The 56,978-nt window shown below is 64.5% G+C and carries 52 protein-coding genes, 1 tRNA gene, 1 pseudogene and 2 riboswitches (2 of these 56 running past the window's edge); of the genes and pseudogenes, 33 read left to right on the forward strand and 21 right to left on the reverse strand.

Annotated elements, in window-relative coordinates:
• The 3 genes in view from cobM to X741_RS146190 are tightly spaced (each overlapping or abutting the next) and all read right to left on the reverse strand, a layout consistent with a single transcriptional unit that may run on beyond the window.
• Positions 1-464, reverse strand: partial view of a precorrin-4 C(11)-methyltransferase gene (cobM, locus tag X741_RS146200; protein WP_023779164.1) — the 5' portion only. Its footprint begins 301 nt before the window's first position; 464 of the gene's 765 nt are visible here — the first part of the coding sequence; the start codon lies at positions 462-464; the stop codon falls past the left edge of the window.
• A complete protein-coding gene (locus X741_RS146195; RefSeq protein WP_023779165.1) occupies positions 461-847 on the reverse strand; it encodes a cobalamin biosynthesis protein in 387 nt (128 codons plus the stop codon). Before X741_RS146195 ends, cobM begins: the two co-directional genes overlap by 4 nt.
• A complete protein-coding gene (locus tag X741_RS146190; RefSeq protein WP_023779166.1) occupies positions 844-2,085 on the reverse strand; it encodes a bifunctional cobalt-precorrin-7 (C(5))-methyltransferase/cobalt-precorrin-6B (C(15))-methyltransferase in 1,242 nt (413 codons plus the stop codon). The genes X741_RS146195 and X741_RS146190 overlap by 4 nt, the downstream gene beginning before the upstream one ends.
• A 1-nt stretch (position 2,086) precedes the next feature.
• On the opposite strand from X741_RS146190, the gene X741_RS146185 reads away from it, so the two are divergent.
• Positions 2,087-2,869: a cobalt-precorrin-6A reductase gene (locus tag X741_RS146185; protein WP_023779167.1), complete on the forward strand. Its 783-nt coding sequence runs from the start codon at positions 2,087-2,089 to the stop codon at positions 2,867-2,869.
• On the opposite strand, the gene X741_RS146180 is transcribed toward X741_RS146185, so the two are convergent.
• From X741_RS146180 to X741_RS146145, 8 genes are all read right to left on the reverse strand, one after another.
• Positions 2,833-3,597, reverse strand: coding sequence for a precorrin-3B C(17)-methyltransferase (locus tag X741_RS146180; RefSeq protein WP_023779168.1), 765 nt, complete (start codon positions 3,595-3,597; stop codon positions 2,833-2,835). The genes X741_RS146185 and X741_RS146180 overlap by 37 nt on opposite strands.
• Positions 3,594-4,352 carry a precorrin-2 C(20)-methyltransferase gene (locus tag X741_RS146175; RefSeq protein WP_023779169.1) on the reverse strand — a complete coding sequence of 253 codons (759 nt, stop codon included), beginning with the start codon at positions 4,350-4,352 and terminating at the stop codon, positions 3,594-3,596. The genes X741_RS146180 and X741_RS146175 overlap by 4 nt, the downstream gene beginning before the upstream one ends.
• Complete coding sequence (locus X741_RS146170; protein WP_023779170.1) at positions 4,349-4,981, reverse strand: precorrin-8X methylmutase; 633 nt, start codon at positions 4,979-4,981, stop codon at positions 4,349-4,351. The genes X741_RS146175 and X741_RS146170 overlap by 4 nt, the downstream gene beginning before the upstream one ends.
• A gap of 2 nt (positions 4,982-4,983) precedes the next feature.
• Positions 4,984-6,477 (reverse strand): precorrin-3B synthase, encoded by a 1,494-nt coding sequence (cobG, locus tag X741_RS146165; RefSeq protein ID WP_023779171.1) that lies wholly within the window; start codon positions 6,475-6,477, stop codon positions 4,984-4,986.
• Positions 6,474-10,133 carry a cobaltochelatase subunit CobN gene (locus X741_RS146160; protein WP_023779172.1) on the reverse strand — a complete coding sequence of 1,220 codons (3,660 nt, stop codon included), beginning with the start codon at positions 10,131-10,133 and terminating at the stop codon, positions 6,474-6,476. The genes cobG and X741_RS146160 overlap by 4 nt, the downstream gene beginning before the upstream one ends.
• Before the next feature lie 16 nt (positions 10,134-10,149).
• Positions 10,150-11,202 (reverse strand): cobalamin biosynthesis protein CobW, encoded by a 1,053-nt coding sequence (gene cobW, locus X741_RS146155; RefSeq protein WP_023763308.1) that lies wholly within the window; start codon positions 11,200-11,202, stop codon positions 10,150-10,152.
• A gap of 2 nt (positions 11,203-11,204) precedes the next feature.
• Positions 11,205-11,633, reverse strand: a complete 429-nt coding sequence (locus X741_RS146150; protein ID WP_023779173.1) for a DUF1636 family protein — start codon at positions 11,631-11,633, stop codon at positions 11,205-11,207.
• 38 nt (positions 11,634-11,671) lie between these two features.
• Positions 11,672-11,879, reverse strand: a riboswitch (cobalamin riboswitch).
• Between the two features lie 29 nt (positions 11,880-11,908).
• A complete protein-coding gene (locus X741_RS146145; protein ID WP_023779174.1) occupies positions 11,909-13,108 on the reverse strand; it encodes a winged helix-turn-helix domain-containing protein in 1,200 nt (399 codons plus the stop codon).
• Between the two features lie 333 nt (positions 13,109-13,441).
• On the opposite strand from X741_RS146145, the gene X741_RS146140 reads away from it, so the two are divergent.
• The 23 genes from X741_RS146140 to X741_RS146030 all read left to right on the forward strand — a co-directional run bounded on the left by X741_RS146140 (position 13,442) and on the right by X741_RS146030 (position 38,515).
• Positions 13,442-13,807 carry an NADH-quinone oxidoreductase subunit A gene (locus tag X741_RS146140; RefSeq protein ID WP_010910112.1) on the forward strand — a complete coding sequence of 122 codons (366 nt, stop codon included), beginning with the start codon at positions 13,442-13,444 and terminating at the stop codon, positions 13,805-13,807.
• Positions 13,798-14,382, forward strand: coding sequence for an NADH-quinone oxidoreductase subunit B (locus X741_RS146135; protein ID WP_023779175.1), 585 nt, complete (start codon positions 13,798-13,800; stop codon positions 14,380-14,382). The genes X741_RS146140 and X741_RS146135 overlap by 10 nt, the downstream gene beginning before the upstream one ends.
• Before the next feature lie 4 nt (positions 14,383-14,386).
• Positions 14,387-14,989 carry an NADH-quinone oxidoreductase subunit C gene (locus X741_RS146130; protein WP_023763311.1) on the forward strand — a complete coding sequence of 201 codons (603 nt, stop codon included), beginning with the start codon at positions 14,387-14,389 and terminating at the stop codon, positions 14,987-14,989.
• Positions 14,990-16,180 carry an NADH-quinone oxidoreductase subunit D gene (locus tag X741_RS146125; protein WP_023779176.1) on the forward strand — a complete coding sequence of 397 codons (1,191 nt, stop codon included), beginning with the start codon at positions 14,990-14,992 and terminating at the stop codon, positions 16,178-16,180.
• Positions 16,181-17,461: an NADH-quinone oxidoreductase subunit E gene (locus X741_RS146120; protein WP_023779177.1), complete on the forward strand. Its 1,281-nt coding sequence runs from the start codon at positions 16,181-16,183 to the stop codon at positions 17,459-17,461.
• 10 nt (positions 17,462-17,471) lie between these two features.
• Positions 17,472-18,776, forward strand: a complete 1,305-nt coding sequence (nuoF, locus tag X741_RS146115) for an NADH-quinone oxidoreductase subunit NuoF (protein ID WP_013894812.1) — start codon at positions 17,472-17,474, stop codon at positions 18,774-18,776.
• A gap of 78 nt (positions 18,777-18,854) precedes the next feature.
• On the forward strand, positions 18,855-19,544 hold the full coding sequence (locus X741_RS146110) for an NADH-ubiquinone dehydrogenase subunit (protein WP_023779178.1): 690 nt from the start codon (positions 18,855-18,857) through the stop codon (positions 19,542-19,544).
• A 73-nt stretch (positions 19,545-19,617) separates the two neighbouring features.
• Complete coding sequence (gene nuoG / locus X741_RS146105; protein ID WP_023779179.1) at positions 19,618-21,699, forward strand: NADH-quinone oxidoreductase subunit NuoG; 2,082 nt, start codon at positions 19,618-19,620, stop codon at positions 21,697-21,699.
• A 2-nt stretch (positions 21,700-21,701) separates the two neighbouring features.
• Positions 21,702-22,745: an NADH-quinone oxidoreductase subunit NuoH gene (gene nuoH, locus X741_RS146100; RefSeq protein WP_023763315.1), complete on the forward strand. Its 1,044-nt coding sequence runs from the start codon at positions 21,702-21,704 to the stop codon at positions 22,743-22,745.
• Positions 22,745-23,236: an NADH-quinone oxidoreductase subunit NuoI gene (nuoI, locus tag X741_RS146095; protein WP_023763316.1), complete on the forward strand. Its 492-nt coding sequence runs from the start codon at positions 22,745-22,747 to the stop codon at positions 23,234-23,236. Before nuoH ends, nuoI begins: the two co-directional genes overlap by 1 nt.
• 233 nt (positions 23,237-23,469) lie before the next feature.
• Positions 23,470-24,090 carry an NADH-quinone oxidoreductase subunit J gene (locus X741_RS146090; protein WP_023763317.1) on the forward strand — a complete coding sequence of 207 codons (621 nt, stop codon included), beginning with the start codon at positions 23,470-23,472 and terminating at the stop codon, positions 24,088-24,090.
• A gap of 1 nt (position 24,091) precedes the next feature.
• Entirely contained in the window at positions 24,092-24,400 is a 309-nt protein-coding gene (gene nuoK / locus X741_RS146085) for an NADH-quinone oxidoreductase subunit NuoK (RefSeq protein ID WP_013894819.1), read from the forward strand.
• A 10-nt stretch (positions 24,401-24,410) separates the two neighbouring features.
• Positions 24,411-26,384, forward strand: a complete 1,974-nt coding sequence (gene nuoL, locus X741_RS146080) for an NADH-quinone oxidoreductase subunit L (RefSeq protein WP_023779180.1) — start codon at positions 24,411-24,413, stop codon at positions 26,382-26,384.
• Complete coding sequence (locus tag X741_RS146075; protein ID WP_023779181.1) at positions 26,384-27,889, forward strand: NADH-quinone oxidoreductase subunit M; 1,506 nt, start codon at positions 26,384-26,386, stop codon at positions 27,887-27,889. Before nuoL ends, X741_RS146075 begins: the two co-directional genes overlap by 1 nt.
• Positions 27,890-27,907: 18 nt before the next feature.
• The gene (gene nuoN, locus X741_RS146070) at positions 27,908-29,344 is read left to right on the forward strand and encodes an NADH-quinone oxidoreductase subunit NuoN (protein WP_023779182.1); all 1,437 of its coding nucleotides are present in this window, start codon (positions 27,908-27,910) and stop codon (positions 29,342-29,344) included.
• 5 nt (positions 29,345-29,349) lie between these two features.
• Entirely contained in the window at positions 29,350-30,171 is an 822-nt protein-coding gene (locus X741_RS146065; RefSeq protein WP_023779183.1) for a biotin--[acetyl-CoA-carboxylase] ligase, read from the forward strand.
• Positions 30,172-30,265: 94 nt separating this feature from the next.
• Positions 30,266-31,936, forward strand: coding sequence for a ribonuclease J (locus tag X741_RS146060; protein ID WP_023779184.1), 1,671 nt, complete (start codon positions 30,266-30,268; stop codon positions 31,934-31,936).
• Positions 31,937-32,037: 101 nt separating this feature from the next.
• Complete coding sequence (gene mce / locus X741_RS146055) at positions 32,038-32,442, forward strand: methylmalonyl-CoA epimerase (protein WP_023779185.1); 405 nt, start codon at positions 32,038-32,040, stop codon at positions 32,440-32,442.
• Positions 32,439-32,723, forward strand: a complete 285-nt coding sequence (locus tag X741_RS146050; protein ID WP_023779186.1) for a DUF1467 family protein — start codon at positions 32,439-32,441, stop codon at positions 32,721-32,723. Before mce ends, X741_RS146050 begins: the two co-directional genes overlap by 4 nt.
• 654 nt (positions 32,724-33,377) lie before the next feature.
• The gene (gene proS / locus X741_RS146045) at positions 33,378-34,706 is read left to right on the forward strand and encodes a proline--tRNA ligase (RefSeq protein ID WP_023779187.1); all 1,329 of its coding nucleotides are present in this window, start codon (positions 33,378-33,380) and stop codon (positions 34,704-34,706) included.
• Positions 34,703-35,989: a lipoprotein-releasing ABC transporter permease subunit gene (locus X741_RS146040; RefSeq protein WP_023779188.1), complete on the forward strand. Its 1,287-nt coding sequence runs from the start codon at positions 34,703-34,705 to the stop codon at positions 35,987-35,989. Before proS ends, X741_RS146040 begins: the two co-directional genes overlap by 4 nt.
• Positions 35,986-36,669 carry an ABC transporter ATP-binding protein gene (locus X741_RS146035; protein ID WP_023779214.1) on the forward strand — a complete coding sequence of 228 codons (684 nt, stop codon included), beginning with the start codon at positions 35,986-35,988 and terminating at the stop codon, positions 36,667-36,669. The genes X741_RS146040 and X741_RS146035 overlap by 4 nt, the downstream gene beginning before the upstream one ends.
• Before the next feature lie 595 nt (positions 36,670-37,264).
• Positions 37,265-38,515 (forward strand): peptidase M50, encoded by a 1,251-nt coding sequence (locus X741_RS146030; protein ID WP_023779189.1) that lies wholly within the window; start codon positions 37,265-37,267, stop codon positions 38,513-38,515.
• Between the two features lie 20 nt (positions 38,516-38,535).
• On the opposite strand, the gene lipB is transcribed toward X741_RS146030, so the two are convergent.
• Entirely contained in the window at positions 38,536-39,279 is a 744-nt protein-coding gene (gene lipB / locus X741_RS146025) for a lipoyl(octanoyl) transferase LipB (protein WP_023779190.1), read from the reverse strand.
• Positions 39,280-39,513: 234 nt separating this feature from the next.
• Between lipB and X741_RS146020 the strand changes: the two genes are divergently transcribed.
• Positions 39,514-39,598 (forward strand) — tRNA-Leu (locus X741_RS146020).
• Between the two features lie 153 nt (positions 39,599-39,751).
• Positions 39,752-42,190: an FAD-dependent oxidoreductase gene (locus X741_RS146015; protein ID WP_023779191.1), complete on the forward strand. Its 2,439-nt coding sequence runs from the start codon at positions 39,752-39,754 to the stop codon at positions 42,188-42,190.
• Positions 42,191-42,327: 137 nt separating this feature from the next.
• Here X741_RS146015 and X741_RS1000000168845 read toward each other — a convergent pair.
• From X741_RS1000000168845 to X741_RS145990, 6 genes and pseudogenes are all read right to left on the reverse strand, one after another.
• Positions 42,328-42,537, reverse strand: a pseudogene (locus tag X741_RS1000000168845) (4-hydroxy-tetrahydrodipicolinate reductase); the annotation flags it as partial.
• A 186-nt stretch (positions 42,538-42,723) separates the two neighbouring features.
• Positions 42,724-43,623, reverse strand: coding sequence for a succinate--CoA ligase subunit alpha (gene sucD, locus X741_RS146010; protein WP_023779193.1), 900 nt, complete (start codon positions 43,621-43,623; stop codon positions 42,724-42,726).
• Positions 43,624-43,637: 14 nt separating this feature from the next.
• A complete protein-coding gene (locus X741_RS146005; RefSeq protein ID WP_023779194.1) occupies positions 43,638-44,822 on the reverse strand; it encodes a malate--CoA ligase subunit beta in 1,185 nt (394 codons plus the stop codon).
• 18 nt (positions 44,823-44,840) lie between these two features.
• Positions 44,841-45,818, reverse strand: coding sequence for a CoA ester lyase (locus X741_RS146000; protein WP_023779195.1), 978 nt, complete (start codon positions 45,816-45,818; stop codon positions 44,841-44,843).
• Between the two features lie 13 nt (positions 45,819-45,831).
• Positions 45,832-47,022: an aminotransferase class V-fold PLP-dependent enzyme gene (locus tag X741_RS145995; protein WP_023779196.1), complete on the reverse strand. Its 1,191-nt coding sequence runs from the start codon at positions 47,020-47,022 to the stop codon at positions 45,832-45,834.
• Between the two features lie 137 nt (positions 47,023-47,159).
• On the reverse strand, positions 47,160-47,828 hold the full coding sequence (locus X741_RS145990) for a response regulator transcription factor (protein WP_023779197.1): 669 nt from the start codon (positions 47,826-47,828) through the stop codon (positions 47,160-47,162).
• A 375-nt stretch (positions 47,829-48,203) separates the two neighbouring features.
• On the opposite strand from X741_RS145990, the gene mgtE reads away from it, so the two are divergent.
• Both mgtE and X741_RS145980 read left to right on the forward strand, forming a co-directional pair.
• Positions 48,204-49,616, forward strand: a complete 1,413-nt coding sequence (gene mgtE, locus X741_RS145985) for a magnesium transporter (protein ID WP_023779198.1) — start codon at positions 48,204-48,206, stop codon at positions 49,614-49,616.
• Between the two features lie 137 nt (positions 49,617-49,753).
• Positions 49,754-50,140: a MerR family DNA-binding transcriptional regulator gene (locus X741_RS145980; RefSeq protein ID WP_006203215.1), complete on the forward strand. Its 387-nt coding sequence runs from the start codon at positions 49,754-49,756 to the stop codon at positions 50,138-50,140.
• Positions 50,141-50,353: 213 nt separating this feature from the next.
• Here X741_RS145980 and X741_RS145975 read toward each other — a convergent pair whose 3' ends face one another.
• On the reverse strand, positions 50,354-50,830 hold the full coding sequence (locus X741_RS145975) for an isoprenylcysteine carboxylmethyltransferase family protein (protein WP_023763338.1): 477 nt from the start codon (positions 50,828-50,830) through the stop codon (positions 50,354-50,356).
• The gene (locus X741_RS145970; RefSeq protein ID WP_023779199.1) at positions 50,827-51,825 is read right to left on the reverse strand and encodes a DUF1624 domain-containing protein; all 999 of its coding nucleotides are present in this window, start codon (positions 51,823-51,825) and stop codon (positions 50,827-50,829) included. Before X741_RS145970 ends, X741_RS145975 begins: the two co-directional genes overlap by 4 nt.
• Before the next feature lie 236 nt (positions 51,826-52,061).
• On the opposite strand from X741_RS145970, the gene X741_RS145965 reads away from it, so the two are divergent.
• Positions 52,062-53,261 carry an MFS transporter gene (locus X741_RS145965; RefSeq protein WP_023779200.1) on the forward strand — a complete coding sequence of 400 codons (1,200 nt, stop codon included), beginning with the start codon at positions 52,062-52,064 and terminating at the stop codon, positions 53,259-53,261.
• Between the two features lie 3 nt (positions 53,262-53,264).
• On the opposite strand, the gene X741_RS145960 is transcribed toward X741_RS145965, so the two are convergent.
• Entirely contained in the window at positions 53,265-54,458 is a 1,194-nt protein-coding gene (locus X741_RS145960; protein ID WP_023779201.1) for an aromatic ring-hydroxylating dioxygenase subunit alpha, read from the reverse strand.
• A gap of 158 nt (positions 54,459-54,616) precedes the next feature.
• Positions 54,617-54,815: riboswitch (cobalamin riboswitch) on the forward strand.
• A 35-nt stretch (positions 54,816-54,850) separates the two neighbouring features.
• On the opposite strand from X741_RS145960, the gene X741_RS145955 reads away from it, so the two are divergent.
• The 4 genes in view from X741_RS145955 to cobO are tightly spaced (at most 15 nt apart) and all read left to right on the forward strand, a layout consistent with a single transcriptional unit that may run on beyond the window.
• A complete protein-coding gene (locus X741_RS145955) occupies positions 54,851-55,030 on the forward strand; it encodes a CbtB domain-containing protein (protein WP_023779202.1) in 180 nt (59 codons plus the stop codon).
• A 15-nt stretch (positions 55,031-55,045) separates the two neighbouring features.
• Entirely contained in the window at positions 55,046-55,846 is an 801-nt protein-coding gene (locus tag X741_RS145950; protein ID WP_023779203.1) for a CbtA family protein, read from the forward strand.
• A complete protein-coding gene (gene cobU / locus X741_RS145945) occupies positions 55,839-56,354 on the forward strand; it encodes a bifunctional adenosylcobinamide kinase/adenosylcobinamide-phosphate guanylyltransferase (protein ID WP_023779204.1) in 516 nt (171 codons plus the stop codon). Before X741_RS145950 ends, cobU begins: the two co-directional genes overlap by 8 nt.
• 1 nt (position 56,355) lies before the next feature.
• Positions 56,356-56,978, forward strand: the 5' portion of a protein-coding gene (gene cobO, locus X741_RS145940) for a cob(I)yrinic acid a,c-diamide adenosyltransferase (RefSeq protein WP_023763345.1). The gene runs 7 nt beyond the window's last position; 623 of the gene's 630 nt are visible here — the first part of the coding sequence; it begins with the start codon at positions 56,356-56,358; its stop codon lies beyond the right edge, outside the window.

A 56,978-nucleotide genomic window follows, 5' to 3' on the forward strand; every position in this document is an offset into this window, starting at 1 on the left:
CCGAAGCCGGCCAGCGTTTCACCTGATGGCATCTTCGAGGCGCGGCCGGAGATTCGCGTCAGCACCAGGCTTTGCGCGACCTCGGGAATGGTCAACTCGCGGCGCAGCGCGGCCGCCGCTGCGGCGAAGGAGGGCACGCCCGGCGTCAGCGTATAAGGGATGCCGTGCTTTTCCAGCCGGCGGATCTGTTCGGCGACTGCGCTCCACACCGACAGATCGCCGGAATGCAGGCGGGCGACGTCGTGGCCGGCTCTGTGGGCATCGAGGTAGGCGGCTTCGATTTCGTCGAGCGACATCGGTGCGGTGTCGATCAGCTTTGTCCCCGGGGCGCAATGCTGCAGCAATTCGGGCGCGACGATCGAGCCGGCATGGAGGCAGACCGGGCAGCTTGCCAGCAGTTTGGCGCCGCGCAGCGTGATGAGGTCGGCGGCGCCGGGACCCGCGCCGATGAAATGAACGGTCATGGCGCGTCTCCGCTGATGGCGATGGCGCAGGTGACGGGGCCAAGCACCGTGCGGGGGCCGAGCAGCCTGGCGCCTTTGCCGGCCACCGCGAGGGCCGATGCTTCGGAAACCGACGGCGTGCCGGCCAGATCTTGCGACAGATCGGAATGGCTGAGCGTGTCCGTCGATACGGCCTGAAGCGCTGCGTCATCGACGATGATGACGGGAAGGTTCAGCGCGCGGCCGGCGGCGGCGATCGCGTCTTCATCTTTCTTGAGCGTGGCGGTCGCCAGTGCGGAAAGCGCCGTCAGCGCCAGCCCATGCGCTTCGAGAGCGGTTTCGATCGCCGCAAGCACGTCTTTAACGTTCACGCCTTTTCGGCTGCCGATGCCTGCGACGATCATGGCTTCACCCAGTTCCATTGGGTGACCGGCATGGCCGGACGCCAGGCCTGCATCGAGCCGACCGGCGAAGCACGCGAAATGGCGATGCGCGTGAGATCGCCGCCCAGTTTCATATGCTGGGCGAGAAGCAGGGCCTCCATCTCCAATGTCACCGCATTGGCGACGAGCCGGCCGCCGGGGCGCAGCGCCTGGATGGCGGCGGTCAACACGCCGGCGTCGCTGCCGCCGCCACCGATGAAGATGGCGTCCGGCACATCCAGTTTGGCAAGCGCCCTGGGCGCGCTGCCTTCCACCACGACGAGGCCGGGAACGCCGCAGGCAGCGGCGTTATGAGCGACGCGAGCGGCACGGATCGGGTCGGCTTCGATGGCAATCGTGCGCATCAGGGGGTGGGCGAGCATCCATTCGATGCCGATGGAGCCGGAGCCGGCGCCGATGTCCCACAGCAGTTCGCCACGTCTTGGCGCCAGCGCGGAGAGGGTGATGGCGCGGATTTCGCGCTTGGTGATCTGCCCGTCATGGTCGAACAAATGATCGGCAAGGCCAACCGTGAGCGGCAGCACGCGGGCTTGTGGGCTAGATTCAATTTCGATCGCCAAAACGTTGAGCGGATTGATGTTTTCGATGTCGAAGGCATCGGCTCGCGTGGAGCGCGTGGTCTCCATCGGACCGCCCAGCGCCTCCAGAACCGTCAGCCGCGAGGCGCCAAAATCGAGTTCAGTGAGCAGGCGGGCAATGGCGGCCGGTGCCTGCGCGTCTGATGTCAGCGCCAGAATGCGCGCGTTGGGCTGCAGCAGCGGGCGGATCAGGTCTATCGAATGGCCATGCAGCGAGACAGTCTCGATCTCCTGCAGCGCCCAGCCAAGGCGGGCGGCTGCCAGCGAAACGGCCGACGGCGCGGGGATGACATGCATCTCACGCGCTTTGACCTTGCGGGCGAGGGTGGCGCCGACGCCATGGAAAAAGGGATCGCCGGAGGCGAGCACACAGACATTCTTGCCGGCAAGTGCGAGCACATCGCGCATCTCCGGATCGAAAGGAACCGGCCAGGGACGCGCATCGCCCTTGGCGAAGGAAGCGACCAGGGCCAGATGCCGCTTGCCGCCGAAGATGATTTCCGCCCCGGCAATCCGCTGCTTGGCCTCGTCGCCGAGACCCGCTAAACCGTCCTCGCCGATGCCGACGATGGTGAGCCACCTCGCGTTGAGCTTGGCGCTGCGCGGACCCTCAGCAGGCATGATGACCCACCGCATTCTGATCCTTGGCGGCACGACGGAGGCCCGGCAACTCGCCGGAACACTTGCTGCGCGCGACGACTGCTTGGTGACACTGTCGCTGGCCGGCCGGACCGAAAGTCCGGTCGCGCAAGGCGTGCCGGTGCGAAGCGGAGGATTTGGCGGCGCCGACGGGCTGGCCGCTTATCTCGGGGAGACGGGCACGGATCTGCTGATCGACGCCACGCATCCCTACGCGGCGCGAATCTCCGCCAATGCCGCGCAAGCCGCGCGCATGGCCGGCGTGCCGATCCTGGCCTTGCGCCGCCCGGGCTGGGAACCGGTCGAAGGCGACCGCTGGACGCTGGTCGATACGGTTGATCATGCCGTGCAAGCGCTGGGAGCGGCGCCGCGCCGCGTGTTCCTGGCGCTGGGCCGGCAAGAGGTCGGTGCCTTCGACGCCGCGCCCCAGCACCATTATCTCATTCGCAGCGTCGATCCGGTCGAACCGAGGCTGGCTGTGCCCGATGCGACCTATCTGCTGGCGCGCGGGCCGTTCCGGGAAGACGACGAACGCGCCCTGCTCGAAAAGCATCGTATCGAATTTGTCGTGTCCAAGAACAGCGGCGGCGCGGCCACCTACGGCAAGATCGCCGCGGCGCGGGCGCTGGGCGTCGACGTGGTCATGGTCCAAAGGCCTGATCTGCCGGATGTTCCCTCGGCGGAAACCGTCGAAGTTCTGGCCGCGCTTGTTGATCAATTTGGGATCGATCATTTTGTCGGGCCCGCTGCCGAACGCGGCGTATAGACCAGCGCCGGCTTGTCACCGCGCTTGATGATCCGGGTTTCCGGAGAGCCGATGATGATGCAGGTCGCCATGTCGGCCTTCTCAGCCTCGACATCGGCCAGCAGATAGACCTCGATGCGCTCGTCCGGGCGGCCGGCGGCGCGGCCGAAAATCACCGGCGTGGTGCCGGGCAGGATGGCGGTCAGGCACTCGAAGGCGCGGCCAAGCTGCCAGGGCCGTGCCTTGCTGATCGGGTTGTAGAGCGCGATGACGAAGCCGGCGCCGGCGGCTGCCAGCAGGCGCAGCTCGATCAAGTCCCACGGCTTGAGATTGTCGGACAGCGAGATGGCGCAGAAATCATGGCCGAGCGGTGCGCCGATGCGGGCGGCGACCGCGAGCATGGCGGTGATGCCAGGGACGACCGCGACATCGACAGCGCGCCATTCGACCGGGCCGGCCTCGATCGCCTCGCAGACGGCGGCCGCCATGGCGAAGACGCCGGGGTCGCCGCCGGAGACGACCGCGACGTCATGGCCCTCCGCGGCCTTGATCAGGGCATCCTTGGAGCGGGCGAGTTCCTCGCGATTGTCGGAGGCGACGCGGGTCTGGTCGGCGCGAAGCTCCAGCCGGTCGAGATAGGGCTTGTAGCCATAGAAGAATTTCGCTTGCGCCACAGCACGGCTCGCTTCCGGCGTGACCTGATCGGCATTGCCCGGTCCAAGGCCGATGACGGTGAGACGGCCGCTCATGTCTGCGCTCCCAGCGCACCGGGCCGGCCGGACCAGCCGGCCACCAGCACGATGGCGAAATAGGGCGCCTTGTCATCCTGTTTGTCGGCAAGCTTCATCGAAACGCCGCCGGCCATGGTGCCACGCTCGACATAGACGGCGCGCGTCAGCTTGCCGGTCGCCTCCAGCGCGCGCCTGATCTTGGGCAGGTTGCGGCCGACCTTCATGATCACGGCGGCATCGGTGTCGGCGAGCCGGCGGCTCAGCTCGAACTCGCTCATCGTGCCCGGCAGCACGGTCAGCACGTCATCGCCCTGGACGATCGGAACGCCGGTCTGCGACCAGCAGCCGGACATGGCGGTGATGCCGGGAATGACTTCGGTCGGGAAGCGATGGGCGAGGCGCACATGCAGGTGCATGTAGGAGCCGTAGAACAGCGGGTCGCCTTCGGACAGCACGGCGACCATCTTGCCCGCTTCGAGGTGGCCGGCCACCGTCTCGGCGGACTCCTCGTAGAAAGCCGTGATCTGCGACCGGTAGTCGTCGTGATCCTTGTCGATTTCCGTGGTCACGGGATAGAGCAGCGGCAGTTCCGTCATGTCCGGACGGAAGCGCGTTTCGACGATGGCGCGCGCGTTGCTGTTGTTGCCGCGCTTGGCGAAATACGCCACCACATCGGCCTCGGCCAGGGCCCGCGCTGCCTTCAGCGTCAACAGCTCGGGGTCGCCGGGACCGGTGCCGACGCCGACGAGACGGCCTTTTGCAATGGCGTTCACAGGCCGGGCCTCGCCAATGAATTGAGCGCGGCGGCGGTCATGGCGCTGCCGCCGAGCCGGCCGCGCACGATGGCGTAGGGCACGCCATAGGAATTTTCGGCCAGCGCGTCCTTGGATTCGGCAGCACCGACAAAGCCGACCGGCATGCCGATAATGGCGGCCGGCTTCGGGGCGCCGTCGCGCAGTTTCTCCAGGAGATAGAACAGCGCAGTCGGCGCGTTGCCGATGGCGACGACGGAGCCTGCCATGCGCTCGCCCCACAGGTCTATTGCCGCGGCCGAGCGGGTGTTGCCGATTTCCCCGGCGATGTCGTGGGTACGCGGGTCGCGCAATGTGCAGATCACCTCGTTGCCGGCCGGCAGCCGGGCGCGGGTTACACCATGCGAGACCATTTGCGCGTCGCAGAAGATCGGTGCGCCGGCCGCCAAAGCGGTGCGGGCGGCGGCAACGAAATCGGGGGAGAAAACGAAATGGCTTGATGCCTCGACCTGGCCACAGGCATGGATCATGCGGATGGCGACATCGGCCTCGGCTTCCGAGAAGCGCGACAGGTCAGCCTCGGCGCGAATGATAGCGAAGGAGCGCTCGTAGATCGCCGTGCCGTCGTGGATGTAGTCGTAGGCGGCCATGCTCATTTCCGTTTTTTAGTTTGGGCCTGTCGGTAAGCCTCGGCGATTGCCGCCGGCCCGAGCCTTGTCAGGCAAGCAGCGGCGGTCTCGCCCTGAAATCGTGCGCTGCGGATCACTGCGGCGACGCGACTGAAACCACGCGCGGCGTCATAGCCCGGCCTGTACCCGGCAGGAAGAGCCTTTGCCGTCGCGTTCACGACAAGTCCGGCTCCATTTTCGCCGCCGACGATCGTCAGCGCCGCCGGGCCGGGATGCGCACAGCCCTTGGCGCAGCCGGAAATGTGCAGCGTGAAGTCGAGGATGTCGGCGTTTTCGGCGGCGATCGTCCCGGCTATGTCGCGCGTGGCGATGCGGCCGGAAGCGCAGGCCGGGGTGCCGGGGCAAGCCGCGATGCGCGTGCGTGGGTCGGTGGGGGAGGTGACGAAGCCGAGGGCGGCGGCTGTGTCTTGAAGGGGCTGGTTGGCGGCCGGCGGCTGGCCGAGGAAGAGCAAAGCGCGGCCTGGGGCGAGGCGGATTTCGGTGGTGCCGAGGGAGAGGGCGCTTTGGGCGAGGGCGATGATTTTATCCGCCGGCATGCTGCCGTAGGGGAGGGCTAAGCCGAGGGTGAAAATGTCGCCGGCCAAAGGGAAAAGGCCGATAGGTTTGCGCGAGGCGCCCCCCTCTGTCCTGCCGGACATCTCCCCCACTTGGGGGGAGATTGGCAGTTCGGGCGCCGGCTCTCCCTCGGTAGCCGTGGAAATTGGCGAAGACGAGCGTGAATGAGCAATCTCCCCCCTTGTGGGGGAGATGTCCGGCAGGACAGAGGGGGGCGCCTCGCGCAAACCTGTCAAGCATAGCCAACCCGCCAGAGACACCAACTGCCTCTCCGACAAATCCCGTGTGTGAGCCTCACGGCCTTTCTCGGCCACCATTCTTAGCGCGGCAACGGCAATGTCTCTCGCAGCATTTGCATCGACCTTTGCCGATACCTTCGCGTTTCGGCCGTCGCCCGCAATCGATACGCTCCAAACGATGTCGTTGTCGGCTCGCACCGCCTTCAGCCGCACATCGGCCGTTAAAGCATCCATGCTTAGCTGCCCGCCGCCGTCCGCGATGACCGAAACTTTCGGGCCGAGCCGCTGGGTGAGGCCAGCCTCTTCAATCGCCACCCTGATCCGCTCAGCCAGCGGCCGGGGGTCGTCAATCTCCTGCGGGTCGATGCCCGCCAGCGGTCCCGTCTCGACCGGCACGCCTGTGCGCACCGCAATGCCCAGCGCATCGACCTCTGCCGCCAGCAGCGCGGCGCTGTCCGTCGTTAGCCCGCGTATTTGCAGGCTGCCGCGCGCGGTTACCTCCATGATGCCGCTGCCGTGTCGCAGGGCGGATTCGGCCAGGGGGATCAACAGCCTCGGCGATAGGCCTCCGGCAACCGGGTTGAGCCGCACCAATAGCCCGTCGCCGGTCTGCATCGGCGCCGACAGGGCCGGGCAGGCGCCACGGCGCGTGAAGGCGTTCATGCCGCCACCCCGAGCGCTTCCGCCTCGGCAATGAGAGCGGCGAGGTCGTCGTCGATGGCGTTGCGCAGGGGATGCCAGAGGCCACGCCGGCGCGCCGAGAGAAAACGCTCGGCAATGACTTTCGCGGCGGCCGGGTTTTCGCGCAGGATGAAGGCGCGAACTTCGGCGTCGCCGACATAGGCGTCGTGCACGGCCTCGATCAGCGCGCCCGATATGGCATGGGTGGTCTCGGCAAAACCGACCAGCCGATCGACCGTTTCGGCGAATTCGGAGGCGCCGCGCGGGCCGTGGCGCATCTGGCCGGCGATGAAACGCGCATTGACGGCGCGAGCGCGCACCACCCGCGACACGGCCTCACCAACCGAGCGTGGCTTCGGCTTTTGCGGATCCGTGGCGTCGAGCACGATGACGTCGGCATTCCTGCCGAGCGCCGCGAGTGCGGCCGAAAAGCCGCCGATGAAGGCGACGTCGGCCGAACCTTCGAGGATGTCGCGGCCGGGGTCGTCGCCGGTGTGGACGAGAAGGTCGGCCTCGGCGATGCGGCCCTCGAAAGCGCCGGGCGCGGAGACGCCTTCGCCGCCGGCACCGCCATAGGCATGCGAGGTGGCGTCGAGATAGGCGCGGCCGATCTCCTCGCGCGCGCTCCAGTCGCCGCTCGACAGCATATCCTCGACGCCGGCGCCGTAGGTGCCGGGCGAGGTGCCGAAGATGCGCGGGCTGATCTTGCCGTCGGCGCGGGTTTTGGCTGCGAGCGGGTTTTCCGCATCCTCCTCGTCGCGGGCGGCGACGGCGTTGGCGGCGGCATCGATCAGCACGATCTGGGTCGGGAACATGTCGCGGAATAGGCCCGATATGCGCCAGGTGACATCGACGCGTGGCCTGCCGAGCGTGGCCGGCGGCAACACCTCGATGCCGGTGATGCGGCCGGTGGCAGCATCCCATTGCGGGCGGCAGCCCATCAATGCCAGACCTTGAGCAATCTCTTCGCCGCCGGTGCGCAGCGAGGCCGAGCCCCAGAGGTCGATGACCAGGGAGCGCGGCCAGTCGCCATGCGACTGCATGTAGCCGCGCACCACTTCTTCCGCCGCCGTCTTGCCCAGATCATAGGCGGTCGGCGTCGGCATGGTGCGCGGATCCGACGTGAACAGGTTACGGCCGGTGGGCAGCACGTCGGAACGGCCCCGCGCCGGCGCGCCGGCGGGACCGGCCTTGACGTGGCGGCCATCGAGCGCGGCGAGCAGCGCCGCCTTCTCGGCCTCGGCACTTTGGCGGCGCATGGCGTCGGACTCGTCCTCGGGCACGCGGCCATAGACATGCAACCCGTCCTTGACGGCAAAATCCTTGAGATCGCAAAGCCAGGCGTCGATGCGGCGCAGCGCTTCGTCGGGTGCGTCGGTCCTGGCGACGCCGGCTTCCGAGGCGAGGCCGGTTTTCTGCGCGGTCTCGACGATCAGCTTGGCCAGACGATCGCGGCGGCGGCGGTCGAGGCCATCGGCCTGGGCGTATTCGTCGACCAGCCGTTCAAGCTTGTGCTGGTTTTCGTCGAGCCCGGCACCGGTCAGCGGCGGCGGCAGATGGCCAAGCGTGACGGCGGCGATGCGCCGCTTGGCCTGTGCTGCCTCGCCGGGGTTGGAGACGATGAAGGGATAGATGACGGGCAGCGGACCGGTGACGATCTCGGGAAAGCAGTTTTGCGAAAGCGCGACGGTTTTGCCCGGCAGCCATTCCAGCGTGCCATGGGCGCCGACATGGATGAGGGCATGGACGCCGAGCGACTTGCGCAGCCAGAGGCCAAAGGCGAGGAGCGCATGGCGGGGCGGGAGCGTCGGGTCGTGATAGTCGGCGCGGCGGTCGGCGGAGCGGCCGCGATCGGGGGCGAGGGCCACGGTGATGTTGCCGAAGGTGGCGGCGCGGAAGCGGAAGTGTTTTTCGCCAGCTAGCCGCGAAAGTTTGCGCGAGGCGCCCCCCTCTGTCCTGCCGGACATCTCCCCCTCTAGGGGGGAGATTGCGCTCCCATCTCCGCCTTCGCCAATCTCCGATCTTGTAAAGGGAGAGCCGGCGACTAAACTGCCAATCTCCCCCCTTGAGGGGGAGATGTCCGGCAGGACAGAGGGGGGCGCCTCACGCAAGCCTCTCCCTTCGGCTTTTCCCCATGCAGCCTCTACCGCGGCAATTGCCGCTGTTGGCAGGCTCTTCGACAAGTCCAGATACTCCTCCAGCCCCAGCGCATCCTTGCTGCGCTCCAGCAAACCCAGCAATTCACGCGGCGTCTCAGGAATCCCCTCAACCCCATAACCCTGCTCCTTCAGGTCGTGCAGCATGGCCAGCACGCTGGACGGCACATCCAGGCCGACGGCGTAGCCGGTGCGGCCGGGGGCGCTTGGATAGTCCGGGATGAGGATGGCCAGCTTGCGCGCCGTGCGGGGCGTTTCCTGCAGCTTGATGAAAGCCGCAACGCGGTCCGCGACTTGGGCGACGCGATCCGGTTCCGGCCGATTGGCGAAAGCGCGATGACCAAGTGCCGGATCGGTCTCGCTCTCGCCCTTGAAGGAAATGGCGCCGGCCAGGATGCGGCCGTCGAGTTCGGGCAGCACGACATGCATGGCAAGGTCGGCGGGCGCCAGGCCGCGCTGATTGTTGTCCCACACGTCGCGGCGGGTGGTGGCGATGATGACCTGGAAGACGGGCACGCCGGCGCGGTCGAACAGGGTCTCGACGCCGGGTTCGGCGCCGGAGGCAAAGGCGGTCGCGGCGATGATGGCGGCGGGTTTCAGCGTGGCGAGCGCGGTTTCCACGAAGGCCAGGGATGCCGGGTCCTTGAGGCTGGAGACGAAGATCGGGACGGGGGTTATGCCGCGTTGGGTGAGTGCTTCGAAAAGCGCATCGATCGGCGCGACATCGGCGGCTAGCAGCATCGAGCGGTAGAAGAGGATCGGGATGACTGGCGTGGCGTTTCCCTCCCCCTCGAGGGGAGGGTGGCCCGCAGGGCCGGGTGGGGTCGGTACGACCGGGGGCGACGTTTCCTTGAGTCGGCGCGCTCCGGAGAGGACCCCACCCCCGGCCGGCGGCCGGACCCTCCCCTCGAGGGGGAGGGGGACGATGCCGCGTGTGGGCTCGTAGTAGCCGACTTTTGGAACTTCGACCGGCTCGGCAATTTCCGCATCCTGCCCCGCCAGCCCCGCCAGCCTCCGCATCAGCGCACTCATATTGGCCGGGCCGCCCTCGCGGAAATAGCCGAGCAGGCTATCCAACTCCTCGCGCGGCAGCGTCGAGGCTTCGATGAGGCGGAGATCCTCGTCGTGGCTCTCACCCGGCAGCAGCGCCAGTTTTATGCCGTGCGCGCGGGCAGTCGCGGCAAGCTGGTCGCAGCCGTAGCGCCACCAGTCGTAGCCGCCGAGGATGCGCACGAGGATGATCTTGGCATGGCGGGCGACGCTGTCGACCCAGAGGTCGACGGACATGGGATGACGCAGGTCGCGCAGTGCGGCGAGCCGCATCGAGGGCAGGCGGCCGGCGTCGGCCTTCCACGCCGCCGCCAGTCCGGCCAGATCGCTGTCGGTGAAGGACAGCGCCACGATATCCGCCGGCGTCTGCCGCAGGTCGACCGGCTCGGCGAGATCGTCGAGCGAGACGGAAGTCGTGGTGAGGATGTGCATCGCGGCCTGTCCGAGATCAGCCGGCGAGTATGCGTTCGATCGCCGGGCGGTTCAGCCCCTTGAGGCCGATGACGACCAGGCGCGAGCGGCGATCGTCCTCGGCGGTCCAGGCGCGATCATAGTAATGATTGACGCGTGGGCCGACCGCCTGCAGCAAGAGCCGCATCGGCTTGCCGCCGACCTCGACGAAGCCTTTGACGCGCAGCACGTTTTCCTGCTCGGCGGCGTTGGCGACGCGCTTTGCCAGCTCGTCGGGATTGGCGATCGAGGGAATGTCGACGATGAAGGTGTCGAAGTCGTCATGCTCGTGGTCGAACGCACCGTCATGATGGGATTTGCGGTTCTCGATGTCGTCCTCGACGGCGAGGCCGAGGCCGAGCAGCACGGAGGGATCGACCTTGCCATGCGAGGTCGGCACGATCTTCACGGCGCGGGCGGAGTGTTCGTTGATGATGGCGTTGGCGCGGGCTGAGCCTGCGGCGTCCATCAGGTCGCTCTTCGACAGGATGATCAGGTCGGCGCAGGCGATCTGGTCCTCGAACACTTCCTCGACCGGGTCGTCATGGTCGAGGCTCTCATCCTGAGCGCGCTGCGCCTGCAGCGCGTCCATGTCGTTGGCGACGCGGCCTTCGGCCAGCGCCGGGCCATCGACCACGGCGATGACGCCGTCGACCGTGACGCGGCTTTTCACCGTCGGCCACTGGAAGGCCTGGACCAGCGGCTTGGGCAGAGCCAGGCCGGACGTCTCGATCAGGATGTGATCAACCTTCGGCGTCAGCGCCAGGATCTGGTCGAGCGCCGGCACGAAATCGTCGGCGACGGTGCAGCAGATGCAGCCATTGGCCAGTTCGACGATGTTTTCCTCCGGGCAGGTGTCGATACCGCAGCCCTTCAAAATCTCGCCGTCGATGCCGATGTCGCCGAACTCGTTGACGATGATGGCAATGCGTTTGCCGCCGGCGTTTTCCAGGAGATGGCGGACCAGCGTCGTCTTGCCGGCGCCGAGAAAGCCGGTGACGACGGTGCAGGGAACGCGGGAAAGGTTGGCGGACGAATCTGGAGCGGTCATGGTCAGTCCTTCAGCATGTCGAGAGGAGGGATGCGGGCAACGAGGCCGCGCTTGAGGCTATCGGGCCGGCCACGCCATGGGATGAGGCCGTCGGTGGAAGTGGCGAAGAGCTTTGCGCCGGCGACAAGGTCGGCGCCGCTGGCCGTGGTCAGGTCGCCGAAGACATAGCTCCAGCAGCCGTCGCGCAGGATCGCGGCGCTGAGGCGGCGCTTGCAATTGCCGAGGCATTCGACGGTGCGGACGCGGATATCTTCGCCCGAGGCGGCGTTGCGCGTATCCTCAGCCAGCAGTTCGCCGGCGCGGGGATGGGCGTCGGAGCCGGTTTCGTCACGGCACGAGGCACAGATGATCACGGTGACGCCGGACAAGGCATCGCTGTCGGCGGACGAATTGTCCGCTGTGCCAGCCGAAAAACTGCTGTTCTGGTCCAAAAACCGGGCTCCTTGCCCGGAAACCCGCCGGGCGATCGGATTATGTTGTCGCAGACGGCAGGTCTCCTGGCTCGCGGGTCATCGCCTTGGTTAGCCGCCTTCCCGGGAATTCCCAGTGGCTTTCGGCCTTGGCTCGTCGCTTACAGTTGCGGGGACAGCCGCGGATTTGAGATTTTTTCATCCCGCACCGCATTCCCTCTTAGCCCCTCTCATTGAAGAGAAGAGACCGTCTGGAGCGGATTTAGGCTGTTGCGGGCAGGACTGTCAACGCGGGCCTACGACATGGCGATGTCGGCAAGTGACGGTCCGAGGTCGCCAGCGGGCGTCACTTCCATGCGCTCAAGCCCGAGCCAGCCCTGCATTTGCTTCAATTCCTCGAAAAGCTGGGCGGCGGTTTCAGGCGGTGCGCCAGCTTCGGCATAGGCTGCGTGGACGCGTAGCACACTCGCCGGCCGATCGGCCTTGAGATCGACGCGCGCTACAATCCTGTCGCCGAGCAGGAACGGCAGGACGTAATAGCCGTATTGGCGCTTTTCGGCCGGCGTGTAGATCTCGATACGGTAGTGGAAATCGAACAGCCGCTCCGAGCGCGAGCGTTCGAAGACCACGGGATCGAACGGCGCTAGCAAGGCACGGGCGTCGATTTTCCTGGGCAGACGGGCATCCTTGTGCAGGTAAGCGGGCTTATCCCAGCCTTCGACGCGCACCGGCAGCAGCTCACCGAGTTCGACCAATTCCTCCAGGCGGCCCTTCATGTCGGCGGGGGAAAGGCGGAAATAGTCGCGCAAATCGCCTGATGTCGCCACGCCGTGGGCGCGGGCGGAGATGCGCAGCAATTCGCGGTGCGCGTCCTCGGCGGCCGGTACGGGCAGGTCTAGGATCGCCGGCGGCAGCACGCGCTCAGGCAGGTCATAGAAGCGCTCGAATCCGCGGCGGTGCGCCGTCGTGATGCGCCCGGCCCAGAACAGCCATTCGAAGGCATGCTTGGCGTGGCTCCAGCCCCACCAGCCGCCCGAGCCCTTCTGGCCTTCGAGCGCGGAAGCAGCGATCAGGCCGCGCGCGACGACCTCGCGGTAGATCTCTTCTATATAGGCGGCGTGCTCACGGCCCCATTTGGCCAGCCCCAGATACATCTCTTTGCCTTGCTCGGCGCGCTGCATGCGCCAGCGCATCAGCGGCCAGGTCTCCACCGGCAGGAAAGAAGCCTCGTGCGCCCAGTATTCGAACACCGTGCGCTTGCGGGTGACGGCGGCGTTGTCGAGCAGAGCGAGCGGGTAGGGGCCAAGGCGCGAATAGAGCGGCATATAATGCGCGCGCACCACCGCGCTGACGGAATCGATCTGCAGCAGGCCGGTGCGGGACAGAACGCGGGCGAAATGACGGCGGTCGGGCGTGCCATTGGGGCGGGGGTCGAGAAAACCCTGAGCGGCGAGCGCGACGCGCCGGGCGGTGGCAAGCGAGATATTTTCCTTCATTCGGATGCGACTCTTGTAACTCGTTGACCGTCGTTTGATGGGTGATTCCTGCCCATCCTAGCAGGGTTTTGGCGGCATCCATGTCAGGAGAGAAAAGTGGAGTAAAAAGCGAAGGAAATCAAACGGGAGCGTATCGGACCAGTTTCTCCGTATATGCCGTCCAGCACCGCCTTTTGAACAAGGTTTGACTTGCTTCGCTGGAAGTGCTGCGCTAACCCTCGCCGCGTTGCAGCATAGGCCCCTTAAAACGGTTCAGCGGTTAAACTGTCACGCTTCCGCATTAAGGTCCGGTGCTGTAATCAAAATGGATTGGCGCCAACGGAAAGCCGCTGCATGAACGCACTTCTCAGTTCGTACCTGCCCATCGTCCTGTTCATCGGCGTGGCGCTGGTTGTCGGCCTGGCACTGCTGGCCGCACCGTTCCTGGTGGCGTACCGCAACCCCGATCCCGAAAAGCTTTCCGCCTACGAGTGCGGTTTCAACTCGTTCGACGATGCCCGCATGAAATTCGACATCCGCTTCTACCTGGTGTCGATCCTGTTCATCATCTTCGACCTGGAAGTGGCCTTCCTGTTTCCCTGGGCGGTGTCCTTCTCGAAGATCGGCATGCTCGGCTTCTGGTCGATGATGGTGTTTTTGGCAGTGCTGACCATCGGCTTTGCCTATGAATGGAAAAAAGGAGCGCTGGAATGGGATTGAACGACAGTTCAGGCACCCTCGTCGCGCCGAAGCCCAAGAAGGGTATCATCGATCCCAACACCGGCAAGCCGGTGGGGCAGGACGATCCCTTCTTCCTCGAAATCAACAACGAGCTTGCCGACAAGGGTTTCCTGGTCACCTCGACCGAGGCGCTGATCACCTGGGCGCGCAGCGGCTCGCTGATGTTCATGACCTTCGGTCTGGCGTGCTGCGCGGTCGAGATGATCCATACCTCGATGCCGCGTTATGACTCGGAGCGGTTCGGCGTCGCGCCGCGCGCGTCTCCGCGCCAGTCCGACATCATGATCGTCGCCGGCACGCTGACCAACAAGATGGCGCCGGCGCTGCGCAAGGTCTACGACCAGATGCCGGAGCCACGCTACGTCATATCGATGGGCTCGTGCGCCAATGGCGGCGGCTACTACCACTATTCCTATTCGGTGGTGCGCGGCTGCGACCGTGTCGTGCCGGTGGACATCTATGTGCCCGGCTGCCCGCCGAGCGCCGAAGCCCTGCTCTACGGCATTCTTCTGCTGCAGAAGAAGATCCGCCGCACCGGCACGATCGAACGGTAAATCCATGGCCGCATCCCTTAGCGAACTGTCGACCTATCTCGGCGAGAAGCTGCCTGGCCGCTTCAGTGACGCGGTGCTCGCCTATGGCGAACTCACCGTCCATGTCGAGCCGCAAAACCTGGTCGAGGTGGTGACCTTCCTGCGCGACGACCCGCGCTGCCAGTTCATCTCGATCATCGATGTCTGCGGCGCCGATTATCCGTCGCGGGCCAAGCGCTTCGACGTCGTCTATCACCTGTTGTCGCCGAGGCAGAATGTCCGCATCCGCGTCAAGGTGCAGGCCGACGAGGAAACGATGGTGCCGTCGATCACCGGCGTCTTTCCTGGCGCCGACTGGTTCGAGCGCGAGACCTACGATCTCTATGGCGTGCTGTTCTCGGGCCATCCCGATCTGCGCCGCCTGTTGACCGACTACGGCTTCGAAGGCCATCCGTTGCGCAAGGATTTCCCGCTGACCGGTTTTGTCGAAGTGCGCTACGACGACGAAGCCAAGCGCGTCATCTACGAGCCGGTCGAGCTAAAGCAGGAATTCCGCAATTTCGATTTTTTGTCCCCGTGGGAAGGTACGGACTACGTGCTGCCGGGTGACGAGAAGGCAAAGCAGTAAATGGCTGAAACCTCCGTCCGTAACTTCAACATCAATTTTGGCCCGCAACACCCTGCGGCGCACGGCGTTTTGCGCCTCGTGCTGGAGCTCGACGGCGAAGTCGTCGACCGCGTCGATCCGCATATCGGGCTCCTGCATCGTGGCACGGAAAAGCTGATCGAGGCCAAGACCTATCTGCAGGCGGTGCCTTATCTCGACCGGCTCGACTATTGCGCGCCGATGAACCAGGAGCATGCCTTTGCGCTGGCCGCCGAGCGCCTGCTCGGCATCGAGGTGCCAAGGCGCGGCCAGTTGATCCGCGTGCTCTACTGCGAAATCGGCCGCATCATGTCGCATATCCTCAATGTGACGACGCAGGCGATGGACGTCGGCGCGCTGACACCGCCGCTGTGGGGCTTCGTCGAGCGCGAAAAGCTGATGGTGTTCTATGAGCGCGCCTCCGGCTCGCGCATGCATGCCGCCTATTTCCGTCCCGGCGGCGTCCACCAGGACCTGCCGCGCCATCTGGTCGAGGACATCGGCAAATGGATCGATCCGTTCCTGAAGTCGCTCGACGATCTCGACAAGCTGCTCACCGGCAACCGCATCTTCAAGCAGCGCAATGTCGATATCGGCATTGTTTCGCTGGCCGATGCCTGGGCCTGGGGCTTTTCGGGCGTCATGGTGCGCGGCTCGGGCTCGCCTTGGGACCTGCGCAAGTCGCAACCTTATGAATGCTATTCGGAAATGGATTTCGACATTCCGATCGGCAAGAACGGCGACTGCTTCGACCGTTACCTGGTGCGCATGGAAGAGATGCGGCAGTCCGCGAAGATCATGCGCCAGTGTGTCGATCTCCTGCTCGGCAAGGAAAGCACCGGACCGGTGTCGAACCTCGACGGCAAGGTGGTGCCGCCGAAGCGCCAGGCGATGAAGCGCTCGATGGAAGCGCTCATCCACCACTTCAAGCTCTACACCGAGGGCTATCGCGTGCCGGCCGGCGAGGTCTATGCGGCCGTCGAGGCGCCGAAAGGCGAGTTCGGCGTCTACCTGGTCTCCGACGGCACCAACAAGCCCTACCGCTGCAAGCTGCGCGCACCTGGTTTCGCGCATCTGCAGGCCATGGATTTCCTGTGCCGCGGCCACATGCTGGCCGACGTCACCGCCGTTCTTGGCTCCCTCGACATCGTGTTTGGTGAGGTCGATCGCTAAATGTCAGTCCGCCGTCTCGCTGAAGCAAGCGTCCAGCCAGCCTCCTTCGCCTTCAACCGGGCGAACGCGGCCGCGGCGAAGCAATGGATCAAGAAATACCCCAAGGGCCGCGAGCAGTCGGCGATCATCCCGCTTCTGATGATAGCCCAGGAGCAGGAAGGCTGGGTCACCAAGGCGGCGATCGAGACGATTTCGGACATGCTCGGCATGCCGCGTATCCGCGGGCTCGAGGTCGCGACCTTCTACACGCAATACCAGCTCAATCCCGTCGGTACGCGCGCGCACATCCAGGTCTGCGGCACCACGCCCTGCATGCTGCGCGGCTCGGAAGCGCTGATGGATGTCTGCCGCTCGAAAATCCATCACGACCAGTTCCACACAAACGACAAGGGCACCTTGTCGTGGGAGGAGGTCGAGTGCCTCGGCGCCTGCGTCAACGCGCCGATGGTCATGGTCTTCAAGGACACGTTTGAGGACCTGACACCCGAGAGGCTGGCCGAAATCATTGATCTCTATGACGCGGGCAAGGGCGCCTCGGTGGCGCCGGGACCGCAGAACGGCCGCACCGGCTCGGAGCCGGCCTCTGGCCTCACCACGCTGAAGAGCGAAAAGGCGATTCTCAAGTCGACCCGTGACCGGGAAGCCAAGGAAGCAGCCAAGGCCGCCAAGGCGGCGCCCGACGCGATCATCGCGGCGCCGGTTCCGGCACCCGCCACTGCCCCTGTCGCGCCGTCCAATGCCAGCAAGCCGAAGACCGATGCGGCCGAGACCAGCCCGGCATTGAAGACACCCTCGAAGACCAAGGTGGCGCCGGCGGCGGAGAAGGCGGCGAGCGTTTCGGCGCCGCGGCATTCGGCCGTCAATGCCAACAAGGCGGCCCCCGAGGTCGAGAAGGTTTCCAAGCAGCGCAGCGGTCCGATCGCCAAGGCCGCGCCGGCCACCGCCTTCAAGGCTCCGGAGGCCAAGGTGCCCATGGCAAAGCCGGCAAAGCCATCGCTTGAGGACAAGAACCGTCCGGCCGGCATCGACAGGCCGGCCGCGGTCGACGACCTCAAGCTGATCTCCGGCGTCGGCCCCAAGATCGAAGGCATCCTGCATACGCTGGGCATCTTCACCTTCGCGCAGGTCGCGTCGTGGAAGAAGGCCGAGCGCGAGTGGGTCGACGGCTATCTTTCCTTCCAAGGTCGCATCGACCGCGACGACTGGGTCAAGCAGGCCAAGGCGCTCGCCAAGGGCGGTGTCGCCGAATACATCCGCGTTTTCGGCAAGAAGCCGGTCTGAGGGACGAAAAATGCTTCAGGACAAAGACCGCATCTTCAATAACATCTACGGCCTGTTCGACAAGTCGCTGGCCGGCGCGATGGCGCGCGGCGCCTGGGACAACACGCCCGGCATCATCGCCAAGGGGCGCGAGTGGATCGTCAACGAGATGAAGGCGTCGGGCCTGCGCGGCCGTGGCGGCGCCGGCTTCCCGACCGGCTTGAAATGGTCGTTCATGCCCAAGCAGAGCGACGGCCGGCCGAGCTACCTCGTCGTCAATGCCGACGAATCCGAGCCCGGCACCTGCAAGGACCGAGACATCTTGCGCAACGATCCGCACACGCTGGTCGAGGGCTCCTTCATCGCCGGCTTCGCCATGGGAGCGGTCGCCGCCTACATCTATGTGCGCGGCGAGTTCATCCGCGAGCGCGAGGCGCTGCAGCGCGCCATCGACGAGGCCTATGAGGCCAAGCTGATCGGCAAGAACAACACGTCCGGTTACGATTTCGACATCTACATGCATCACGGCGCCGGCGCCTATATCTGCGGCGAGGAGACAGCGCTCCTCGAAAGCCTCGAAGGCAAGAAGGGCCAGCCCAGGCTGAAGCCGCCATTCCCCGCCAATGTCGGCCTCTATGGCTGTCCGACGACCGTCAACAATGTCGAGTCGATCGCCGTGGCGCCGACCATCCTGCGCCGCGGCGCGGCCTGGTTCTCGTCCTTCGGCCGGCCCAACAATGTCGGCACCAAGCTGTTCTGCATCTCCGGCCACGTCAACAATCCGTGCACCGTCGAAGAGGCGATGTCGATCCCGTTCCGCGAGCTGATCGAGACGCATTGCGGCGGTATTCGCGGCGGCTGGGACAATCTCTTGGCGGTCATCCCGGGCGGCGCCTCGGTGCCGCTGGTGCCGGCCGAGCAGATCATCGACACGCCGATGGATTTCGACGCGCTGCGCGACCTGAAGTCCGGTCTCGGCACGGCGGCCGTCATCGTCATGGACAAGTCGACCGATGTGGTGAAAGCGATCGCGCGGTTGTCCTATTTCTACAAGCATGAGAGCTGCGGCCAGTGCACGCCGTGCCGCGAAGGCACCGGCTGGATGTGGCGGGTGATGGAGCGGCTGGTGCGCGGCGAGGCGCAGAAGCGCGAGATCGATATGCTGCTCGACGTCACCAAGCAGGTCGAGGGCCACACGATCTGCGCGCTGGGCGACGCGGCGGCGTGGCCGATCCAGGGCCTGATGCGGCATTTCCGCGGCGAGGTAGAGCGCCGCATCGACGAGTTTTCGCGCAATGCGCACCGGGCCGAACCGGTGATGGTGGCGGCGGAATAGAATTTGTGATTTCGGGCGAAAGCCCGGGACGAGACGAACGGGGCGGGGCGAACGAAGAAACGACCAGGAGAACTTTCTATGGCGCCGTATTCGTACTCATTGATGCCCAATTTGGACCAGATCGAGAAGATGAACCAGGACCTGACCAGGGTGATGCCGAAGGAGATGGCCAGTGCCGTCAACCTTTTCGCGCACCCTGTCGCGGGTGCCGCTGCAATGTCGGCCTTGAGCCTCGGGCTCGCCAACCACGCGTTCGGCGTCTGGCTGGGCGCGCTTTCGGGAGCCGCCGAGGCATCCCAACGCCTCATGCAGCCGCTGATCGAGGATTTCGAGACGCGCGTAGAGCAATTCGAGGACGCGAATTCTTCGTCCACCAAGGCGCGGGCGACGGCGAAGACCATGATTGCCGAGGCGCAGTCCTTCGCGCAGGAAGTCACCGACATTGCCGCCAAGGAAGCCGCCACCACAGCGCCGGTGGCCAGTGCCGGCCCGGCAACGGGCGACGTCCCCGACGCATTGTTGCCCGAGGATTTCCGCCAGCCCAAGGCCATGGACAAGCCGGCGAAGCCGTCGGATTTGAAAGCGATATCGGGCATCGGTCCGAAGCTCGAGAAAGTTCTGAACGGGCTCGGCATCTGGACATATGCCCAGATCGCGGCCTGGTCGCCGCAGGAGATCGCCTGGGTCGACGACTATCTGTCGTTCAACGGCCGCATCGGCCGCGACGATTGGACTGCCCAGGCAACTGCGCTGTCCGCGAAGAAGTGAATGAAATGTCGGGCGCTGCGTCTGTCGCGCCCGGGAAATTAGATTGCGGGAAATCCGCAGGGGTTTGAGGCGAATGGCAAAGCTCAAGGTCGACGGGAAAGAGATCACTGTACCCGACCACTATACGCTGCTGCAGGCGGCGGAAGACGCGGGCGCGGAAGTGCCGCGCTTCTGCTTCCATGAGCGGCTGTCGATCGCAGGCAACTGCCGTATGTGCCTGATCGAGGTCAAGGGCGGGCCGCCCAAGCCGCAGGCCTCCTGCGCCATGGGCGTGCGCGACCTGCGCCCGGGGCCCAATGGCGAGCCGCCGGAGATCTTCACCAACACGCCGATGGTCAAGAAGGCCCGGGAAGGCGTGATGGAATTCCTGCTGATCAACCATCCGCTCGACTGCCCGATCTGCGACCAGGGCGGTGAATGCGACCTGCAGGACCAGGCGATGGCCTTCGGCGTCGATTCCTCGCGCTATCACGAGAACAAACGCGCGGTCGAAGACAAATATATCGGCCCGCTGGTCAAGACGGTGATGAACCGCTGCATCCACTGCACGCGCTGCGTCCGCTTCACCACCGAGGTCGCCGGCATTTCCGAACTCGGCCTGATCGGCCGTGGCGAGGACGCCGAGATCACCACCTATCTCGAAAGCGCGATGACATCGGAACTGCAGGGCAATGTCATCGATCTCTGCCCGGTCGGCGCGCTGACTTCCAAGCCGTTCGCCTTCCAGGCGCGGCCGTGGGAGCTGACCAAGACTGAATCCGTCGACGTCATGGATGCCGTCGGCTCGGCGATCCGCGTCGATAGCCGTGGCCGCGAGGTGATGCGCATCCTGCCGCGCGTCAACGAGCAGGTGAACGAGGAGTGGATCTCCGACAAGACCCGCTTCATCTGGGACGGCCTGCGCACGCAGCGCCTCGACCGCCCCTATGTCCGCAAAGACGGAAAGCTGGTTCCGGCAAGCTGGGCGGACGCGTTCGCCGCGATCAAGGACGCGGTGTCGAAGACGACGTCCGAGAAGATCGGCGCCATCGCCGGCGATCTGGCCGCGGTCGAGGAAATCTACGCGCTGAAGCTGCTGATGGCTTCGCTCGGCTCCAGGAATACCGATTGCCGCCAGGATGGCGCCGCGCTCGACCCGGCGCTCGGCCGTGCCAGCTACATCTTCAACCCGACCATCGAAGGCATCGAGCAGGCCGACGCGGTGCTGATCATCGGCGCCAATCCGCGCTTCGAGGCCTCGGTGCTCAACGCCCGCATTCGCAAGCGCTGGCGGGCCGGCAATCTGCCGGTCGGCGTCATCGGCGATGTCGGCGACACCCGCTACGAGTATGAACTGCTTGGTGCCGGTCCGGATTCGCTGAAGGATCTGGCCGACGGCAACGGCAAGTTCTTCCAGACGCTGAAGAAGGCGACGCACCCGCTGATCATCATCGGCCAGGGCGCATTGGCACGCGCGGACGGCGCTGCCGTGCTCGGCCAGGCGGCCAAGCTCGCCGCCGCGGTGAACGCCGCACGGGCCGACTGGAACGGCTTTGCCGTGCTGCACAACGCGGCGGCGCGCGTTGGCGGCCTGGATCTCGGCTTCGTGCCGGGCGAGGGCGGCAAGAACGTCGCCGGCATGCTCGGCGAAACGGACGTGCTGTTCCTTCTCGGCGCCGACGAGATCGACATGGGCAAGACCGGCGGCGCCTTCGTCGTCTATATCGGCACCCATGGCGACGCCGGCGCGCACCGCGCCAATGTCATCCTGCCTGCGGCCGCCTACACCGAAAAGTCGGTCACCTATGTCAACACGGAAGGGCGCGTGCAGCAGACCAACCGCGCCGGCTTCGCACCGGGCGATGCGCGCGAGGACTGGGCGATCCTGCGGGCGCTGTCGGACGTGCTGGGCAAGAAGCTGCCGTTCGATTCGCTGCCGCAACTGCGCGCCAAGCTTTATGGCGAATACCCGCATCTGGCCCGCATCGACCAGGTCGCGGCCGGCAATGCCGAGGATATCGCCGGGGTGGCGAAGCTCGGCGGGCGGCTGAACAAGGGCACCTTCACCTCGCCGGTCAAGGATTTCTACCTGACCAACCCGATCGCGCGGGCGTCCGCCGTGATGGCGGAATGCTCGGCACTGGCCAAGAGCGGCTTCAAGCAGGCGGCGGAATAAGCATGGACACCTTCTTCTCCTTCTACGTGCTGCCGGCGCTGCTGATCCTGCTGAAATCAGTGGTGCTGATCGTCGTGCTGCTGATCTTCGTCGCCTACATCCTCTACGCCGACCGCAAGATCTGGGCGGCGGTGCAACTGCGCCGTGGCCCGAACGTCGTTGGCCCCTGGGGCACGCTGCAGGCCTTCGCAGATCTGTTGAAGTTCGTCTTCAAGGAACCGGTCATCCCGTCAGGCGCCAACAAGGGCGTGTTCCTGCTGGCGCCGCTGGTGTCGGCGGTGCTGGCGATCTCGGCCTGGGCGGTCATTCCCGTCAGCCAGGGCTGGGCGATCGCCAACGTCAATGTCGGCATCCTCTATGTTTTCGCCATCTCCTCGCTCGAGGTCTATGGCGTGATCATGGGCGGCTGGGCGTCGAACTCGAAATATCCGTTCCTCGGCGCGCTGCGCTCGGCGGCCCAGATGGTGTCCTACGAGGTCTCGATCGGCTTCGTCATCGTCACCGTGCTGCTCACCGCCGGTTCGCTTAACCTCAGCGACATCGTCCTGTCGCAGCAGGGCGGGCTTGGCACGCGGCTTGGCCTGCCCAACACCTTCCTCGACTGGAACTGGCTCGCCCTGTTCCCGATGTTCATCATCTTCTTCATCTCGGCGCTGGCAGAGACGAACCGTCCGCCCTTCGACCTGGTCGAAGCCGAATCGGAGTTGGTCGCCGGCCACATGGTTGAATATTCGTCGACGCCGTTCCTGCTGTTCTTCCTCGGCGAATATGTCGCCATCGTGCTGATGTGCGCGCTGGCCACCATCCTGTTCCTCGGCGGCTGGCTGCCTCCCTTCGACTTCGCGCCCTTCACCTGGGTGCCCGGCGTCATCTGGTTCGTGCTGAAAGTCTGTTTCGTGTTCTTCGGCATCTCCATGGTCAAGGCCTTCGTGCCGCGCTACCGCTACGACCAGCTGATGCGATTGGGCTGGAAGGTGTTCCTGCCGATTTCGCTGTTCATGGTGGTCGCCACCGCCGCCTTCCTCAAGATCACGGGGTTTGCGTGATGTCCGCTTTGTCCCAGGCTGCAAAATCGCTGCTGCTGCAGGATTTCGTCAGCGCCTTCTTCCTGTCTATGCGCCAGTTCTTCGCGCCGAAGGAGACGATCAACTATCCGCACGAGAAGGGGCCGGTGAGCCCGCGCTTCCGTGGCGAGCATGCGTTGCGCCGCTATCCCAACGGCGAGGAGCGCTGCATTGCCTGCAAATTGTGTGAGGCGATCTGCCCGGCGCAGGCGATCACCATCGAGGCGGGCCCGCGCCGCAATGACGGCACGCGCCGCACGGTGCGCTACGACATCGACATGGTGAAGTGCATCTATTGCGGCTTTTGCCAGGAAGCCTGCCCGGTCGACGCCATCGTCGAGGGGCCGAATTTCGAATTCGCGACGGAGACGCGCGAGGAACTCTACTACGACAAGGACAGGCTGTTGGCGAATGGCGACCGGTGGGAGCGCGAACTGGCGCGCAACATCTCGCTGGACTCGCCCTACCGCTGATATCGACGCATGGACGGGGCGAGGGGCCTCGTCCAGAGGACGATCCCGAAAAGTTTCGGACTTTTCGAACGAGATCTTCCTCCAGAATAGAAGAGTGTCGCATGTTTCTGTCGATCGGGCCTTTCAACCCGATCGGAACATGCGATAGGAACACGCAACTTGCGGCCGGAGGCGGCGGCAAAAATCGAACAGGGCGGTTGTCCTGTTTCGGATAGGAACCCGGGGGATCCCCAATGCTGAGTGGACTAGAGGCGGCCTTTTTCTACCTCTTCGCCTTTGTCGCGGTGGCATCGGCGTTCATGGTCATTTCGTCGCGTAACCCCGTGCATTCGGTGCTGTTCCTGATCCTGACCTTCTTCAACGCCGCCGGCCTCTTCATGCTGACCGGCGCCGAGTTCCTGGCGATGATCCTGCTCGTCGTCTATGTCGGCGCGGTGATGGTGCTGTTCCTGTTCGTCGTCATGATGCTCGACGTCGACTTCGCCGAGATGAAGGAAGGCGCCCTGCAATACGCGCCGATCGGCGCGCTGGTCGGGCTGATCCTGGCGGCCGAGCTGATCGTGGTGCTCGGCGGCTACACCTTCGCGCCGCAACTTGCCTCGACGGTATCGAAGCCGATTCCCGATCTCGCCGCGCGTTCGAACACGGCCGCGCTCGGCGACATCCTCTACACCGACTACCTCTACTACTTCCAGATTTCGGGCCTCATCCTGCTGGTTGCCATGATCGGCGCCATCGTGCTGACGCTGCGCCACAAGGAAGGGGTCAAGCGGCAGTCGATCGCAGCCCAGGTCGGCCGCACGCCGGCGACCGGCATGGAAATCCGCAAGGTCAAGTCGGGCGAAGGAGTCTGAGATGGTCGTCGGCATCGCACATTATCTGACCGTATCGGCGATCCTGTTCACGCTCGGCGTGTTCGGCATCTTCCTGAACCGCCGCAACATCATCGTCATCCTGATGTCGGTCGAGCTGATCCTGCTTGCGGTCAACATCAACTTCGTCGCCTTTTCGGCGGCGCTCGGCGATCTGGTCGGCCAGGTGTTCGCGCTGTTCGTGCTGACGGTCGCAGCGGCGGAAGCCGCCATCGGACTTGCCATTCTCGTCGTCTTCTTCCGCAACCGCGGCTCGATCGCGGTCGAAGACGTGAACATGATGAAGGGTTGACGGAACCACCATGTATCAGGCCATCGTCTTCCTTCCACTGCTCGGCTTCCTGATCGTCGGCCTGTTCGGCACGTCGCTCGGCGCCAAGGCGTCCGAATACATCACCTCCGGCTTCCTGGTGATTGCGGCCGTGCTGTCGTGGGTCGCCTTCTTCAGCGTCGGCTTCGGCCATGGCGAGGTGTTCACCGTGCCGGTGCTGCACTGGATCCAGTCCGGCGGCCTCGACGTATCCTGGGCGCTGCGCATCGATACGCTGACGGTGGTGATGCTGGTGGTGGTCAACACCGTCTCGGCGCTGGTTCACATCTATTCGATCGGCTACATGCACCACGATCCGAACCGGCCGCGCTTCTTCGCCTACCTGTCGCTGTTCACCTTTGCCATGCTGATGCTGGTGACCGCGGACAATCTCGTGCAGATGTTCTTCGGCTGGGAAGGGGTGGGGCTGGCGTCCTACCTTCTGATCGGCTTCTGGTACAAGAAGCCGTCGGCCAATGCCGCCGCCATCAAGGCCTTCGTCGTCAACCGTGTCGGCGATTTCGGTTTCGCGCTCGGCATTTTCGGCGTGTTCGTGCTGTTCGGCTCGGTCAACCTTGGCACCATCTTCGCCAATGCGGCGACCTTCGTTCCTGCTGAAGGCGCGCCGCAAGGTGCCGCCGTGCTCACCTTCCTCGGCCATGCACTGGACAAGCAGGCGGCGATGACCGTCGTCTGCCTGCTCCTGTTCATGGGCGCCATGGGCAAGTCGGCGCAAGTGCCGCTGCACACCTGGCTGCCAGACGCCATGGAAGGCCCGACACCGGTCTCGGCGCTGATCCATGCCGCCACCATGGTGACGGCCGGCGTGTTCATGCTGGCGCGGCTGTCGCCGCTGTTCGAGCTGTCGCATTCGGCGCTGACGGTGGTGACCTTCATCGGCGCCTTCACCGCCTTCTTCGCGGCGACCGTCGGTCTCGTCCAGAACGACATCAAGCGGGTCATCGCCTATTCGACCTGTTCGCAGCTCGGCTACATGTTCGTGGCGCTCGGCGTCGGCGCCTATGGCGCCGCGATCTTCCACCTGTTCACGCACGCCTTCTTCAAGGCGTTGCTGTTCCTCGGCTCCGGTTCGGTCATCCATGCCGTCTCCGACGAGCAGGACATGCGCAAGATGGGTGGTCTGAGAAAGCTGATCCCGACCACCTACTGGATGATGGTGATCGGCACGCTGGCGCTGACCGGCGTCGGCATCCCGGTGACCGTCATCGGCACCGCCGGCTTCTTCTCCAAGGACGCCATCATCGAGACCGCCTTTGCCAGCCACAATTCGGTCGCCGGCTTTGCCTTCGTGCTGCTGGTCATCGCGGCCGGCTTCACCTCCTTCTACTCCTGGCGGTTGATCTTCATGACGTTCCACGGCAAGCCGCGGGCGAGCCATGAGGTGATGCACCACGTCCATGAATCGCCGCCGGTGATGTTGGTGCCGCTGTTCATCCTGGCCGCCGGCGCGCTGTTTGCCGGTATCATCTTCCACAATTCCTTTATCGGCGAAGGCTATGCCGAGTTCTGGAAGGCCTCGCTGTTCACGCTGCCGGACAACAACATCCTGCACGAGATCCATGAGCTGCCGCTGTGGGTCGAGCTGTCGCCCTTCATCGCTATGCTGATCGGCCTGGCGCTGGCCTGGAAATTCTACATCCGCTCGCCGGAAATGCCCGTCAATCTGGCCGCACAGCATCGCGGGCTCTACGCCTTCCTGCTCAACAAGTGGTACTTCGACGAGCTCTACGACTTCCTGTTCGTGCGGCCGGCCAAGCGCCTTGGCCATTTCCTGTGGAAGACCGGCGATGGCACCATCATCGACGGGCTTGGGCCGGATGGCATTTCGGCGCGCGTCGTCGACGTCACCAACCGCGTCGTCAAGCTGCAGACCGGCTACCTCTACCATTATGCCTTCGCCATGCTGATCGGCGTTGCCGCACTCGTCACCTGGATGATGCTCTGATGACCGCTTGGCCAATCCTCTCGCTGGTCACCTTCCTGCCGCTGGTTGGTGTGCTGCTGATCCTGTTCATCAACGATGACAGTGAGAACGCACGTCGCAACATCCGCGCCATCGCGCTGTTGACGACAACGTTCACGTTCATCATCTCGCTGTTCATCTGGACCGGCTTCGACAATTCGCAAGCCGGCTTCCAGTTCGTCGAGAAGGCCGCCTGGCTCGACTCCGGCATCTCCTACCATATGGGCGTCGACGGCATTTCCATGCTGTTCGTCATCCTGACGACGTTCCTGATGCCGCTTTGCATCCTGGCGTCCTGGGAATCCATCGAGAAGCGCGTCAAGGCCTACATGATCGCCTTCCTGCTGCTCGAGACGCTGATGATCGGCGTGTTCTGCGCGCTCGACATCGTGCTGTTCTACGTCTTCTTCGAAGCCGGCCTGATCCCGATGTTCATCATCATCGGCGTCTGGGGCGGCAAGCGGCGCGTCTATGCCTCGTTCAAGTTCTTCCTCTACACGCTGGCCGGCTCGGTGCTGATGCTGCTCGCCATCATGGCCATGTTCTATCAGTCCGGCACGACCGACATTCCGACCCTTCTGACGCACAGCTTCCCGGCCAACATGCAGACATGGCTATGGCTCGCCTTCTTCGCCTCCTTCGCGGTGAAGATGCCGATGTGGCCGGTGCACACCTGGCTGCCGGACGCGCACGTCGAGGCGCCGACGGCCGGCTCGGTCATCCTGGCCGCCATCCTCCTGAAGATGGGCGGGTACGGTTTCCTGCGCTTCTCTTTGCCGATGTTCCCGCTGGCGTCCGAGATGTTCGCGCCGCTTGTGTTCACGCTCTCCGTCGTCGCCATCATCTACACCTCGCTGGTGGCGCTGATGCAGGAGGACATGAAGAAGCTGATCGCCTATTCGTCGGTCGCCCATATGGGCTTCGTCACCATGGGCATCTTCGCCATGAACCAGGAAGGCGTGCAGGGCGCGATCTTCCAGATGCTCAGCCACGGCCTCGTTTCGGGCGCGCTGTTCCTGTGCGTCGGCGTCATCTACGACCGCATGCACACGCGTGAGATCGATGCCTATGGCGGCCTCGTCAACAACATGCCGAAATATGCAACCGTGTTCATGGTCTTCACCATGGCCAATGTCGGCCTGCCCGGCACGTCAGGCTTCGTCGGCGAGTTCCTGACCATGCTCGGCGTGTTCCGGGTCAACACCTGGGTGGCGTTCTTCGCCGCCACCGGCGTCATCCTGTCGGCCGCCTACGCGCTTTGGCTCTACCGCCGGGTGATCTTCGGCGCGCTGACCAAGGACAGCCTGAAGGGGCTGCTCGACCTGTCGCCGCGCGAGAAGGCCATCATCTACCCGTTGGTGGTGCTGGTCATCTTCTTCGGCGTCTATCCCGCTCCCGTCTTCGACGCGACGGCCCAGTCGGTCAAGTCGCTCGTCACCAATGTCACCGCATCCATCGGCGCCGCGCAGACCGCGGCGGCGAACTGACCAGAGGTTTTGCGAACCATGACGCCGGACCTTCTCTCCAGCCTGTCGCTCTCGACGCCCGAGCTGATCCTTGCCATCGGCGCGCTCGCGCTGCTGATGGTCGGGGCCTATTCGCGCGCCAACACCGCCAACACGGTGACCGGCCTCGCCGTCGCCGTGCTGGTGATATCCGGCGCCTGGCTGATCTTTTCCACGGGGCAGGGCAGCGCCTACGGCAACGCCTTCGTCCAGGATTCCTTCGCCCGCTTCATGAAGGTGCTGGCGCTGGTCGGCTCGGCGGTGACGCTTGTGATCTCGATGCGCTTTGCCAAGGCGGAGCGTTTCGACAAGTTCGAATATCCGGTGCTGATCCTGCTTTGCACGCTGGGCATGATGCTGATGATCTCGGCCAACGGCATGATCGGGCTCTATCTCGGCCTCGAACTGCAGTCGCTGGCGATCTACGTGCTGGCGGCGATCAACCGCGACAATCTGCGTTCGACCGAGGCCGGCCTGAAGTACTTCGTCCTGGGAGCGCTGTCGTCGGGCATGCTGCTCTATGGCATCTCGCTGGTCTATGGCTACACCGGCAACACCGGCTTCCAGGAGATCGCGACCGCACTTGGCGGCGGCGAGCGTCAGCTTGGCCTTGTCGTCGGGCTCGTCTTCGTGCTGGCCGGCCTTGCCTTCAAGATCTCGGCGGTGCCGTTCCACATGTGGACGCCGGACGTCTATGAGGGCGCGCCGACGCCGGTGACGGCCTTCCTCGCGGCAGCGCCGAAAATGGCGGCGATGGCGCTGATCGTGCGCGTGACCATGGGCGCGTTCAAGCCGATCGCCGCTGACTGGCAGCAGATCATCGTCTTCATCTCGATCGCCTCCATGGCGCTCGGCGCCTTTGCCGCCATCGGCCAGACCAACATCAAGCGCCTGATGGCCTATTCCTCGATCGGCCATATGGGCTACGCGCTGGTCGGCCTTGCCGCCAACAGCCAGGCCGGCGTGCGCGGCGTCGCCATCTACATGCTGATATACCTGGTGATGACGCTCGGCACCTTCGCCTTCATCCTCGCCATGCGGCGCAAGGAAGGCAATGTCGAGCAGATCAGCGACCTGGCAGGCTTGTCGTCGACCAATCCGATCATGGCGACGATCCTGACCATCCTGATGTTCTCGCTGGCCGGCATTCCGCCGCTCGCCGGCTTCTGGGGGAAGTGGTACGTCTTCCTCGCCGCCATCAACGCCAACCTCTATGCGCTGGCGATCATCGGCGTGCTGGCCTCTGTGGTGGGCGCCTATTACTATCTGCGCATCATCAAGATCATGTGGTTTGACGAACCAGTCGGCGGTTTCGTGCCGATGGCCACGGAATTGCGCGTCGTGCTCGGCGTCTGTGGCGCCTTCGTGCTGTTCTATGTGCTGATCGGCGGGCCGATCGGCACCTATGCCGAAGCCGCCGCCAAGACGTTCTTCTAGACGGCATGGCATTTCGGCTGGCTCCAACCTCGGCGTCGGAAGGGTTCCGGCTCGAGGCGCATGACAGCGTCGGCTCCACCAATGCGCTGGCGCTTGATCATGCCCGGGCAGGCGATCCGGGCAGGCTGTGGGTCGTTTCCAAGAAGCAGGAAAGCGGGCGCGGGCGGCGTGGCCGCGTCTGGGCGACGCCGGAAGGCAATCTGGCGGCGACATTGCTCGTCCTCACCGGCGGCGAGCTTCGCCTTGCCGCGACACTCGGCTTCGTCGCCGGCCTGGCGCTGGCCGATGCGCTCGACGCCGTGGTGCCGAAGGGCCGCATCGCCATCGGCCTCGACGGCGCCAGCCAGGGCCAAAACCGCTTCGAGCTGAAATGGCCGAACGACGTGCTGGCCTCCGGCGCCAAGCTGGCCGGCATCCTGCTGGAATCGGCCGTTCTGGACGGCGGGCGTTTCGCGGTCGCGGTCGGCATCGGCGTCAATGTTGTGGCGCACCCGCTGGATTTGCCGTATCCCGCGACATCGCTTCGCGCATTGGGCGCGGCATGCGATGCCGAAACGCTGTTCCTGGCGCTGTCGGATGCCTGGAGCGAGAATGCCCGGCTTTGGGATGAAGGGCGCGGCCTTGCCGCCATCCGGCGGCGCTGGCTGGCACGCGCGGCGGGCCTTGGCGGTGAGGTTGCTGTCAGAATTGACGGTAATGTGGTGCGTGGCGTGTTCGAGACCATTGACGAGGACTGCCGTTTCGTGATCCGCGACGATGACGGGTCTGTTTTGACGATCGCCGCCGGCGATGTGCATTTCGGCGCGGTCGCATCCGCGCGGGTATAGTTTTGTTTTTACGCAATTCCGGTGGGAAAGCCGTTACACACTTTTCCTGGAATTGCTTCAACGGCTTGGCCTGAGGGCCAGGAAGGGAAAAATCATGGCGAAAGCGGAAAACGCCGAACTCGTCTTCGTGCCGCTCGGCGGCGTCGGCGAGATCGGCATGAACTTCGCCCTCTACGGCTTCGGCCCGCCGAGCGCGCGCGAATGGATCGTCATCGATGTCGGCGTCACCTTTCCCGATGCGGCGCATCCGGGCGTCGACCTGATCCTGCCGGACACGCGATTCATCGAGGAGAACCTCGCCAACCTGCGCGGCATCATCATCACCCATGCGCATGAGGACCATTATGGCGCGCTGCTCGACACCTGGCCGAAGCTGAAGGTGCCGGTGTGGATGACGCCGTTCAGTGCCGGGCTGCTGGAAGCCAAGCGGCAGGGCGAACAGGGTGCGCCGAAGATCCCGTTGACGATCTACCGGGCGGGCGAGAAATTCACCGTCGGCCCGTTCGAGATCGAGGCCATTCCCGTCGCGCACTCGATTCCCGAGCCGATGTCGCTGGCGATCACCTCGCCGGCCGGCACCGTCATCCACACCGGCGACTGGAAGATCGACCCGGAACCGACGATCGGCCCGAAGACCGACGAAGCGCGCTTCCGTGCCTATGGCGACAAGGGCGTGCTGGCGCTGATCTGCGATTCGACCAATGCGCTGCGTGAAGGCGAGTCGCCTTCGGAAGTCGCGGTGGGCGAGGGCCTCAAGGGTGTCATCCAGGCCGCCAAGGGCCGCGTCGCCGTCACCACGTTCTCCTCCAATGTCGGGCGCATCGTCTCCATTGCCAGGGCAGCACGCGATGCCGGCCGTCAGTGCCTGGTGCTCGGCCGCTCGCTGAAGCGCGTCATCGATGTGGCCGATGAGCTCGGTTACATGGACGGCCTGCCGGAGTTCATCGCCGAGGAGGATTTCGGCTTCATCCCGCGCGAAAACCTCGTCATCATCTGCACCGGCAGCCAGGGCGAGCCGCTGGCAGCCCTTGCCAAGCTGTCACGCGACGAGATGAAATCGGTATCGCTGACGGCGGGCGACACGGTGGTGTTTTCCTCGCGTACCATTCCCGGCAACGAAAAGGCGATCCTCGAGATCAAGAACCGCCTCATCGATCTCGGCATCAAGATCATCGAGGACGGCGACGCGCTGGTGCATGTCTCGGGCCATCCCCGCCGCAGCGAACTGCGCAAGATGTACGAATGGGTGCGCCCGCAGATCGGCGTTCCCGTGCATGGCGAGGCCGCGCATCTGGTGGCGCAGGGATCGCTGATGTCGACCTCCGGCATCGGCCAGGTGGCGCAGGTGCGCGACGGCGACATGCTGCGGCTCGCTCCCGGCCCCGCCACGATCATCGACCAGGTGCCGTTCGGCCGCATCTACAAGGACGGCAATTTGATCGGCACCGACCAGGCGATGGGCATTCGCGACCGGCGCAAATTGTCCTTTGCCGGCCATGTCGCGGTCAATGTCGTGCTCGACGACAAATATGAACTGGCCGGCGATCCCGACCTTGTCGCTATCGGCGTCGCCGAGGCCGATGCCCGTGGCGAGACGCTGGAGGACCTGATGATCGATGCGGCCGTCGGCGCGGTGGATTCGATCCCCCGCCAGCGCCGAAAAGACCTCGACTTGGTGCAGGAGGCGGTGCGGCGCGCGGTGCGCGGCGCCGCCAACGAAGCCTGGGGCAAGAAGCCGCTGGTGACGGTGTTCGTCACAAGGTGACGAACAGGGGAATAAGGGAGTAGGGCAGTACGGCAGCAGGGAAGGCAAGTTGCGTTGTGCTCGTCCCTCGGTCCGTTTGCGTTACTGCCTGAGGAAAACCAATGCTTGAACGGCTGAACCATGTCGCGATTGCGGTGCCGGATCTGGCGGCGGCAATTGCTGCTTACCGTAATACACTTGGCGCCGAAGTGACGGAACCGCAGGCTTTGCCGGAGCATGGCGTCACGGTGGTGTTCGTCGATGTGGGCAACACCAAGATCGAGTTGCTGGAGCCGCTTGGCGAGGGCTCGCCGATCGCCGCGTTCCTGGCGAAGAACCCATCCGGCGGCATGCACCATCTCTGCTACGAGGTCGACGATATCGTGACCGCGCGTGACCAGCTCAAGGCCGCCGGCGCCCGCGTGCTCGGCGACGGCAACCCGAAGATCGGTGCGCACGGCAAGCCGGTGCTGTTCCTGCACCCGAAGGATTTCTTCGGCACGCTGATCGAACTGGAGCAATCATGAGCTGGGTTTCGTTCACCGCGCTGTTTTTCGCGACCTGGTGGGTGGTGCTGTTCGCCGTACTGCCGTTCAGCGTGAGGACGCAGGACGACGATAAGGACGTTACGCTGGGCACGGTGCCGAGCGCGCCGCGCGGGCCGCATATGCTGCGCGCCGTGATCCGCACGACCGTCGCCACGGCGGTCCTGATGGGCATTTTCTATGGCCTGACGCACGGGCTGGGATACAGCCTCAACGACATCCCGCACATCGTGCCGGATTTCGGCCAGACACCGGCGAAATAGAGCGCCCGGCAAGGCTGCTTGGAAGAGATCGGAGCGGTGCGGATGGGCTTGAAATGCCGCCACGCGCCGCCACCCTGCGCAAGCTGACGCTGGGTCATGTAAGCTGGCAACTCGCCGCGCTAACCAGATGATTGCACAAAAAAAATGCAAGGCACGAGGCCTTGCAATTAAACGCGTCCGATCTGTTTCCGGTTTCCGGCGGCAGCGAGTAACCGCGCCTAGATCGCATCCTCCCAAGACTTTGACCGCGTAGGAGAGCAGATTTGTCTCCGCCCTCTCGGTTATCGCGGGACATTAGCCTAAGCCGAATGAAAATGTCACGAAGAATTTTGCCTCGAAACAGGCATTCTCGTGCTGCACTGCACAATAGTATGGCATGCTTTGCTTTCGAAACGACCAGCAGTGGGCAAGGCAGCCTTTACGGCATGTTTTGCATTGACGCGCGCAAAGAATTGGAGGCCAAATCCGAAGAGGTTCGGCACGCTCGATTGCCAGCGCGGCCTGACCGGGAACCAAGGGATTCCGGGGCCTGAAGGCGCTGATGAGCGGCGATGCCCGGGTTTCCATTCCGCCATGAAATGGCTATGAAGCCGGGGCAAGCAAACCTGCGTCGCGCCGATTCTGGCGCGGCCGTTCTCATTCACGGACCAGTCCATGCGTTTGTCGCGCTATTTCCTGCCTATCCTGAAAGAAAATCCGCGCGAGGCCGAGATCGTCTCGCACCGGCTGATGCTGCGTGCCGGCATGATCCGCCAGCAGGGGCAGGGCAGTTTTTCCTGGCTGCCGCTCGGCAAGCGGGTGCTGGACAAGGTCTGCCAGATCATCCGCGAGGAGCAGAATCGCGCCGGTGCGCTGGAAATCCTGATGCCGACCATCCAGTCGGCCGATTTGTGGCGCGAAAGCGGCCGCTACGACGACTACGGCAAGGAGATGCTGCGCATCAAGGACCGGCAGGACCGCGACATGCTCTACGGTCCGACCAATGAGGAAGTGGTCACCGAAATCGTCCGCGCCTACGTCAAGTCCTACAAGGACCTGCCGCTCAATCTCTACCACATCCAGTGGAAGTTCCGCGACGAGGTGCGGCCGCGCTTCGGGGTCATGCGCTCGCGCGAATTCCTGATGAAGGACGCCTATTCCTTCGACCTCGATTTCGAAGGCGCCAAGGCGGCCTATAACAGGATGTTCGTGTCCTATCTCAGGACCTTCACGCGCATGGGCCTGCAGGCTATCCCGATGCGGGCCGATACTGGGCCGATCGGCGGCGATCTCAGCCACGAGTTCATCATCCTGGCCGACACGGGCGAGAGCCAGGTCTATTGCGATCGTGATTATCTGTCGCTCCAGGTGCCCGGCGAAAACACCGACTTCGCCAATGACGGCGAGATCGCCGACATCGTCAAGACGTGGACGACGCCTTACGCCGCCACCGACGAGATGCACGACGAAGCAGCGTGGGACAAGCTCGGCGAAGACGACCGGGTCTCGGCGCGAGGCATCGAGGTCGGCCATATCTTTCATTTCGGCGACAAATATTCCAAGCCCATGGGCGCCAAGGTGACCGGTCCTGACGGCAAGGATCATTTCGTCTCGGGCGGTTCCTACGGCATCGGCCCGTCGCGGCTGGTCGCGGCAATCATCGAAGCCAGCCATGACGAGAACGGCATCATCTGGCCGGAAGCCGTGGCGCCTTTCGACATCGGCGTGATCAACATGAAGGTGGGCGATGCCGACTGCGACCGCGTCTGCGACGAGCTTTATGCCGCCTTTGCCGATGCCGGCAAGGATGTGCTCTACGACGACACCGACCAGCGGCCGGGCGGCAAGTTCGCCACCGCCGACCTGATCGGCCTGCCCTGGCAGGTGATCGTCGGGCCGCGCGGCGTCGCCGCCGGCGAGGTCGAAATCAAGAATCGCAAGACCGGCGAGCGCGAGACGCTGCCGATCGCTGAGGCGAAAAAACGCTTCGGTGCCGCCGCATGAGCGAGGCGGCCGCGGCAAGATCGGCGGGCGCCGGTCCCTTTTCCGTCTTCGAACGCACGGTCGCATGGCGCTACCTGCGTTCGCGGCGCAAGGAGACGGTGATCTCGGTCATCGCCTCGATCTCCTTCCTCGGCATCATGCTGGGCGTTGCGACGCTGATCGTGGTGATGGCCGTGATGAACGGGTTCCGCGCCGAACTGTTGACGCGGATCCTTGGCGTCAACGGCCATTTGATCGTGCAGCCGATCGATTCGCCGCTCGATGACTACGCCCAGGTCGCAGGCCGCATCAACGGCGTGCCCGGCGTCAAATACGCCATCCCGCTGATCGACGGCCAGGTGCTGGCGCAAGGCAATGTCGGTGGCGGCACCGGCGCGCTGGTGCGCGGCATACGCAGTGAGGATCTCGGCAAGATCGCCATTGTCGCCAACAACATAAAGCAGGGTTCGCTCGCCGATTTCGACAGCGGCGAGGGCGTTGCCATAGGCAAGCGCATGGCCGAGAATCTCGGCTTGACGCTGGGCGACACCATCACGCTGATCTCGCCCGATGGCGACGTGACGCCGATCGGCACGACGCCGCGCATGAAGGGCTACAAGATCTCGGCGATCTTCGAAGTCGGCATGTCGGAATATGACACTTCCATCGTCTACATGCCGTTCTCAGAGGCGCAGCTCTATTTCAATATGGACGGGCGCGCGCAGACGATCGAGATCTATGTCGACAATCCCGATAATGTCGACGCGCTGAAACCGAAGGTGGAAGAAGCGGCACAGCGGCCGATCGACATGGTCGACTGGCGCCAGCGCAACGAGACCTTCTTTTCCGCCCTGCAGGTCGAGCGCAACGTCATGTTCATGATCCTGACGCTGATCGTGCTGGTGGCGGCCCTCAACATCATTTCCGGCCTGATCATGCTGGTGAAGGACAAGGGCCGCGACATCGCCATCCTGCGCACCATGGGCGCCTCGCGCGGCGCCATCCTGCGCATCTTCCTGATGACGGGGGCTGCGATCGGCGTCACCGGCACGCTCGCCGGCGTGCTGCTCGGTGTCGTCATCTGCACCAATATCGAATCGATCCGCCAGTTCTTCTCCTGGATGACCGGCAAGGTGCTGTTCAACCCCGAGCTCTACTTCCTCAGCCAGCTGCCGGCAAAAATGGATCCGCGCGAGACCACCTATGTCATCATCATGGCGCTCGCCCTGTCCTTCCTGGCAACGGTGTTTCCGGCATGGCGGGCAGCTCGCCTCGATCCGGTCGAAGCCTTGAGGTACGAATAATGGCCGAGGTCATTATCGAGCTGAAGAGCGTCGAGCGGCACTATGTCCAGGGGCCGCGCAAGCTCACCATCCTGAACGGCGCCGATTTTGCGCTGCGGCGCGGCGAGATGGTGGCGCTGGTGGCGCCGTCGGGCACCGGCAAGTCGACGCTGCTGCACACGGCGGGCCTGCTGGAACGCCCCGACGCCGGTGACGTCATCCTGTCCGGCCGGGCCTGCGGGCGGCTGTCCGACGATGAACGCACCTCGATACGCCGCAACGATGTCGGCTTCGTCTACCAGTTCCATCATCTGCTACCGGAGTTTTCCGCGCTGGAAAACATCATGATGCCGCAACTGATCAAAGGGCTGAGCCGCAAGGAAGCGTCCGAGCGCGCCGCGCAACTGCTCGACTACATGCAGATCGGCAAGCGCGCCTCGCACCGGCCGGCCGAGCTGTCCGGCGGCGAGCAGCAGCGCGTCGCCATCGCGCGCGCGGTCGCCAATGCGCCGCTGGTGCTATTGGCCGACGAGCCGACCGGCAATCTCGATCCGGTCACCGCCTCCTATGTTTTCGAGGCGCTGGGGGCGCTGGTGCGGCAGTCTGGACTCGCCGCGCTGATCGCCACCCACAATCACGAACTGGCCTCGCGGATGGACCGGCGCGTCACGCTGGCCGACGGTAAGGTGGTGCCGCTGTGAAGGTCCATTTCGTCATCCTAGGGCGGAGCTCCGCGAAGCGGAGCGCAGACCCTAGGATCCATGCCGTTACGTTCGAGACAAATACTGGGGTCGAGGATACGAGCCTCTGTCGGAGGGGTGATTCTGCACCGTAGCATCGCCTCTCGATCGCGGCATGGATCCTAGGGTCTGCGCGCGTCGCTCCGCTCCTTGCTCCGCCCTAGGATGACGAAACGATGGGCGTATGAGCCAATCGCAAAGGCATGTGATCTGCCACATAGCCCTGCCTGACACCCGTCAACCTTTTCTTAACCCTGCCGATTTGATCGCTCGAAGATTCCGGCCGCGGGCGGATTCTGCTCGTTGACTTTGAAACAAAATTAGAACAAATTGCGAACATATCAACAACAGGAGAGAGTTATGACCGATCTGGTTCAGGATGTCGTCTCGCTGGTTTGCATGAGTGCGTTTCTCGTTTCCATGGCGATCTGGATCGGAGCCATGTGATTTGGCGGCTTTCGTCGCCGCAGTTCCGGCGGGCGCGGCCGCCCCGCCGTTAAGCCTTTCTTGCCGCCGTGACGTTAGGGTTCTCCACCAAGGCAGGAGCAACGTCCAGGTGTCGCCCATCATCACCGCCATTCTGGTGGTCAGCAATCTCGGGCTGATCTTTCTCTTGATAACCGTGCCGCTTGGTTTGCGAACGGTCAGGTCCAGCCGCGTGGTTGCCATGGACCGGCAGCGTCTCTGGCAGGCGCTGTGGCCGCTCGGCAACGATGCCGGCTGGTCCGGCGAGATCCTGTCGGCGCAGATGCTGGACGGGGAGGGCGAGGCTCGCATCATGCTGTCGTGGGAAGGCCGCGACGGCAAGCCGATCGAGCGCAGGTCGAAGCTCGAAGACGTCGTCGAAGGCAGCAGCTTCACGATGCGCGTCATCGAGGACACCGCTCTCGATGGCTCGTTCTGGAAGGATTATAGCGAAACCACGGATCTCGCTTCGGAAGGCGGCGGCACGCGGGTGACGCTCGGCCGGACCGACCGCTACCGTGGCGTCGCCTTCCTGGTGTTCCGTTATTTCGCCATGCGCCGCGAACTTTCCAAGCTGCAGCGCTGGGCGGTCACTGGGCAGTATCGCAAGGGCGGCTGGTTCGAACATCCGCTGAGCCAGGTCGGTTTCGCCGTGCTGTCGGCATTGATCCTGTGGCCGTTCTTCGGGCTTCACCTCGGCGGGCTGGCGCTGGCCTCGATCCTGACGTCGGTCGTGGCCTTGCACGAGCTCGGCCACATGGCGGCGTTCCGCCTGATGGGCCACCGCAAGGCGCGGATGATCTTCATCCCGCTGCTCGGCGGCATCGCCATTGGCGGCCGGCCCTACAACAGCCGTTTCGAGGTGGCCTTCGTGGCGCTGATGGGGGCGGGGTTCTCCGCCTTCCTGGTGCCGATCGTCATTGCCGCCAGCGTGTTTGCCGGCGGCGAGGGGCACAAGGCCGCCGCCGCGCTGCTGGCGGCACTGGCGGGTTGTGCTGCCCTGTTCAACATCGCCAATCTGGTGCCGGTGTGGAAGTTCGACGGCGGCCAGGTGCTGCGCCAGATCTGCCCGGGGCCGATCGTGCTGGCGCTGGCCTCGTTCTTCCTGCTGTCCGCCTTCCTGGCGCTCGGCCGGCAGGCCGGCTTCTCATCAGGGTTCCTGATCGTGGCGGGAGCGGTCTTTTCGATCCTCAGCCTGCTGACGGTGGGCAGCGGGATAAAGCCGCGTCACGAACTGGAGCCGATCCGTACCGTCGATAGCTTCGCTATCGCCGGAGCGCTGCTGGCGGTATTCGTCATCCATGGCTGCGGTGTGTTGTGGGCGTCGGGGCAGCTAATTTAATCTGCCTGAACTCGAAAGGCTCAACCGGCCTTGCGGGCCGCTTCGACAGGCAAGGCGATGGCCGGACCAAAGACATCCTCGAAGGCGGATTTCAGAGCCAGATCGAGGTCGGCCATGCCAACGGGAAGGCCGAGGTCGACGAGGCTGGTGACGCCATGGTCCTGGACACCGCACGGCACGATGCCGCTGAAATGGGCCAGCTCCGGCTCGACATTGATGGCGATGCCGTGAAAGCTCACCCAGCGCCGCAGCCGGATGCCGATGGCCGCGATCTTGTCTTCGGCCGGCGAGCCGTCCGGCAGTGCGGGGCGATCGGGCCGCACCACCCAGACGCCGACCCGGTCCTCGCGGCGTTCGCCGCGCACGTTGAAGGCAGCGAGGGTGCCGATGATCCACTGTTCGAGCGCCGCGACGAAGGCGCGCACATCCTCGCGGCGCCGCTTCAGGTCGAGCATCACATAGGCAACTCGTTGGCCCGGCCCATGATAAGTGTATTCGCCGCCGCGTCCTGCCGAAAAGACCGGAAAGCGGTCAGGCTCGATCAGGTCCTCGATGCGGGCACTGGTGCCGGCGGTGTAGAGCGGCGGATGTTCGACCAGCCAGACCATCTCGCCGGCGGCACCGCTGCGGATCGCCTCGGCGCGCGCCTCCATGAAGGCAAGCGCGTCGGGATAGGCGGTGAGGCCGGGCTCGATGCGCCATTCGACCGGCGCTGACCCGGGCAGGGGCAGGAATGACGTGGCGATCTGGCTGCGTTCTGTCATGGCGTGTCGCTTTTTGCCCATGCATACCATAGCCCAAGACCGCCTTGCACTTTCGGGCGACATGCATTTGCTTCCATATGGCCTCAAACGGGCAAAACGTCCAGTTCCGGCCCAGTTTTCCAATCCTGTGGACCGTTATGCCAATCGCTTGAGATTATTGCTCGCGGCGCACTTGTTTCGCCGGAAACGATTTGCTACACGCCGCGAGCCGGTCGGTTCCGGCTCCTACCACGTGCGGTCGTGGCGGAATTGGTAGACGCGCAGCGTTGAGGTCGCTGTGGGGCAACCCGTGGAAGTTCGAGTCTTCTCGACCGCACCATTCTCTCCGATCCGGCTTGCCTCGGCGACAGTGCGCGCCAGCATGCAATGGTGCACCAATCGCCATTCGCCACGCCGGCGTCGCAAATGGCGTGACCGACGAGATCGCGCTTGCCTATAGTGCCCAGGACAACTCCATCCAGGGGCATCGCGTATGTTGGGCAATTTTCGGGCCGTGGTCGTCGGTGGCGGCTGTGTCGGCGCAGGCATTCTTTACGGCCTGGCGAAGCGTGGCTGGAGCGATGTCGCGCTGCTCGAGCGAACGCAGCTTACCGCCGGTTCGACATGGCATGCGGCGGGGCTGATACCCTCCTATGCGCGCAGCCTCAATGTCGGCCGCATGATCGCCAAGTCCATCGAGATCTATGAAGGCCTCGAAGCCGAAACCGGCCAGAAGGTCGGCTGGCACAAATGCGGCCAGCTGCGCATCGCCAACACACGCGACCGGCTCGACGAATACCGCAGCTACATGGATGTCGCCGAGGTCCAGGGCATCCGGGCGCGGATCGTGTCGCCCGCCGAGGCGCGCGAGATCTGGCCGCTGCTCGACAACAACGACATGCTGGGCGCGCTCTATCATCCCGATGACGGTCATATCGCGCCCGCCGACGTGACCCAGGCAATGGCCAAGGGCGCGCGCGACCTTGGCGCCAAGATCCATCTCGGCACCGAAGTGACGGGGTTCGAGCGGCTGCCGGGCGGCGAGTGGAAGGTCAGAACCTCGCGCGGCGACGTGATCTGCGAACACCTCATCCTCGCCACCGGCAATTATGCGCGCCAGACCGGCGCCATGCTGGGCCTCGACATTCCGGCAATCCCGATCGTGCATCAGTACTGGATCACCGAGGCGGTGCCCGAAGTCGTGGAGCGCAAGCGGCTTGGCCTTCCGGAAATGCCGATCCTGAGGGACGAGGGCTACGAGGGTTATCTGCGCGAAGAGGGAGACGGGCTGATGTTCGGCCCCTACGAGCGCACGGAACAGCTCAAGCTGTTCGCCGAGAACGGCGTGCCGGAATGGTTCGGCGCCGACCTGCTCGATGAGGATTTCGACGCCGTCTCCTGGAACTGGGAACGGGCGAGCGAACTGGTGCCCGCGCTCGGGCGCGCCGGCATCAAGCGGAACGTGCGCGGACCATTCCAGATGACGGCCGATGAACTGCCGCTGATGGGGCCGGCCTGGCGGCTTCAAAATGTCTGGCTCGCCGAAGGCGTGCCGGGCGGCATCCTGTGGGGCGGAGCGATCGGCCACTATCTTTCCGAGCGCATTGTCGAAGGCGGCAACAGCATCGACACGGCGGAACTGGATCCGCGACGCTTTGGCGACCATGCCAACAAGAACTGGACGCGTGAGAAGGTGCGGGAAGCCTGGGGCACCCATGCGGCACAGCATTATCCGGGCCAGGACATGCCGGCGGCAAGGCCGCAGAAGACGGCTCCTTCCTACGAGCGCCTGAGCCAGCTCGGCGCGGTGTGGGATGTCCTGAACGGCTGGGAAATGCCAAGCTGGTTCGCGCCTTCGGGTGTCGAGGCCCGCAATTCGTACAGTTGGCGCTGGACCGCCAAGGGCACCTATGTCGGCGAGGAAGTCCAGGCCGTGCGGCAAGCCGCCGGCCTGGTCGAAATGACGCCGATGACCAAGTTCCAGGTCGGCGGCCCGGGTGCCGAGCGCTGGCTCGACGGCATCCTCGCCAATCGCTTGCCGAAGCTCGGCGGCATCGCGCTCGCCCATCACCTGACGCCGGCCGGCGGCGTGCAGGCCGAATATGTGGTGGCGCGGCTGGGGAGCGACCTGTTCTACCTCGTCTCGACACCGCGCGCCGAGCGCTGGAACCACGACGACCTCAGCCGGCTGCTGCCGAAGGACGGCAGCGTGCACCTGAGCAATGTCACCAACGATCGCGGCAGCTTCACCGTGGTCGGGCCCAAAGCGCGCGACGTGCTGCAGCCGCTGACCGAGATCGATCTGTCGAACGAGGCTTTCCCGTGGTTCAGCGTCAAATCGGCGACCGTTGGCCTGGCCAGCGACGTGCGGCTGATGCGTGTCAACTATTCGGGCGAACTCGGCTGGGAGCTTTATCATCCGCTCTGCTACCAGCGGCATTTGCTGGATGCGCTTCTGGCGTCGGGACAGGCGCATGGGCTCAGGCTGGTCGGGCTGCAGGCGCTGGAATCGCTGCGTCTCGACAAGTCCTACCGCGCTATGTACCGCGACATGAATCTCGAATTGTCGGCCTGGGAAAGCGGTCTCGACCGCTTCGTGCGGCTCGACAAGGGCGACTTCATCGGCAGCACTGCCCTGGCTGCGAAGCAAAAGCAGGGTACGACGCGCCGGATCGTCACGCTGTCCATCGATACGGACGGGGCGAGCGCCTTTGCCTATGAGGGCGTCTATCGCGACGGCAAGCTTGTCGGCCGCGTCACCTCGGCGGGTTACTCCTATACGTTTGGCCACGACATAGCCTTGGCGCTGCTGCCGCTGGAGCTTGGCACGCCGGGGACAGCGCTGGAGGTTTCAATCCTCGGCGCGCGACGTCCGGCAAAGGTGATCGCGGACTCTCCTTATGATCCGGAAGGCGTCCGCGGGCGCATGTAGGAATCTCCGAGCACGTGGCGTCCTATAAGGGCTCGACCTTTGGTCCGTTCGGCAGATCGATCGTAACAACGAGGCCGTTTGGCTCGTTGTCATGCAACTCGATCTTGCCGCCGTGGCCCTGGATGATGTCGGCCGAAGACCTCGGCGTCCCAGTCGTTGGGATCGAGCGCTCTCGATGCTTCTTCGACCAATCCGACCAGCATGTTCGGCCCCACCGAAAAGCTGCTGGAGCGCAAGATGGCGACGGTCTTGGCGGCCTCGGCGATGTCGGCTAGTTCGGCGGCATCGAATCCGGTCGAGCCGATGACCAGGGCTGGCCCACCGCGGGCGGCACACAATCTTGCCAGCGTGTTTGAGAGCCGGCCCGCCAGAACGACAGGCTGGCAAGCCGGCCCGCCACCCGCCGTCCTGAACTGAACCGGCGTCAAGGCGCCGGCCCGCTCGGCTGTTTGGGAGAGGCCATTTGGGCGGCGCATTCAGATCGCGCCGCCTCGTGCTCCGGCAACTGCCCGCAGGCCGGCTGTTCCCGAACGTTACGCCGCCTTCTTCATCCTGGCCAGCGTATCGGCCACCACCTCGCCAAACGATGACGGCGTCGGCACGATTATCACCCCGGCCTCTTTCAGGATCTCGACCTTCTCCTGCGCCGATTCGCCGAAGGCGGAGATGATGGCGCCGGCGTGGCCCATGCGGCGGCCTTTCGGGGCGGAAAGGCCGGCGATGTAGGCGATCAGGGGCTTGCGCATGTTGTCGCGCGCCCAGATCGCGGCTTCCGCCTCCTGCGGTCCGCCGATCTCGCCGATCATCACCACGGCGTCGGTCTCGTCGTCCTGCTCGAACAGCTTCAGAATGTCCTTGAAGGAGGAGCCGTTGATCGGGTCGCCGCCGATGCCGACGCTGGTCGACACACCGATGCCGAGCGCCTTCATCTGCGAGGCGGCCTCGTAGCCCAGCGTGCCGGAGCGGCCGACGATGCCGATGCGGCCGGGCAGGTAGATGTTGCCGGGCATGATGCCCATCAGCGCCTGGCCTGGCGTGATGACGCCGGCGCAATTCGGCCCGATCAGCCGCATGCGGTCCTCGAAGCGGTAGCGGCGCATGTAGCGCTTGACCTGCATCATGTCCTGCGAGGGGATGCCGTCCGTGATGCAGATGCAGAGTTTTATCCCGGCGTCCGCCGCTTCCATGATCGAATCGGCGGCGAAGGGCGGCGGCACGAAGACGATGCTCGCCTCGGCGCGGGTCTCGCGCACCGCGCCCTTGACCGTGTTGAAGACGGGCAGGCCGAGATGCTTCTGGCCGCCTTTGCCGGGGGTGACGCCGCCGACAAGCTTGGTGCCGTAGCGTTTCATGTCCTCGGCGTGGAAACTGCCGATCTTGCCGGTAAACCCCTGGACGATGACGCGGGTGCTGCGGTTGAGCAGGATTGCCATTTTCTCGACCTCCCTCAGGCTGCTTTTTTCTTGGCGGCCGCGCGCCATGCGGCGACGGCTTTTTCGGCGGCTTCGGCCAGCGTGTCGGCGACGATCACCGCCTCGCCGGAATCGGCCAGGATGCGGCGTCCTTCCTCCGCCTTGGTGCCGGAGAGCCGCACCACCAAGGGCACGTTGACGCCGACCTCGCGGATCGCCTTGACGACGCCTTCGGCGACCCAGTCGCAGCGGTTGATGCCGGCGAAGATGTTGACCAGGATGGTCTCGACATTCTTGTCGCCGAGCACGGCGCGGAAGGATTTCGCCACCCGCTCGGGCGAGGCGCCGCCGCCGATGTCGAGGAAGTTGGCCGGCTCGCCGCCGGCGATCTTGATCATGTCCATCGTCGCCATGGCGAGGCCCGCGCCATTGATGATGCAGCCGATATTGCCGTCGAGGCCGACATAGGAGAGGCCGCGATCGCTGGCGAAGGTCTCGCGCGGGTCTTCCTGGCTCTTGTCGCGCAGCTCCGAGATTTCCGGCCGCCGAAACAGTGCGTTCTCGTCGAACGACATTTTTGCGTCGAGCGCGATCAGGCTGCCGTCGCGGGTCACCACCAGCGGATTGATCTCCAGCATGGAGGCGTCGTAGTCGCGAAATACCTGGTAGCAGCTGAAGATGGTCTCGGTCGCCTTGCCGATCAAATCGTGGTCGAGGCCGAGCCCGAAGGCGATCTCGCGTGCCTGGAAGCGCTGCATGCCGACGCCGGGATCGACCGATGTGCGCAGGATGGAATCGGGGGCCTTCTCGACGATGTCCTCGATCTCCATGCCGCCGGCGGCCGAGGCCACGATCATGACGCGCTCTTCCTTGCGGTCGAGGACGAAGCCGACATAGAGCTCCTGCGCGATGTCGACGGCTTCCTCGAGATAGAGCCTGGAGATCAGCTTGCCGCGTGGGCCGGTCTGCTGCGTCACCAGCTTGCGCCCAAGCATCGCTTCGGCGGCATTCGAGATCTCCTCGTCATTGGCGCACAGTTTGATGCCGCCGGCCTTGCCGCGCGCGCCGGAATGCACCTGCGCCTTCAGCACCCATTTGCCGCCGCCGATCTCGCGCGCCCTGTAGGTCGCCTGTTCGGGGCTGTAGGCCAGCCCGCCGCGCGGCACATGCACGCCGTGCCGTGCCAGCAGTTCCTTGGCCTGATATTCGTGGATGTCCATTTTTTCCTCCCTGAACAGTCAAAGTGCTGCGACGCGCGGCTCTCGTTGGCTAAGTTGGCCCGCGCGCTCGATCGCTTCGTTGACCACCAATACGTTTCTGGCCATGCGTTCCGACGCGGCGTCGATCATCTTGCCGTCGAGCGCGGCCGCTCCCTTGCCCTGCGCCTCGGCTTCCTTCAGCACTTCGAGGATGCGCCTGGCGCGCGTGACCTCTTTTTCCGGCGGCGAGAAGACGTCGTTGGCGAGTGCGATCTGCGAGGGATGGATCGCCCATTTGCCTTCGATCCCGAGTGCCGCAGCGCGCTTCGCGCCGGCGATGTAGCCTTCGGGATCGGAGAAATCGCCGAACGGCCCGTCGATGGCGCGCAGCCCATAGGCGCGGCAGGCGACCGTCATCCGCGACAGCGCGAAATGCCACTGGTCGCCGGGATAGTCGGGGTTGAGGCCGCCGATGTTGACGGTGCGTGCCTTGCAGCTCGCCGCATAGTCGGCGACGCCGAAATGCATGGCTTCCAGCCGTCCTGGCGTCGCGGCAATCGCCTCGACATTGGCCATGCCGAGCGCGGTCTCGATCAGCGCTTCGAGGCCGACGCGGGTCTTGAAGCCCTTGGCCATCTCGATCTGGTTGACCATGGCCTCGACCATGTAGAGGTCGGCCGGCACGCCGACCTTCGGCACCAAAATGGTATCCAACCGGTCGCCGGACTGTTCCATCACATCGACCACGTCGCGGTACATGTAGTGGGTATCCAGCCCGTTGATGCGCACCGAGACGGTCTTACCCTTGGCGCGCCAGTCGATGTCGTTAAGCGCCTGGATGATGTTCCTGCGGGCGCGCTCCTTGTCGGGCGGCGCGACCGCGTCCTCGATGTCGAGGAAGACGAAGTCGGCGGCGCTGTTGGCCGCCTTGTCGATCATCTCCGGGCTGGAGCCGGGAACCGCCAGCTCGCTGCGCTGCAGCCTGAGTTTCTTCAAATGGTTGATGGTGTGGCTCATCGTCGGCTCCCTCTCACGCCGCTTCGGCGACCGGCACCGCGGCCGAGGCGCGAAAATGCTGGATGGCGGCGCCGACGCCGGAGCCGGGCGCCAGCCGCACGCCGCAATCGAGCAATGCCATTTCGGCCGCCGACAGCGAGGCCAGCACCATCACCTCGTTCAGCCAGCCGAGATGGCCGATGCGGAAGACCTTGCCGAACACCTTGTTGAGACCGCCGCCGAGCGAGGTCCGGTAGGTCTGGTAGGCACGCTTGACGACGTCGCCGCTGTCGATGCCTTCCGGCACCAGGATGGCGCTGACTGTATCGGAATGCCACTTCGGCGCTTTGGCGCAGAGTTTCAGGCCCCAGGCGTCAACCGCCTTGCGCACGCCTTCGGCAAGGCGATGGTGACGGGCGAAGATGTTGTCCAGCCCTTCCTCGGCGATCAGGTCGAGCGAGGCGCGCAGGCCGCGCAGCAGCTGCGTTGCCGGCGTGTAGGGGAAATAGCCGGCGTCGTTGGCGCGGATCATGTCCTCGAAGGAGAAGAAGCAGCGTTGGTGGGCCGCAGTTCTCGATGCGACAAGCGCCTTCTTGCTCACCGACAGGAAGCCGAGGCCGGCGGGCAGCATGAAACCCTTCTGCGAGCCGCTGACGGCGCAGTCGACGCCCCATTCTTCCTGACGGAAGTCGATCGAGCCGATCGACGACACGCCATCGACGAAGAGCAGGGCAGGGTGGTTTGCCTCATCGAGCGCGGCGCGGCAGCCGGCGACGTCGCTGGTGACGCCGGTCGCCGTCTCGTTCTGCGTGCAGAAGACGGCCTTGATGCGGTGCGTCTTGTCGGCCTTCAGCCTCTCCGCATAGAGTTCGAGCGGGACGCCGGTTCCCCATTCGCAGTCGATGACGTCGACCTCGAAACCCAGCAGCTCGGCCATGTCGACCCACAGATGCGAGAACTGGCCGAAGCGCGACATCAGCACGCGGTCGCCGGGGCTGAGCACATTGGTCATCGCCGCTTCCCAGGCGCCGGTGCCGGAGGACGGGTAGATGAAGACGCGGCCGGTCTCGTTCTTGAAGACGCGTTTGATATCCTCGAACAGCGGCAAGGTGAGATCGGGGAAGGATGCGGCGCGCATGTCCTCCATCGGCAGGTTCATCGCCTGCCGGACCTGTTCGGGGATGTTGGTCGGCCCGGGAATGAAAAGATGGGTGAAACCGGCCATGGTGCGAACTCCTCCTGATCCAGCAAAGCGGTGATGGGGAGTTTCGTTTCGACGGCCAATGCCGACAACACCTTGGCGGGTAACATCTCGCCGCGCGCGGGTGGGGTGGGCCTACCCGGTTGGCCTACCCGCTTGCCTTAGCCGAAAGGCTGCTTCTGGGTGCGCCTCTCGCGTGAATAGAGCGCGACGGCCATCGCCCGATTGCGGACGTCGAGCTTGTCGTAGAGATTCTTGAGGTGGTACTTTACCGTGTTCTCGGAAATGCCGGTCCGTGTCGCGATCTGCAGATTGGTCCAGCCGTCGGAAAGCACCGCCAGCAGCTCGCGCTCACGGACCGTGAGCTGCGCCAGGGGCGTGTCGTTGACCTTGTTGATGTCGATGTAGGGGATGCAGATGCGTCCATGCGCGACCGCCAGGATCGTCTCGAAGATAATATGCGGATCGTCGAACTGGAAGCAGTAGCCCTGGGCCCCGAGCCGCACGCACTGCTTCAGGATGCCGATGTCATGGTCGTTTGAAAACACGGCGATGCGCACGGGGAGCTTGCTGGCCTGGATTTCGGCCAGGACATCGGCGCCGTCCATGTCGGCGAGCTTCCAGCCGATGACGGCGACGTCGAATTCGCGTGCCGTCGCCAGTTCCAGGAAATGCTTGCCGCTCTGCACCGATGCCAGGAGTTCGAAGCGTCCGTCGCATTCCAGCATTTCGCGCAGGGCCGATATGACGAGCGGATTGCGTTCGGCGACGACCACGCGAACGCGCCGGTCGCCAACTGCCTTGCTCGTTTTCCCGGGTTTGCTGTTCAAGGGCGGTTTTTGTCCTGGGCTGATCGTGCCGCAACTCGGAGGCCAGGCTTCAGGCCCGGATCCGTATCATGACAATTCTGCCGCAATCGCGCCGGGGTGCTCTTTCCCCAGCGACATCGGCTGTCGCGCCGTCAGAAGCCGGGATTCGCTGGTTTTGATGGGAAAGGCATTGCCAGGTCAGGCATCGGCGATGTGCTCGCCAGGTGGCGCGGAGCAAGCGTTTCGTTTGATATTCCGTGCCTTAGGACGATAAGTTCTCGAAATCGAATCGCGTCTTCAAGCGAGATGCAACGGATTTCCGCGAAACCGGTTTTCGCTTTAAGGTTCGATGCTCTAGACCTGAGACAGAATATTTCGGGATGGCGGGAGGCGCTGATGGAGGACAAGCAGACGACCTCCGCCAAGGCGGCTGACGACATCCACGCCGACATCTATGGCGAGGACGGCGCGGTGCTTTCGTCCTTCCTTGCCCACATCGGGGCCGCGATCGCCGACCGCGATACGCCGACCCTCAAGCATGAAGTCGACCACCTGCACCAGTCGGAACTCGGCGACCTAATCGAGGCGCTGCATCCCGAGCAGCGGCGGACCCTGGTCGAGCTCCTGGGCGCCGATTTCGACTTTTCCGCGCTGACCGAGGTCGACGAGGCGATTCGCATGGAGATCGTCGATCAGCTGCCCAATGCGCAGATCGCGCAGGCGGTGCAGGAACTCGATTCCGATGACGCGGTCTACATTCTCGAAGACCTCGAGAAGGAAGACCAGGACGAGATCCTGTCGCAGCTGCCGTTCACCGAGCGGATCAGGCTGCGCCGCTCGCTCGACTATCCGGAGGAGACCGCCGGGCGGCGCATGCAGACCGAGTTCGTCGCGGTGCCACCGTTCTGGACCATCGGTCAGACCATCGACTACATGCGCGAGGACAAGAACCTTCCCGACCGCTTCAGCCAGATCTTCGTCATCGATCCGAGCTTCAAGCTGCTCGGCGCCATCGATCTCGACCAGATCCTGCGCACCAAGCGCACGGTCAAGGTCGAGGAGGTGATGCACGAGACGCGCCACGCCATCCCGGCCACCATGGACCAGGAGGAGGCGGCGCGGGAATTCGAGCAATACGATTTGCTTTCGGCCGCCGTCGTCGACGAGAACGAGCGGCTGGTCGGCGTTTTGACCATCGACGATGTCGTCGACGTCATCCAGCAGGAAGCCGAGGAAGATCTGCTGCGCATGGGCGGCGTCGGCGACGAAGAGCTTTCCGACAGCATCCTTTCGACCTCGCGCTCGCGCGTTCCCTGGCTGCTGGTCAACCTCCTGACCGCATTCCTGGCGGCTTCGGTGATCGGCCTGTTCGATCACACGATCGAGCGGATCGTGGCGCTTGCCGTGTTGATGCCGATCGTGGCCGGCATGGGTGGCAACGCCGGTTCACAGACCATGACCGTCACCGTGCGGGCACTAGCGACCAGGGACCTCGACATCTACAATGCCGGCCGCATCATCCGCCGCGAAATGGGGGTGGGCTTCATCAACGGCATCGTTTTCGCCATCCTGATCGGCATCGTCGCGGCCGCCTGGTTCCACGATGTCAATCTGGGCGGCATCATCGCGGCGGCGATGATCATCAACATGTTCGTCGCCGCACTCGCCGGCATCCTGATCCCGCTGCTGCTCGACCGATTCAAGATCGATCCGGCGGTGGCGTCGGCGGTCTTCGTCACCACCGTCACCGATGTCGTTGGTTTTTTTGCCTTCCTCGGCCTTGCCACTTGGTGGTTCGGGGTCCGGTGATCGAGCTCAATTGACTTTTACGTAAATGCCATGCGAGGCTCGCGCGGGGTGCCGTGTCGATTCCGGCGCGGCAAGGGTTTGATTCGGACGAGGCGACGCATGGCGTTCGCCAGGGTTTCCGGCGTGTGGGAGTGACGATGCGGGAATATTATTCGATCACCGAACTGACCCGCGAATTCGACGTGTCGACGCGGACACTGCGCTTCTATGAAGATGAGGGGCTGGTGCAGCCGGTGCGGCGTGGCCGCACGCGGCTGTTTCGTCCCTCCGACCGCCACCTCATCCGGCAGATCATGCGGGGAAAACGGCTCGGCTTCTCGATCAACGAGATCCGCGAAATCATCCAGATGTACAAGGAGCCGCCAGGCGAGGTCGGGCAACTCAAGCTGATGATCAAGCGGATCGAGGAAAAGCGCGAGGATCTCCGGCAAAAGCGCCGCGATCTCGAGGAGACGCTGGCCGAACTCGACCAGGCCGAGGAGTCCTGTGTGGAGCGGCTGGTGGAACTTGGGGTCAATACCTGAGGGGCCAGATTCTATCGCGCGTTTGAGCGACAAACGTTCGTGATTGGCCGGAGCGTTTCGAACTTCGTCATCCTCGGGTCTGCGCTGCGTCGCTGCGCTCCTTGCTCCGCCCGTGGATGAGGACGGGATAGGCGTTCGGCCAATCGCCGAGGTATGCCGCCTCATCGGCCAAGAGCTGTCAAAATCTCTGCGCCGCGGAATACAGGCCCCGGCTCAGATCCAGCGCCGCACTCTCTTTGCGTAATCCCGGTATTTCTTGCCGAACTTTGCCGCCAGCACCTTTTCCTCGCCCTCGATGGCGAGCTTCTGGGTGGCGAAGGCCGCGATGAACGCCAGCGGCAGAAACCAGACGATGCCCGTGACGAAGGCGACGCCGATCAACAGCAGCGTGTTGGCCAGATACATCGGGTTGCGGGTGATGCCGAAGGGGCCTGACGTGACGAGATGGTCGGGCATCGCGTTGGGATTGAGCGTCGTCTTGGCCCGGACCATCGTGCGGATCGCCGTGAACCAGAGTGCCGCGACGCCGAACAGCGCCACCCAGCCGGCGGCGAACAGGATGTCGCCCAGGAGGTCGCCGATCCAGGGCAGGGGATAGAGCATGCCGAGAATGATGCTGATGGCGATGGCGGCGGTGTAAATCACCGGCGGCCACGGTATCCCTCCTGGCTTCGGCTGGCTGTCGGTCATTGCTGTCCCCCCTCGGTCATCTTGTCGTCGGTCTGGGCCGTGCAGGTGCCGGCCAGATCGCCCAGATGTGCCTTCCATTGCGCAGTCTGATCGTTGTTGTAGAGCCGATCAAGCGAGGATTCGCCCTCCAGCGTGTCGAGCATGCAGCTACAATAGCTCGAACAGAACTTGGCGTCGCGCGACTGCTCGCACGAGATCTGGCAGGTCTTCAGGAAATTGACCTGCGGGGTTTCGACCTTGGCTGGCATCACCTGCGAGAACAGCCAGACGCAACCGATCAGCAGCGGCTGGTGGATCAGGTAGAAGGCGAGGCTGTGTCGGCCGATGAAGACCAGCGGATTGGCCCAGCGGCCGGCCGTCAGGCTTGCCAGGCGCGCCCGCATGCCGGAAGCGGAGGCAAGTTTCGCGACACCGATGCCGACAAGCACCGCGCCGAACCATGGAAACAGCGGCACATAGTCGTTGGAACGAGGATTGATCGCCGACAGGCCTATCCACCACAGCCAGGGATGATCCAGGGCCTCGAAGCGCTGATAAACCGGCGCCGCAATAACCAGTGCCGCCACAAGCAGGGTCAGCAACGCCGGCAGGCGCAGGAAGGCGAGGCCGAGCAGGCTGGCGAGCGCGATCTCGTGCAGGATGCCGAAAAAGATGAAGCCGTCCGGCGTCGCGATGCGGGTGACGATCGAGATGGCGACCGCGGCGCCGGCAACCATGGCGAACCGCTTCCAGAAGCCGTTCCAGCGGATTTGCCGGCCATGGGCAAGGTACAGGCTGACGCCGACCAGGAACAGGAAGGTCGAAGCGATGCAGCGGGCGTAGATCTTCCACCAGCCGAAGGCTGTGAGGCCGGGGTCGGTGTAGCCGAAGAACTCCAGATCCCAGGTGAAGTGGTAGCTCGCCATGGCGAGCAGCGCGATGCCGCGCAGGATGTCGATGGCGACGATGCGTTTTGGCTGATTCTGGACGGGTGCGGTCGGCGTGTCGATGGTCATGGTCTCGCGATCTGATTCAGCCCCGCCTTGAGGACTATCACGGTTGGCCGGGACAGAAGAAGACCGGGTTCCTCGGCACGGCGCCGCGTGGGCGCAGGCCATGTCGGATGCCGCTTTGGGCCAGCGCCGGAAAGGCTTTGACCAACTCGCTTTTCGCCGCCTGCGCGTCGGTTTCCTCTTAATGGCCCGGAAACGGCCAAGGCAGATTTGACGGGTGATTCTGCTTTGGGGAAGCAATGTCGACCCATGTGCGCCATCCGATCTGGCTCCCGGCCCTCAAGGCCGCGGACGCGCGCACCTTCGCCTCGCTCTACGCAGTCGAATCCTTTGCGCGCGCCACGGTGTCCAGCGTCATTCCGATCCAGGCCTATGAAATACTGCACAACGAGCAGATGGTCTCCATCCTCTACACCATCGTGGCGCTGCTTGGCCTGTCGGTGACCCTGTTCATGCCGATGCTGATCCGCCGCTTTGCGCGGCGCTGGGTCCACACCGCAGGGGCCTGCCTGCTCGCCATCGGCTCGCTGTTCTTCGTCACCCACACGCTTGCCGGACAAGTAGCGGGGATGCTGTGCCGGGTGATGGGCGCCAGCGCGCTGTCGATCACGCTCAACCTCTACATCATGGACCACATCCGCAAGACAGACTTCATGCAGGCCGAATCGCTGCGCATGGCGTGGTCGATGTTTGCCTGGACCGGCGGGCCGACGCTCGGCATTTTCCTCTACGCGCATTTCGGCATCTATGCCGCGCATGGCGCGGTGGCGGCGTTCGCCGTGGCCTTGCTGGCGCTGTTCTGGTTCTATCGGCTTGGTGACAACCAGTCGATCCAGCCGGGCAAGACACGACCGGTCAATCCGCTCGCCAATATCGGCCGCTTCGTCGCGCAGCCGAGGCTGAGGCTAGCGTGGCTGATTGCCTTCGGACGCTCCTGCTTCTGGACGACCTTCTTCGTGTACGGCCCGCTGTTCATGGTGATCACCGGCGAAGGCGAACTGACCGGCGGTCTGCTGGTCTCAGCCGGCAACGCGCTGTTGTTCATGGCCATCTTCTGGGGCAAGGCCGGAAAACGTTTTGGCGGCCGGCGCACCATGACGTTTGCCTATTTCGCCATGTCGGCAATGCTGCTGGCCGCGGGCACAGTGGGAGCGACGGCGCCGCTGCTGACCGGCGCTTTCCTGCTTGGCGGCGCGTTCTTCACGATTGCGCTGGATGCATTGGGCTCGACCGCCTTCATGCGCTCGGTACGCTCCTACGAAAGGGCGCAGATGGCGGCGGTCTACCGCACCTATCTCGATTTTTCCGAGCTGACGCCGCCGCTGGTCTATTCCGTGGTGCTGATCTTCTTCGGGCTCGGCTCGGTGTTCGTCACGCTGAGCTTGCTGGCCGCGGTTTGCGGCTTCGTGACCTGGCGTTATCTGCCGAAGTCACTGTGACGGTCACGGCGAAAGCGCCGTGTGGCGCTCGCGCACCCATTTGTGGAAGCGGTGCAGATCATATTCCTCGGGCATCAGCACGCCGGCTTTGTGGCGCATGGAGCGCAGCCCTTTCTGGTTGACCTCGCAGATCGCCGCGTCCTCCTCCAGCACCTGCGTGCCGAAGGCGACTATGTTGTCGATGTCGGCCGACGGGTCGCCGAGCGCTCCGGGCGCGAACAGCCATTCCGCGACAAGACCGGTCTGTTCGGGACCGAGCGGCACCAGCCGCACGGTCCGGACATAGTCGACGTGACCGACGACGAACATCGAGGGCAGGCTGGTGGCGTAGGTCTGGCCGGCGGCGCGCTCGGCCGGCGTCAAGCCTGCGAAGACCGGTGCATGGGTCTTGCCGTCGCGCGACCAGGTTTCCGCGCCGACGCGCAGGCCACCGGAAAATTCCGGCGCGTCATTGTCGGCGTGGCGCACCCATTCGGGGTCATCATGCCGGCTCATCAGGCCGCGGCCATAGATCGGCACCAGCCGCGACAGATCCTTGTGAACGCCGGGGCAGTGCAGGCACTCGTTGAAGTTTTCCCAAAAAATCTTCCAGTTGCAGTTCATCACCTTGCGCAGCACATGGCCTGATACCAGCGTTTCCAGCGGCCAATTGCCGAGATCGCCGCAGGCGGGATCGAATGAGGCCTGCGCCGAGCCGGCCGCGCCCTCCTGCAAATTCGCGCCCTCCTGCAAATTGACGAACACGAAGCCGCGCCACACCGAGAGCGCGACGCGATAGAGCGGATGGTCGGCCTTGTCGAAGCCTTCGGGCAGCGATTTCGACGGCACGCGCACGAGGTCGCCGCGCAGCGAATAGGACCAGGCATGATAGGGGCAAGTGATCAGCCGCGCCTTCAGCCGGCCTTCGCTTTCCTGGCACAGCTGCGAGCCGCGATGCCGGCAGGTGTTGTGGAAGGCGCGCAGTTCGCCGGTCTCGTCGCGCAGCACGACGATTTCCTGCGTGCCGACGCGGAAGGTGCGGAAAGCCAGCGGTTGGGCGAGATCGGCTTCCCGGCAGACGAGCAGCCAGCTTCGATACCAGATCGCATCGAGGTCGCGCTGATAGCTCTCGCCGTCCCAATAGTCCGATGACGGCAACGTCGCTTCAGCCCGGGTCAGGCCGTTGTAGCGATCGCGTTCGCTGGCATTGGGCTGCAGGGCTGGGGGCTGCATGGCTGGCTTCCTGTGAAGTGGCCAGCCGACACCCGGCCGGGATAATTGTCAATTGTAGTGCCGAGAACGGCCGATGCCGCCGGCATGGCGCAATCGCGCTGGTTGCCGGCGGAATTTGGTTTGCCGCGTGTCGTGATTTTCCGTATAGTCACGCTGTCGTCGGTTCCGTTTTGGAGCCAAGAGGGAATGCGGTGCGGGCTCAATTGTTGCCCAATGCCGTGGCTGCCCCCGCAACTGTGTGCGGTAGTCCTCTCCATATGCCACTGAAGATTTTTCTTCGGGAAGGTGGAGAAGGGCGCTGATCCGCGAGCCAGGAGACCTGCCGGCGACAGGAAACTGACTTCGATGCCCTCGGGTGGAGGGTGAAAGGACAAGACATGAATACTGCTTCCGTCTCCCTCGGCGCCTCGGTCTCCTCGCAGTCGCGCTTCATGCAGCTCGCGCTAGCCGCGCTGCTCGGCATCTTCGTCGTCGGCTTTGTCGGCTTCTCGCATATCGATGCGGTCCACAATGCCGCCCACGACTATCGTCATTCGATGGGGTTTCCCTGCCACTGACGAGGATTTGACATCATGAACCTGTTTCGCAACGTCGTGTTCATCGCGGCGATCGCAGGGCTTGTGGCCGGCGTCGTTCTCGCCTGCATGCAGGCCTATGCCACCGTGCCGCTTATCCTCAAGGCCGAAGTCTACGAGCAGGCCGGTGGCGGCCACCATCATGACCAGGCCGCGCCCATTGCCGCGGATACCAATGCCATGAGCACCGCCGCACCGGCGGGGCATGCCATGAGCTCCGCCGCGCCGGCGCCGGCCGAAGCCGCCGCTCCGGCGGAAGACGAAGGCTGGGCGCCGGCCGATGGTTTCGAGCGTTTCGGCTTCAGCGTGCTTGCCAACATCGTCACCGGCATCGGCTTCGCGCTGGTCCTGGTCGCGGTCTCGGAATTCGCGGGCGGCATCGGCAATTGGCGCCAGGGTGTGTTCTGGGGCCTGGCAGGGTTTGCCGTGTTCACGCTGGCACCTGGCCTCGGCCTGCCGCCGGAACTGCCGGCGATGCCGGCGGCCGAGTTGCTGCCGCGCCAGATTTGGTGGGTCTCGACGGTGGCGGCCACGGCGATCGGTCTTGGGCTGATCGCCTTCCGCAAATCGCTGCCGCTCGCGATCCTTGGCGTGGCTTTGATCGTCGCCCCGCATATTGTCGGCGCGCCGCAGCCAGACAGTTTCGAGACGCCGATTCCCGAGGGCCTGCACCACCAATTCGTGGTGGCGGTGACCGTGACCGATCTGGTGTTCTGGCTGGTGCTCGGCGCGGTCGTCGGCGTGGTGCGCGGCCGTTTCACCGGCACCGCGACCAGCCTGCGCGACAGCTTTGCCTGATCGCGGCAAGCTGACTTTCATCATTGGTGGCGCGCGCTCCGGCAAGAGCGCGCACGCCGAGACCCTGGCGACGGCGTTGCCCTCGCCATGGACCTATATCGCCACTGCCGATGCCTTTGACGACGAGATGCGCGAGCGCATCGCGCTGCACCGCTCGCGCCGCGGCGAGGGCTGGTCGACCATCGATGCGCCGCTGGACCTCGCTGGTGCGATCGAGGCCTTGCCGGACAATCAGCCGGTGCTCGTCGACTGCCTCACCCTGTGGCTGACCAATCACATGCTTGGCGAACGTGATCTCGAGCAGGAATGCCAGCGGCTGGCGGCCGTGCTGTCGCGGCCGCGCGGGCCCTGGTTCGTGGTGTCCAACGAAGTCGGGCAAGGCATCGTGCCGGACAATGCCCTGGCACGTCGGTTCCGCGATGCCGCCGGCCGGCTCAACCAGCAGGTCGCGGCGATTGCCGATACGGTGCTTTTGATGGTGGCCGGGCTGCCGCTCAAGGTGAAGTGAGATGACTGATATAGACGGCAAGGCCAGTGAGAACAGGGATGAAGAGCGCCACCGCGCCAAGATGGCCAAGCGCAAGGCGGTGCAGGACGCCGAGGTTGCGAGCAAGACGGTCGAGAAGGGCCTGCTGATCGTCAACACCGGCCCCGGCAAGGGCAAGACCACGGCTGCGTTCGGCCTGGCGCTGCGGATGCTCGGCTATGGCAAGCGGGTCGGCGTCGTCCAGTTCATCAAGGGCAAATGGCACACCGGTGAGAAAGATGCGTTTGCCGCGTTCGGCGACCGGGTCGTCTGGCACGCGATGGGCGAGGGTTTCACCTGGGAGACGCAGGATTTGAAGCGCGATATCGCGGCGGCCGAGGCCGCCTGGGCCAAGGCGCTTGAATTGATCGCCGATCCGTCGATCAGTCTCGTCGTGCTCGACGAGCTCAACATCGCGCTGCGCTACGATTATCTAGATCTCGACAAAGTGGTTGCCGCGCTGAAGGCTCGTCGCGAGGACCTGCATGTCGTCGTCACCGGTCGCAACGCCAAGCCGGCGCTGGTCGAGGCCGCCGATTTGGTCACCGAGATGGGCGTGACCAAGCACCATTTTTCCGCGGGCGTGAAGGCGCAGCAGGGGATCGA

It is taken from the genome of Mesorhizobium sp. LNHC221B00, assembly GCF_000502935.1.
In the GTDB taxonomy this organism is placed as follows: Bacteria; Pseudomonadota; Alphaproteobacteria; order Rhizobiales; family Rhizobiaceae; genus Mesorhizobium; species Mesorhizobium opportunistum.

Excerpts from the sequence above, each read along its gene's own strand:
- X741_RS145955 (WP_023779202.1), top strand. The coding sequence starts at position 54,851 with ATGAATACTGCTTCCGTCTCCCTCGGCGCCTCGGTCTCCTCGCAGTCG.
- X741_RS145995 (WP_023779196.1), bottom strand. The coding sequence starts at position 47,022 with ATGGCCGGTTTCACCCATCTTTTCATTCCCGGGCCGACCAACATCCCC.
- X741_RS145965 (WP_023779200.1), top strand. The coding sequence starts at position 52,062 with ATGTCGACCCATGTGCGCCATCCGATCTGGCTCCCGGCCCTCAAGGCC.
- mce (WP_023779185.1), top strand. The coding sequence starts at position 32,038 with ATGCTTGAACGGCTGAACCATGTCGCGATTGCGGTGCCGGATCTGGCG.
- X741_RS146180 (WP_023779168.1), bottom strand. The coding sequence starts at position 3,597 with ATGAGCGGCCGTCTCACCGTCATCGGCCTTGGACCGGGCAATGCCGAT.
- X741_RS146120 (WP_023779177.1), top strand. The coding sequence starts at position 16,181 with ATGTCAGTCCGCCGTCTCGCTGAAGCAAGCGTCCAGCCAGCCTCCTTC.
- nuoN (WP_023779182.1), top strand. The coding sequence starts at position 27,908 with ATGACGCCGGACCTTCTCTCCAGCCTGTCGCTCTCGACGCCCGAGCTG.
- mgtE (WP_023779198.1), top strand. The coding sequence starts at position 48,204 with ATGGAGGACAAGCAGACGACCTCCGCCAAGGCGGCTGACGACATCCAC.
- X741_RS146125 (WP_023779176.1), top strand. The coding sequence starts at position 14,990 with ATGGCTGAAACCTCCGTCCGTAACTTCAACATCAATTTTGGCCCGCAA.
- X741_RS146160 (WP_023779172.1), bottom strand. The coding sequence starts at position 10,133 with ATGCACATCCTCACCACGACTTCCGTCTCGCTCGACGATCTCGCCGAG.
- lipB (WP_023779190.1), bottom strand. The coding sequence starts at position 39,279 with ATGACAGAACGCAGCCAGATCGCCACGTCATTCCTGCCCCTGCCCGGG.
- X741_RS146135 (WP_023779175.1), top strand. The coding sequence starts at position 13,798 with ATGGGATTGAACGACAGTTCAGGCACCCTCGTCGCGCCGAAGCCCAAG.
- sucD (WP_023779193.1), bottom strand. The coding sequence starts at position 43,623 with ATGGCAATCCTGCTCAACCGCAGCACCCGCGTCATCGTCCAGGGGTTT.
- X741_RS146005 (WP_023779194.1), bottom strand. The coding sequence starts at position 44,822 with ATGGACATCCACGAATATCAGGCCAAGGAACTGCTGGCACGGCACGGC.
- X741_RS145980 (WP_006203215.1), top strand. The coding sequence starts at position 49,754 with ATGCGGGAATATTATTCGATCACCGAACTGACCCGCGAATTCGACGTG.
- X741_RS146130 (WP_023763311.1), top strand. The coding sequence starts at position 14,387 with ATGGCCGCATCCCTTAGCGAACTGTCGACCTATCTCGGCGAGAAGCTG.
- cobG (WP_023779171.1), bottom strand. The coding sequence starts at position 6,477 with ATGAACGCCTTCACGCGCCGTGGCGCCTGCCCGGCCCTGTCGGCGCCG.
- X741_RS146015 (WP_023779191.1), top strand. The coding sequence starts at position 39,752 with ATGTTGGGCAATTTTCGGGCCGTGGTCGTCGGTGGCGGCTGTGTCGGC.
- X741_RS146110 (WP_023779178.1), top strand. The coding sequence starts at position 18,855 with ATGGCGCCGTATTCGTACTCATTGATGCCCAATTTGGACCAGATCGAG.
- X741_RS146185 (WP_023779167.1), top strand. The coding sequence starts at position 2,087 with ATGACCCACCGCATTCTGATCCTTGGCGGCACGACGGAGGCCCGGCAA.
- X741_RS146140 (WP_010910112.1), top strand. The coding sequence starts at position 13,442 with ATGAACGCACTTCTCAGTTCGTACCTGCCCATCGTCCTGTTCATCGGC.
- X741_RS146060 (WP_023779184.1), top strand. The coding sequence starts at position 30,266 with ATGGCGAAAGCGGAAAACGCCGAACTCGTCTTCGTGCCGCTCGGCGGC.
- nuoK (WP_013894819.1), top strand. The coding sequence starts at position 24,092 with ATGGTCGTCGGCATCGCACATTATCTGACCGTATCGGCGATCCTGTTC.
- nuoF (WP_013894812.1), top strand. The coding sequence starts at position 17,472 with ATGCTTCAGGACAAAGACCGCATCTTCAATAACATCTACGGCCTGTTC.
- proS (WP_023779187.1), top strand. The coding sequence starts at position 33,378 with ATGCGTTTGTCGCGCTATTTCCTGCCTATCCTGAAAGAAAATCCGCGC.
- nuoH (WP_023763315.1), top strand. The coding sequence starts at position 21,702 with ATGGACACCTTCTTCTCCTTCTACGTGCTGCCGGCGCTGCTGATCCTG.
- X741_RS146050 (WP_023779186.1), top strand. The coding sequence starts at position 32,439 with ATGAGCTGGGTTTCGTTCACCGCGCTGTTTTTCGCGACCTGGTGGGTG.
- cobW (WP_023763308.1), bottom strand. The coding sequence starts at position 11,202 with ATGACCGCTCCAGATTCGTCCGCCAACCTTTCCCGCGTTCCCTGCACC.
- X741_RS146075 (WP_023779181.1), top strand. The coding sequence starts at position 26,384 with ATGACCGCTTGGCCAATCCTCTCGCTGGTCACCTTCCTGCCGCTGGTT.
- X741_RS146040 (WP_023779188.1), top strand. The coding sequence starts at position 34,703 with ATGAGCGAGGCGGCCGCGGCAAGATCGGCGGGCGCCGGTCCCTTTTCC.
- X741_RS145975 (WP_023763338.1), bottom strand. The coding sequence starts at position 50,830 with ATGACCGACAGCCAGCCGAAGCCAGGAGGGATACCGTGGCCGCCGGTG.
- X741_RS146170 (WP_023779170.1), bottom strand. The coding sequence starts at position 4,981 with ATGGCCGCCTACGACTACATCCACGACGGCACGGCGATCTACGAGCGC.
- X741_RS146000 (WP_023779195.1), bottom strand. The coding sequence starts at position 45,818 with ATGAGCCACACCATCAACCATTTGAAGAAACTCAGGCTGCAGCGCAGC.
- X741_RS146090 (WP_023763317.1), top strand. The coding sequence starts at position 23,470 with ATGCTGAGTGGACTAGAGGCGGCCTTTTTCTACCTCTTCGCCTTTGTC.
- X741_RS145970 (WP_023779199.1), bottom strand. The coding sequence starts at position 51,825 with ATGACCATCGACACGCCGACCGCACCCGTCCAGAATCAGCCAAAACGC.
- X741_RS146195 (WP_023779165.1), bottom strand. The coding sequence starts at position 847 with ATGATCGTCGCAGGCATCGGCAGCCGAAAAGGCGTGAACGTTAAAGAC.
- X741_RS146190 (WP_023779166.1), bottom strand. The coding sequence starts at position 2,085 with ATGCCTGCTGAGGGTCCGCGCAGCGCCAAGCTCAACGCGAGGTGGCTC.
- X741_RS146145 (WP_023779174.1), bottom strand. The coding sequence starts at position 13,108 with ATGAAGGAAAATATCTCGCTTGCCACCGCCCGGCGCGTCGCGCTCGCC.
- nuoI (WP_023763316.1), top strand. The coding sequence starts at position 22,745 with ATGTCCGCTTTGTCCCAGGCTGCAAAATCGCTGCTGCTGCAGGATTTC.
- nuoG (WP_023779179.1), top strand. The coding sequence starts at position 19,618 with ATGGCAAAGCTCAAGGTCGACGGGAAAGAGATCACTGTACCCGACCAC.
- X741_RS146065 (WP_023779183.1), top strand. The coding sequence starts at position 29,350 with ATGGCATTTCGGCTGGCTCCAACCTCGGCGTCGGAAGGGTTCCGGCTC.
- nuoL (WP_023779180.1), top strand. The coding sequence starts at position 24,411 with ATGTATCAGGCCATCGTCTTCCTTCCACTGCTCGGCTTCCTGATCGTC.
- X741_RS145950 (WP_023779203.1), top strand. The coding sequence starts at position 55,046 with ATGAACCTGTTTCGCAACGTCGTGTTCATCGCGGCGATCGCAGGGCTT.